General features: G+C 43.6%; 57 protein-coding genes and 1 pseudogene (2 of these 58 only partly in view). 35 read left to right on the top strand and 23 right to left on the bottom strand.

The genetic code is table 11. The annotated features are described in order from the left end of the window. The 5 genes and pseudogenes from AC4MBN_RS02930 to AC4MBN_RS02950 all read left to right on the top strand — a co-directional run. A protein-coding gene (locus AC4MBN_RS02930) for a M3 family metallopeptidase (RefSeq protein WP_004783325.1) crosses the window boundary here: on the top strand, window positions 1-1,641 show its 3' portion. 363 nt of this gene lie to the left of the window's left edge; the window shows 1,641 of its 2,004 coding nt (coding positions 364-2,004); its start codon lies beyond the left edge, outside the window; it ends in the stop codon at window positions 1,639-1,641. A gap of 17 nt (window positions 1,642-1,658) precedes the next feature. Further along, window positions 1,659-2,597, top strand: a complete 939-nt coding sequence (locus AC4MBN_RS02935; RefSeq protein WP_004783323.1) for an ABC transporter permease — start codon at window positions 1,659-1,661, stop codon at window positions 2,595-2,597. Between the two features lie 7 nt (window positions 2,598-2,604). Next, window positions 2,605-3,753, top strand: coding sequence for an ABC transporter permease (locus AC4MBN_RS02940; protein WP_491880630.1), 1,149 nt, complete (start codon window positions 2,605-2,607; stop codon window positions 3,751-3,753). Window positions 3,754-3,763: 10 nt separating this feature from the next. After that, a complete protein-coding gene (locus tag AC4MBN_RS02945; protein ID WP_004783320.1) occupies window positions 3,764-5,491 on the top strand; it encodes an ABC transporter ATP-binding protein in 1,728 nt (575 codons plus the stop codon). A gap of 227 nt (window positions 5,492-5,718) precedes the next feature. Further along, window positions 5,719-6,484: pseudogene (locus tag AC4MBN_RS02950) on the top strand (IS5-like element ISAba31 family transposase). 68 nt (window positions 6,485-6,552) lie between these two features. Here the strand turns inward: AC4MBN_RS02950 and rluB are convergent. The 3 genes from rluB to AC4MBN_RS02965 are packed head-to-tail and all read right to left on the bottom strand — an operon-like array spanning window position 6,553 to window position 9,020. Then, entirely contained in the window at window positions 6,553-7,596 is a 1,044-nt protein-coding gene (rluB, locus tag AC4MBN_RS02955; protein WP_004783318.1) for a 23S rRNA pseudouridine(2605) synthase RluB, read from the bottom strand. Between the two features lie 42 nt (window positions 7,597-7,638). After that, window positions 7,639-8,229 carry an SMC-Scp complex subunit ScpB gene (scpB, locus tag AC4MBN_RS02960; RefSeq protein WP_419365634.1) on the bottom strand — a complete coding sequence of 197 codons (591 nt, stop codon included), beginning with the start codon at window positions 8,227-8,229 and terminating at the stop codon, window positions 7,639-7,641. Further along, window positions 8,226-9,020, bottom strand: a complete 795-nt coding sequence (locus AC4MBN_RS02965) for a segregation and condensation protein A (protein ID WP_491880631.1) — start codon at window positions 9,018-9,020, stop codon at window positions 8,226-8,228. The genes scpB and AC4MBN_RS02965 overlap by 4 nt, the downstream gene beginning before the upstream one ends. A gap of 449 nt (window positions 9,021-9,469) precedes the next feature. Here AC4MBN_RS02965 and AC4MBN_RS02970 point away from each other — a divergent pair, with 449 nt between their 5' ends. Next, a complete protein-coding gene (locus AC4MBN_RS02970) occupies window positions 9,470-10,033 on the top strand; it encodes a hypothetical protein (RefSeq protein ID WP_491880632.1) in 564 nt (187 codons plus the stop codon). 26 nt (window positions 10,034-10,059) lie between these two features. Here the strand turns inward: AC4MBN_RS02970 and AC4MBN_RS02975 are convergent, their stop codons facing one another. The 3 genes from AC4MBN_RS02975 to AC4MBN_RS02985 all read right to left on the bottom strand — a co-directional run bounded on the left by AC4MBN_RS02975 (window position 10,060) and on the right by AC4MBN_RS02985 (window position 11,735). Next, on the bottom strand, window positions 10,060-10,332 hold the full coding sequence (locus AC4MBN_RS02975; protein WP_491880633.1) for a hypothetical protein: 273 nt from the start codon (window positions 10,330-10,332) through the stop codon (window positions 10,060-10,062). Window positions 10,333-10,370: 38 nt separating this feature from the next. Then, complete coding sequence (locus AC4MBN_RS02980; RefSeq protein WP_180130128.1) at window positions 10,371-10,988, bottom strand: L-threonylcarbamoyladenylate synthase; 618 nt, start codon at window positions 10,986-10,988, stop codon at window positions 10,371-10,373. Window positions 10,989-11,072: 84 nt separating this feature from the next. Beyond that, a complete protein-coding gene (locus AC4MBN_RS02985) occupies window positions 11,073-11,735 on the bottom strand; it encodes an elongation factor P hydroxylase (protein WP_491880634.1) in 663 nt (220 codons plus the stop codon). Window positions 11,736-11,834: 99 nt separating this feature from the next. Here AC4MBN_RS02985 and AC4MBN_RS02990 point away from each other — a divergent pair, with 99 nt between their 5' ends. From AC4MBN_RS02990 to lysM, 6 genes are all read left to right on the top strand, one after another. Then, window positions 11,835-12,392: a YceD family protein gene (locus tag AC4MBN_RS02990; RefSeq protein WP_180070283.1), complete on the top strand. Its 558-nt coding sequence runs from the start codon at window positions 11,835-11,837 to the stop codon at window positions 12,390-12,392. A gap of 77 nt (window positions 12,393-12,469) precedes the next feature. After that, entirely contained in the window at window positions 12,470-12,652 is a 183-nt protein-coding gene (gene rpmF, locus AC4MBN_RS02995) for a 50S ribosomal protein L32 (protein ID WP_004783304.1), read from the top strand. Between the two features lie 246 nt (window positions 12,653-12,898). After that, window positions 12,899-13,885: an ACP S-malonyltransferase gene (fabD, locus tag AC4MBN_RS03000; RefSeq protein WP_175966821.1), complete on the top strand. Its 987-nt coding sequence runs from the start codon at window positions 12,899-12,901 to the stop codon at window positions 13,883-13,885. Then, on the top strand, window positions 13,882-14,616 hold the full coding sequence (gene fabG / locus AC4MBN_RS03005) for a 3-oxoacyl-ACP reductase FabG (RefSeq protein WP_419365630.1): 735 nt from the start codon (window positions 13,882-13,884) through the stop codon (window positions 14,614-14,616). Before fabD ends, fabG begins: the two co-directional genes overlap by 4 nt. Before the next feature lie 86 nt (window positions 14,617-14,702). Beyond that, window positions 14,703-14,939: an acyl carrier protein gene (gene acpP / locus AC4MBN_RS03010; protein WP_004783299.1), complete on the top strand. Its 237-nt coding sequence runs from the start codon at window positions 14,703-14,705 to the stop codon at window positions 14,937-14,939. A gap of 182 nt (window positions 14,940-15,121) precedes the next feature. Then, window positions 15,122-15,631 carry a peptidoglycan-binding protein LysM gene (lysM, locus tag AC4MBN_RS03015; RefSeq protein ID WP_004783297.1) on the top strand — a complete coding sequence of 170 codons (510 nt, stop codon included), beginning with the start codon at window positions 15,122-15,124 and terminating at the stop codon, window positions 15,629-15,631. 125 nt (window positions 15,632-15,756) lie between these two features. Here the strand turns inward: lysM and AC4MBN_RS03020 are convergent, their stop codons facing one another. After that, window positions 15,757-16,224, bottom strand: a complete 468-nt coding sequence (locus tag AC4MBN_RS03020; protein WP_214001527.1) for an Lrp/AsnC ligand binding domain-containing protein — start codon at window positions 16,222-16,224, stop codon at window positions 15,757-15,759. Between the two features lie 140 nt (window positions 16,225-16,364). Here AC4MBN_RS03020 and AC4MBN_RS03025 point away from each other — a divergent pair, with 140 nt between their 5' ends. From AC4MBN_RS03025 to AC4MBN_RS03040, 4 genes are all read left to right on the top strand, one after another. After that, window positions 16,365-17,624, top strand: a complete 1,260-nt coding sequence (locus AC4MBN_RS03025) for a D-amino acid dehydrogenase (RefSeq protein ID WP_034701616.1) — start codon at window positions 16,365-16,367, stop codon at window positions 17,622-17,624. A gap of 35 nt (window positions 17,625-17,659) precedes the next feature. Then, window positions 17,660-18,772 carry an alanine racemase gene (gene alr, locus AC4MBN_RS03030; protein ID WP_491880635.1) on the top strand — a complete coding sequence of 371 codons (1,113 nt, stop codon included), beginning with the start codon at window positions 17,660-17,662 and terminating at the stop codon, window positions 18,770-18,772. Between the two features lie 38 nt (window positions 18,773-18,810). Beyond that, window positions 18,811-19,173 (top strand): RidA family protein, encoded by a 363-nt coding sequence (locus AC4MBN_RS03035; protein WP_419365628.1) that lies wholly within the window; start codon window positions 18,811-18,813, stop codon window positions 19,171-19,173. A 152-nt stretch (window positions 19,174-19,325) separates the two neighbouring features. Then, a complete protein-coding gene (locus AC4MBN_RS03040; protein WP_034590044.1) occupies window positions 19,326-20,765 on the top strand; it encodes an amino acid permease in 1,440 nt (479 codons plus the stop codon). Window positions 20,766-20,819: 54 nt separating this feature from the next. Here the strand turns inward: AC4MBN_RS03040 and AC4MBN_RS03045 are convergent, their stop codons facing one another. Both AC4MBN_RS03045 and AC4MBN_RS03050 read right to left on the bottom strand, forming a co-directional pair. Next, window positions 20,820-21,272: a CopD family protein gene (locus tag AC4MBN_RS03045; RefSeq protein WP_004783286.1), complete on the bottom strand. Its 453-nt coding sequence runs from the start codon at window positions 21,270-21,272 to the stop codon at window positions 20,820-20,822. Between the two features lie 23 nt (window positions 21,273-21,295). Next, a complete protein-coding gene (locus tag AC4MBN_RS03050; protein WP_005234293.1) occupies window positions 21,296-22,525 on the bottom strand; it encodes a beta-ketoacyl synthase N-terminal-like domain-containing protein in 1,230 nt (409 codons plus the stop codon). 275 nt (window positions 22,526-22,800) lie between these two features. Between AC4MBN_RS03050 and AC4MBN_RS03055 the strand changes: the two genes are divergently transcribed. The 7 genes from AC4MBN_RS03055 to rimI all read left to right on the top strand — a co-directional run bounded on the left by AC4MBN_RS03055 (window position 22,801) and on the right by rimI (window position 30,727). Then, window positions 22,801-24,303 carry an EcsC family protein gene (locus AC4MBN_RS03055; protein WP_419365626.1) on the top strand — a complete coding sequence of 501 codons (1,503 nt, stop codon included), beginning with the start codon at window positions 22,801-22,803 and terminating at the stop codon, window positions 24,301-24,303. 155 nt (window positions 24,304-24,458) lie between these two features. Further along, on the top strand, window positions 24,459-24,833 hold the full coding sequence (rpsL, locus tag AC4MBN_RS03060; protein ID WP_002050319.1) for a 30S ribosomal protein S12: 375 nt from the start codon (window positions 24,459-24,461) through the stop codon (window positions 24,831-24,833). A gap of 181 nt (window positions 24,834-25,014) precedes the next feature. After that, on the top strand, window positions 25,015-25,485 hold the full coding sequence (gene rpsG / locus AC4MBN_RS03065) for a 30S ribosomal protein S7 (RefSeq protein WP_067728659.1): 471 nt from the start codon (window positions 25,015-25,017) through the stop codon (window positions 25,483-25,485). Between the two features lie 130 nt (window positions 25,486-25,615). Beyond that, window positions 25,616-27,751, top strand: coding sequence for an elongation factor G (gene fusA, locus AC4MBN_RS03070; protein WP_067728661.1), 2,136 nt, complete (start codon window positions 25,616-25,618; stop codon window positions 27,749-27,751). Between the two features lie 96 nt (window positions 27,752-27,847). Then, on the top strand, window positions 27,848-29,038 hold the full coding sequence (gene tuf / locus AC4MBN_RS03075; RefSeq protein ID WP_491876263.1) for an elongation factor Tu: 1,191 nt from the start codon (window positions 27,848-27,850) through the stop codon (window positions 29,036-29,038). Window positions 29,039-29,272: 234 nt separating this feature from the next. Then, on the top strand, window positions 29,273-30,154 hold the full coding sequence (locus AC4MBN_RS03080) for a metal-dependent hydrolase (protein ID WP_419363072.1): 882 nt from the start codon (window positions 29,273-29,275) through the stop codon (window positions 30,152-30,154). 114 nt (window positions 30,155-30,268) lie between these two features. Further along, on the top strand, window positions 30,269-30,727 hold the full coding sequence (rimI, locus tag AC4MBN_RS03085; protein ID WP_180002414.1) for a ribosomal protein S18-alanine N-acetyltransferase: 459 nt from the start codon (window positions 30,269-30,271) through the stop codon (window positions 30,725-30,727). Between the two features lie 27 nt (window positions 30,728-30,754). Here the strand turns inward: rimI and AC4MBN_RS03090 are convergent, their stop codons facing one another. From AC4MBN_RS03090 to trxB, 3 genes are all read right to left on the bottom strand, one after another. After that, complete coding sequence (locus AC4MBN_RS03090) at window positions 30,755-31,570, bottom strand: arginyltransferase (protein WP_419363074.1); 816 nt, start codon at window positions 31,568-31,570, stop codon at window positions 30,755-30,757. A 21-nt stretch (window positions 31,571-31,591) separates the two neighbouring features. Then, complete coding sequence (aat, locus tag AC4MBN_RS03095) at window positions 31,592-32,323, bottom strand: leucyl/phenylalanyl-tRNA--protein transferase (RefSeq protein ID WP_419363076.1); 732 nt, start codon at window positions 32,321-32,323, stop codon at window positions 31,592-31,594. Between the two features lie 83 nt (window positions 32,324-32,406). After that, entirely contained in the window at window positions 32,407-33,366 is a 960-nt protein-coding gene (gene trxB / locus AC4MBN_RS03100; RefSeq protein WP_491880636.1) for a thioredoxin-disulfide reductase, read from the bottom strand. Window positions 33,367-33,604: 238 nt separating this feature from the next. On the opposite strand from trxB, the gene AC4MBN_RS03105 reads away from it, so the two are divergent. Then, window positions 33,605-36,655, top strand: coding sequence for a DNA translocase FtsK (locus tag AC4MBN_RS03105; RefSeq protein WP_491880637.1), 3,051 nt, complete (start codon window positions 33,605-33,607; stop codon window positions 36,653-36,655). Window positions 36,656-36,717: 62 nt separating this feature from the next. On the opposite strand, the gene AC4MBN_RS03110 is transcribed toward AC4MBN_RS03105, so the two are convergent. The 6 genes from AC4MBN_RS03110 to yihG form a co-directional block, all read right to left on the bottom strand. Next, complete coding sequence (locus tag AC4MBN_RS03110; protein WP_004783267.1) at window positions 36,718-37,005, bottom strand: PA4642 family protein; 288 nt, start codon at window positions 37,003-37,005, stop codon at window positions 36,718-36,720. A 245-nt stretch (window positions 37,006-37,250) separates the two neighbouring features. Beyond that, the gene (gene minE / locus AC4MBN_RS03115) at window positions 37,251-37,523 is read right to left on the bottom strand and encodes a cell division topological specificity factor MinE (protein ID WP_004783265.1); all 273 of its coding nucleotides are present in this window, start codon (window positions 37,521-37,523) and stop codon (window positions 37,251-37,253) included. 2 nt (window positions 37,524-37,525) lie between these two features. Then, entirely contained in the window at window positions 37,526-38,338 is an 813-nt protein-coding gene (gene minD, locus AC4MBN_RS03120; RefSeq protein ID WP_166137968.1) for a septum site-determining protein MinD, read from the bottom strand. A gap of 64 nt (window positions 38,339-38,402) precedes the next feature. Further along, the gene (gene minC, locus AC4MBN_RS03125; protein WP_286964631.1) at window positions 38,403-39,113 is read right to left on the bottom strand and encodes a septum site-determining protein MinC; all 711 of its coding nucleotides are present in this window, start codon (window positions 39,111-39,113) and stop codon (window positions 38,403-38,405) included. Between the two features lie 157 nt (window positions 39,114-39,270). Beyond that, a complete protein-coding gene (locus AC4MBN_RS03130) occupies window positions 39,271-40,335 on the bottom strand; it encodes a preprotein translocase subunit SecA (protein ID WP_491876115.1) in 1,065 nt (354 codons plus the stop codon). 17 nt (window positions 40,336-40,352) lie between these two features. Beyond that, the gene (gene yihG, locus AC4MBN_RS03135; RefSeq protein ID WP_491880638.1) at window positions 40,353-41,279 is read right to left on the bottom strand and encodes a 1-acylglycerol-3-phosphate O-acyltransferase, YihG family; all 927 of its coding nucleotides are present in this window, start codon (window positions 41,277-41,279) and stop codon (window positions 40,353-40,355) included. Window positions 41,280-41,532: 253 nt separating this feature from the next. Between yihG and AC4MBN_RS03140 the strand changes: the two genes are divergently transcribed. The 3 genes from AC4MBN_RS03140 (at window position 41,533) to dut (ending at window position 44,879) form a co-directional block, all read left to right on the top strand. Then, entirely contained in the window at window positions 41,533-42,186 is a 654-nt protein-coding gene (locus tag AC4MBN_RS03140; protein WP_491880639.1) for a YiaD family glycine zipper/OmpA-like lipoprotein, read from the top strand. Window positions 42,187-42,321: 135 nt separating this feature from the next. Then, complete coding sequence (gene rep, locus AC4MBN_RS03145) at window positions 42,322-44,361, top strand: DNA helicase Rep (RefSeq protein ID WP_491880640.1); 2,040 nt, start codon at window positions 42,322-42,324, stop codon at window positions 44,359-44,361. Window positions 44,362-44,426: 65 nt separating this feature from the next. Further along, the gene (gene dut / locus AC4MBN_RS03150) at window positions 44,427-44,879 is read left to right on the top strand and encodes a dUTP diphosphatase (protein WP_313483909.1); all 453 of its coding nucleotides are present in this window, start codon (window positions 44,427-44,429) and stop codon (window positions 44,877-44,879) included. A gap of 112 nt (window positions 44,880-44,991) precedes the next feature. Here dut and AC4MBN_RS03155 read toward each other — a convergent pair whose 3' ends face one another. Further along, the gene (locus AC4MBN_RS03155; RefSeq protein ID WP_419365521.1) at window positions 44,992-45,924 is read right to left on the bottom strand and encodes an IS5-like element IS17 family transposase; all 933 of its coding nucleotides are present in this window, start codon (window positions 45,922-45,924) and stop codon (window positions 44,992-44,994) included. Window positions 45,925-46,344: 420 nt separating this feature from the next. On the opposite strand from AC4MBN_RS03155, the gene AC4MBN_RS03160 reads away from it, so the two are divergent. The 6 genes from AC4MBN_RS03160 to AC4MBN_RS03185 all read left to right on the top strand — a co-directional run bounded on the left by AC4MBN_RS03160 (window position 46,345) and on the right by AC4MBN_RS03185 (window position 52,119). Continuing rightward, a complete protein-coding gene (locus tag AC4MBN_RS03160; RefSeq protein ID WP_419363085.1) occupies window positions 46,345-47,763 on the top strand; it encodes a phosphomannomutase/phosphoglucomutase in 1,419 nt (472 codons plus the stop codon). A gap of 10 nt (window positions 47,764-47,773) precedes the next feature. Beyond that, window positions 47,774-48,682 carry an acetylglutamate kinase gene (gene argB, locus AC4MBN_RS03165; RefSeq protein ID WP_159123314.1) on the top strand — a complete coding sequence of 303 codons (909 nt, stop codon included), beginning with the start codon at window positions 47,774-47,776 and terminating at the stop codon, window positions 48,680-48,682. Between the two features lie 268 nt (window positions 48,683-48,950). Beyond that, on the top strand, window positions 48,951-49,799 hold the full coding sequence (locus tag AC4MBN_RS03170) for a class II glutamine amidotransferase (RefSeq protein ID WP_180179934.1): 849 nt from the start codon (window positions 48,951-48,953) through the stop codon (window positions 49,797-49,799). A 296-nt stretch (window positions 49,800-50,095) separates the two neighbouring features. Then, window positions 50,096-50,551, top strand: coding sequence for a bacteriohemerythrin (locus tag AC4MBN_RS03175; protein ID WP_004783243.1), 456 nt, complete (start codon window positions 50,096-50,098; stop codon window positions 50,549-50,551). Window positions 50,552-50,710: 159 nt separating this feature from the next. Then, window positions 50,711-51,790 (top strand): hypothetical protein, encoded by a 1,080-nt coding sequence (locus tag AC4MBN_RS03180; RefSeq protein ID WP_491880641.1) that lies wholly within the window; start codon window positions 50,711-50,713, stop codon window positions 51,788-51,790. Further along, entirely contained in the window at window positions 51,790-52,119 is a 330-nt protein-coding gene (locus tag AC4MBN_RS03185; RefSeq protein WP_491880642.1) for an RnfH family protein, read from the top strand. The genes AC4MBN_RS03180 and AC4MBN_RS03185 overlap by 1 nt, the downstream gene beginning before the upstream one ends. Before the next feature lie 103 nt (window positions 52,120-52,222). Here the strand turns inward: AC4MBN_RS03185 and AC4MBN_RS03190 are convergent, their stop codons facing one another. Continuing rightward, window positions 52,223-52,621 (bottom strand): outer membrane protein assembly factor BamE, encoded by a 399-nt coding sequence (locus AC4MBN_RS03190; RefSeq protein ID WP_004783238.1) that lies wholly within the window; start codon window positions 52,619-52,621, stop codon window positions 52,223-52,225. A 112-nt stretch (window positions 52,622-52,733) separates the two neighbouring features. Between AC4MBN_RS03190 and fur the strand changes: the two genes are divergently transcribed. Further along, window positions 52,734-53,171, top strand: a complete 438-nt coding sequence (gene fur, locus AC4MBN_RS03195; protein WP_004783237.1) for a ferric iron uptake transcriptional regulator — start codon at window positions 52,734-52,736, stop codon at window positions 53,169-53,171. Window positions 53,172-53,238: 67 nt separating this feature from the next. On the opposite strand, the gene AC4MBN_RS03200 is transcribed toward fur, so the two are convergent. Further along, on the bottom strand, window positions 53,239-54,360 hold the full coding sequence (locus AC4MBN_RS03200) for a PilT/PilU family type 4a pilus ATPase (RefSeq protein WP_004783234.1): 1,122 nt from the start codon (window positions 54,358-54,360) through the stop codon (window positions 53,239-53,241). Window positions 54,361-54,387: 27 nt separating this feature from the next. Then, the gene (locus AC4MBN_RS03205; protein WP_004783232.1) at window positions 54,388-55,425 is read right to left on the bottom strand and encodes a type IV pilus twitching motility protein PilT; all 1,038 of its coding nucleotides are present in this window, start codon (window positions 55,423-55,425) and stop codon (window positions 54,388-54,390) included. 123 nt (window positions 55,426-55,548) lie between these two features. Here AC4MBN_RS03205 and AC4MBN_RS03210 point away from each other — a divergent pair, with 123 nt between their 5' ends. Then, on the top strand, window positions 55,549-56,238 hold the full coding sequence (locus tag AC4MBN_RS03210) for a YggS family pyridoxal phosphate-dependent enzyme (protein WP_419363089.1): 690 nt from the start codon (window positions 55,549-55,551) through the stop codon (window positions 56,236-56,238). A gap of 31 nt (window positions 56,239-56,269) precedes the next feature. Here AC4MBN_RS03210 and AC4MBN_RS03215 read toward each other — a convergent pair whose 3' ends face one another. After that, window positions 56,270-57,189: the 3' portion of an acyltransferase family protein gene (locus tag AC4MBN_RS03215; protein ID WP_491880643.1), read on the bottom strand. The gene runs 187 nt beyond the window's last position; 920 of the gene's 1,107 nt are visible here — the last part of the coding sequence; the start codon falls outside the window, past its right edge; its stop codon occupies window positions 56,270-56,272.

Genomic DNA, 57,189 nt, shown 5'->3' on the forward strand with positions numbered 1-57,189 from the left:
AGTCCAAAACTGTATGCCCAGTTCAAGAAGCTGAAAGCCACAGATCCGGTCGATGAAAAATTCCTGAAAGATATTCTGAATCAGTTTGAAAAAACGGGGGTACAACTCAGCGCAGAGAAACAGAAGCGTCTGAAGGAAATTATTGAAGAAAGTACCAAACTGGGGCAGGACTATTCCAAGAATGTACGTGATAACCCTGAAAAAGTTGAATTCACTGCTGCAGAGCTGAAAGGTTTACCTGCGAGCTATATCGCCGGTTTAAAGAAAAATGAAAAGGGCAATTATCTGCTCGGCTTCGACTATCCGGAATATCAGCCATTTATGGAGCTGGCAGAGAGTGATGAAGCACGTAAACGCTATCAGACTGCCTATACCCGTCGTGGTACCGAGAAAAATCTCGAATACATGAAAAAGGCCATTGATCTGCGTTATGAACTGGCCCAGCTATTCGATAAAGACAGCTATGCTTATGTTGCCTTAAAAGATCGCATGGCCAAAACCCCAGAAGCAGTCAATAGTTTTCTGGATGAGGTTTATGCCAAAGTTGCACCATTAGAAAAGCAGGATGTTGAAGAATTACGTCAGTTCAAGGCAGAAACCTTAAAAATTCCGCTGGAAAAAGCAGAGATTGAGCGCTGGAGCCAAGGCTACTGGAGTGAAAAACTGCGTCAGGCTAAATACAAAGTGGATCAGGAAAAACTGCGTGATTATTTCCCGACTGAAGCGGCTCAAAAATGGTTATTTGCCGTATCTTCCGATTTATATGGAATTGAATTCAAGCCGGTAAAAGTCAAAGCCTGGCACGATGAAGTTGAATACTATGCCGTGCATGACAAAGCTACTGGTGAGTTTATGGGCGGACTATATGTTGATAAATACCCACGTGAAGGTAAATATGGCCATGCTGCAGTCTGGGGCGTTTATGGTGGCAGCCGTTTAAATCATCGCCGTCCGGTCTCTGTTTTGGTGACTAACTTCAACCGTAAAGGTCTGAACAGTAATGAACTGGAAACTTTTGTACATGAAATGGGTCATGCGCTACACGGAATTTTATCGAAAACCCGTTATACCGAGCAGTCAGGCACATCGGTAGAGCGTGACTTTGTTGAAGCACCTTCGCAAATGTATGAAGAGTGGGCGCGCCGTTTCGAGACTTTATCTAAAGTAGCGGATTACTGTGAACCTGCTTGTCCTCGTGTCGATGAAGCCATGACCGAGCGCTTAAAGAATGTGAAAAATTATGGTCGCGGCCTGCATTATGCCCGTCAGACTTTATATGCTCAGTACGACATGGCCCTGCACGGTAAAGATGCGAAAAGTATTGATCCATTAAAACTCTGGCAGGATATGGAAAGTAAAACTGCGTTGGGTTCTGTTCCAGGTCAGCAATTCCCGGGTCAGTTCGGACATTTGATGGGTGGCTATCAGGCGGGTTATTACAGCTATATGTGGTCTGAAGTGCTGGCACTCGATATGTTGTCTGCTTATGGTGATCATCTGATGGATCCGAAAGTCGGCATGCATTATCGTGAGACTGTACTGGCACAAGGCGGACAAAAACCGGGCGATCAGATGGTTAAAGATTTTCTGGGCCGCGAACCGGACAGCAAAGCTTTCTTTAATGAAATTTCAGGACATTAAGTCAAGGAAGGAAAGTGATGCTGGCATATATTATTCGAAGGATTTGGCAAATGATCCCCACCATGCTGGGGGTGATTCTGCTGATTTTCCTGTTATTTAACTGGGTCGGGGGAGATCCGGCCTATATCCTGGCCGGTAAAATGGCCAATGCTGAGCAGATTGAAAACATCCGTCAGCAGCTCGGGGTCGATCAGCCCTATTACGTACAACTGTGGATTTTTATCCAGCAGATTTTGACCTTTGATTATGGCGTGAGCTGGAGTACCGGTGAGTCGGTATCCCAGATTATTACCACGCGTTTGGGGCCGTCACTGACCATTTTGATTCCACTCACGATTCTGCAAACGATTGTTTCAATCATTCTGGCGCTCGGGGTGGCTTCAGTGCGTGGTTCGCTGACTGACCGCATGATCATGATGCTGTGTACCATCGGTATGTCGATCAGTATTCTGGTCTATATCATCGTATTCCAGTACGTCTTGGCTTATGAACTGAGCTGGTTCCCGGTACAGGGCTGGAGCGATAACTTTACTGAAAATTTATTCAAATATGCACTATTGCCAGTATTAATCATGCTGGTGGTGAGTATTGCACCGACTTTACGTCTCTACCGCAGTTTTGTTCTGGATGAAGTCAATCAGGATTATGTCCGTACCGCACGTGCCAAAGGTCTGGGCGAAAGCCGCATTCTGGGCGTGCACGTACTGCGCAATGCTTCGATTCCAATCATTACTGATGTCATGGCGGGACTTCCGGCTTTACTGATCGGTGCTTTCCTGATTGAACGTTTCTTCGGTATTCCTGGCATTGGCCGTGAAGTGATTATCGCAGTTGAACGTTCTGACTTTCCGGTAATTAAAGCGATTACGGTCTATGTTGCGGCTGCGACCATGTTATTTAACTTGATTGCCGATCTGATCTATAAATGGGTCGATCCACGTGTACAGTTGAAGTAGGTGAATTATGCTGAGTGCGATATTTAAAAAAGAGCAACATGCTTCAGCAGTGCCTGAGTCTGCTTCAACCGGATTATGGCAGCTGGCGTTGCGTCGTCTGAAACGTGACCGTATTGCGATGTTCTCCCTATTTGTGGTGCTGTTTTATCTGCTGATGTTGCTGCTTTCCATGACCGGTATGATTGCCAAGGAGTGGAATAAGGAAGTGGCGGTGAGTTATGCACCCCCAAGTTTTATTTATACACCGTCTGTACCTGGAGCTGCAGGTGAAGATCAAAGTACTGAATCTGCCGTAGTGCCAGTTAATCCAGTTGATCCTTTAAAAGATGTGATTGCAGAACTGGAAGCAGAAATTGCTGCTGAACAGGGCGCAGGTGTGATTGATTATTATGGTGTAGTCGATCCACTGGCTGAAGATATGAAAGCCATTGATCAGGAATTAGGGGGTCAGTTACTGGATCAGAGTAGTGAGCTTAAACAGAGCCTATTCTTTGGCGCAGATAAATGGGGTCAGGATGTATTACTGAAAACCATTAAAGGTGCAGAAACTTCGATCTTGGTTGGCTTGATTGCTGCGCTGGTTGCAGTGGTGATTGGTACTGTACTGGGTGCGATTGCTGGCTATTTCGGTGGCTGGGTCGATGATGTGCTGAACTGGTTCTATAATATTTTTACTTCGATTCCTTATCTGTTGCTGGTGTTAGCGATTGCAGCAGTACTGCAACAAAAAGGGATTTTATCGATTATCCTGATTTTGGGTCTGACTGGCTGGACCGGGGTGTTCCGTTTGGTTCGTGCTGAATATATGAAGCATACTGCGCGTGAATATGTACTGGCGGCTAAAGCCATTGGGGTAAGCAATATGCGCCGTATCTTCGTGCATATTTTCCCGAATGTCAGCCATATCGCTTTGGTTCAAATGTCCATTCTTGCAGTGGCCTTTATCAAGTCCGAAGTGATTCTGAGCTTCTTAGGCTTTGGCGTACCGATTGGGGTAGTGTCATGGGGTAGTATGCTGAATGAAGCACAAAGCGAGCTGATTTTAGGTAAATGGTGGCAGTTGACTGCGGCATCGGTGGCGATGGCGGTACTGGTGACAGCTTTCTCAATGTTTACTGATGCATTACGTGATGCATTAGATCCAAAACTGAAATAGGAGCGCAGCGATGTCTGAAATGAATCCAAGTACAGCACCCGCGTTACTTCGCGTAGACAACCTACGCGTCAGTTTTAAAGGTGAAAATAAACAGTATGTGGAAACGGTCAAAGGAATTTCATTTGAAATTCCGGCCAATACCACAGTGGCGTTAGTTGGCGAATCCGGAAGTGGTAAATCTGTGACTTCATTAGCAGTGATGGGACTATTAGCACCTGAGAACTCGAAGGTCGCTGAAGACAGTCAGATTCTGTTTGAAGGGCGTGATTTGCTAAAACTCAAGTCGAGTGAAATGCGTCAGATCTGTGGCAAAGAAATTGCCATGATCTTCCAGGAGCCAATGTCTTCATTGAATCCAGTATTTACCGTGGGGATGCAGATTTCGGAAATTCTACGTCTGCATTTGGGTATGAATAAAAAGCAGGCCCGTCAAAGAACACTGGAACTGTTGCAGGAAGTTGGCATTCCTTCTCCAGAAACCAAGATTGATGCTTATCCGAGTCAGTTGTCTGGTGGACAGCAGCAACGGGTCATGATTGCCATGGCAATTGCCTGTGAACCGAAGCTCTTGATTGCCGATGAACCTACTACAGCATTAGACGTGACTATCCAGAAACAGATTCTGGACCTGCTTGAATCCTTGCGTCAGCGCCGTCAAATGTCGATGTTATTCATCAGTCATGACCTAGCGGTAGTTGGTGAAATTGCGGATCAGGTCATTGTAATGCGTTATGGCGAGATTCGTGAGCAAGGTTCGGTGACAGAAGTCCTGAACAATCCTCAGGATATTTATACCCAAGCCTTGTTGCATTGCCGTCCACAGCTGTCGCACCGTCCTTTGCGTTTGCCGGTGATTAGCGACTTTATGAAACAGGATAGTCTGGCGCATGACCTGCATGCGAATGCTCCGCCACAAAAGGAACGTTCTCGTGGTCTAAAAGGTAATGAAGAGATCATTCTCGATGTACGTGATCTGAAAAAATCCTTCTATAGCCGTAAAGGCCTATTTGGCAAAGATGAATTTCAGGCCGTGAAAGGGGTGTCTTTTCAGCTGGCTAAAGGCAAAACCTTAGGGCTGGTTGGGGAATCAGGTTCTGGTAAAACCACGATTGGTTTGCTTTTGATGCGTCTACAGCAAGCCACAGGCGGCAAGGCGCTGTTTCAGGGCAAAGATATCTTGTCGATGACGGAAAAAGAGTTTACGGCCTATCAACGTAAAATCCAGATCATTTTCCAGAATCCGTATGCTTCGCTGAATCCGCGTTTTACCGTGGGACAAATCCTGATGGAGCCGATGCAGATTCATCATATCGGTAAAGATGACGCAGAACGTAAACAGATGGCACTCGATTTACTGGAAAGGGTCAGCTTACCGGCTCAGGCCTTCTATCGTTATCCACATGAGTTTTCAGGTGGTCAGCGTCAGCGGATCGCGATTGCACGTTGTCTAACTTTAAAGCCTGAGATTCTGATCTGTGATGAATCGGTGTCAGCACTGGATGTATCCGTACAGGCACAGGTGTTGAATCTATTGCAGGATTTGCAGGATGAATTTGGTCTGAGTTATATCTTTATTTCGCATGATTTGTCAGTGGTGAAATATATTTCTGATCAGATCATGGTGCTAAATCATGGTGATCTGGTGGAAATTGCCAACTCTGATGATCTGTATCAATCTCCGCAACACGACTATACCAAGCGTCTGTTAAGTGCGATTCCTCAGGGTATTCCGCAGTAACTTGCTAAAGTACGAAATAAAAAATGCCCACATTGCTGGGCATTTTTTTATGATTGGAATCTATTTTTATGAAGCAGGAGGAAGATACCCGTCTTTTATATCGGGTTCTATTGAGAAGACCAGGGATAGATAAAATTGAGTCATTATTAGGGTGTGTTGACACTTTTAGCTTAAAAAAATAGCGAAGTAGTAAAATCAAATCACCAAACCCAATTTTACTATTCGCTATGCCTCGTACCATGCTGACAGATCAACACTGGCAAAAGTTGAAAGTTATTCTGCGTAATTTATCCATTCACCACAACTCAAATTTACGCAATTTTATTGAAGCTATTCTCTATAGAATTAGAACAGGCTGTCCGTGGCGAGATATTCCTTCTTGTTTTGGTCATTCCAATTCTATTTTCAAACGTTTTAATCGTTGGTCAAGCAGCGGTAAGTTACTTAGATTATTCAAATTACTAGCCTCATGCCCCGATATGGAGTGGATTTTTATTGATGGCTCTCATGTACGTGCTCATCAACATTCTGCCGGCATAGCGAATCAATCTATTTCTAAAAGTGTAGGAGGAAACTCCTCAAAAATACATTTGATTGTTGATGCACATGGCAATCCTATTGATTTCATGATTACCGATGGAACCACACATGATGTTAAAGTTGCGCCTGATTTAATATCAACATTAGATTTAAAAGAGACAAAAGTGGTATGTGCAGATAAAGGCTATGATTCAGAACCACTGCGTGAACAGATCAGGAAAACAGGGACTAAAGCGAATATACCAAAGAAAACGAATAGCCAATCGAACAATGACCATATGGACTGGTATTTATATAAAATCAGGCATTTAGTTGAAAATATGTTTTGTAGATTAAAGCAATTTAGAGGAATAGCTACTCGATATGACAAGCTCAAAAGAAATTATCAAAGTTCTGTTGCCTTAGTCTGTATATTTTTATGGCTACCGTTATAGGGTTAATTATGAACAGTAAGTGTCAACAGACCCTATTGTTCTTGCAAAAAAAAAGAGCCACCGAAGTGACTCTCTCTTATTCAAAGCTTAGAACTTTTTAAAGCCTTTATTCGCACCATATAAACCGCGTGGTGCATTGCCTTCACGATTTTCGCGGCGACCAAACTGGTTGTCTTCACGGTTGTCACGACGTGCAAACTGGGTGCCATTCTGGTTTTCACGACGACCAAAGCCCTGATCATCGCGACGTTCACGATTGTTGTATTGCGGCTGCTGCTCATCGGTATCACGGCGTTGCTGACGCAGGTAACCACCACGGCGCGCTGCCATCGGTTTTTCCTGCATACGTTCATTACGACGTTTCGCCATACCAAATAAGCCGGTACCTTGACGCGGTTTCAGCTCAACTGATTTGGTCAGGTTGTCGATATCCTGTTTATCCAGTTCAATCCAGCGACCTGTACGAAGTTCACGTGGCAGAATCACGGTACCGTAACGGGTACGTAGCAAGCGGCTGACTTTCAGGCCTTGTGATTCAAAGATACGACGAACCTCACGGTTACGACCTTCTTTCACGACAACTTGATACCAACGGTTGATCCCGTCACCACCCAGTTCAGAGAATGATTCAAACTTCGCAGGACCATCATCTAGCACCACGCCTTTCAGCATGTTGTTTTTCAGTTGTGGAGTCACTTCACCCATGACACGAACCGCATATTCACGTTCGATTTCATTGGATGGGTGCATTAAACGATTTGCCAGTTCACCGTCATTTGTGAACAGTAACAGACCGGTCGAGTTAATATCCAGACGGCCGACCATTACCCAGCGATCGCCTTGAATTGATGGCAGGTTGTCAAATACTGTTGGACGCTGTTCAGGATCGTTACGTGAACAGATTTCGCCTTCTGGCTTATAGTAAATCAGTACACGACGACGGATTTCGTCTTCGATCTGGAACTGCACTTTACGACCATCGATGCGAAGCTCATCACCTGGTTCGATTCGTTCACCCACTTGGGCAATCTGCCCATTTACACTCACACGACCTGCGGCAATGACTTCTTCCATATAACGGCGAGAACCCAAACCAACACGTGCAAGCACCTTTTGCAACTTTTCACTCATGACAGCATAACCTTAGAAATAATTATTCAACAGTTCACCTATTTATGACTTCGGTGCATTCGCATCGAGCGCCATAAAAGCTTCCTTGGCATCCTGCAGGGGAGGCAATTGGCCTAAAGAATTTAAGCCAAACGCATTTAAAAATTGTGGCGTTGTCACTAACAACGCAGGTCTTCCAGGGAGTTCACGAAAGCCGGATTCTTTAATCCAGTTCCAGTCAAATAGCGTACGCAAAATCTGACTGTTATTCGTGACACCACGAATTTGTTCAATATCAGCTCGGGTCACTGGCTGATGATAAGCAATCACCGCAAGCATCTCCAGTAATGAAGGTGACAGGCGTGTCGGTCGCTCAGGCCAGGTCTGTGCAATAATATTACGATATTTTACACGCACTTGAAAACGGTAACCTTGCACAGTTTCAACCAGTTCAATAGAACGGCCATGCATTAGCATAGAAAGCTGCTGTAAATACTGGCGCAGCTCCTGCTTGCTATAGCGATCCTGAAATGCTTCTTTCAGTCGAGCTAAGGAAACTGGGGAATCACTGGCAAAAATAATCGCTTCCAGCTGCATCAGCATTTCATGCAGATTATCTTCCGCAGACAAGGAGATATTATGTTCTGTGTTCATGCGTGTGCTCCTTGAATTGCGAGCGGTGCCTCAATGCCTGAGGCAATAATTTGAATTTTTTGCTGGCGGGTAAGTTCTAGTACAGCCATAAAGGTCACGACTACACCCATGCGTCCCTGACTTGGCTTGAGTAAGTTATCAAAAGACAAGACTTCACCAGATTCCAGACGGCTTTCAATATAGGCAATCCGTTCTTCCAGTAATACCGGTTCCTGTTGTACTTGATGAATGACCGGTTCAGGGCGGTTAAAGACACAAAGTAAGGCATCACGCAGCAGATCGGCACTATGACCTTCATTCGGCTGGATAAACTCGCCTAAATGAACATTGGTCTGAAAGGTATCACGTTCCAGAATCGTCATCTGACCCAAACGTTCTGCAGCCTGCTTGATCCTTAAATAATTTTCCAGACGCTCAATCAGGTCCTGTTTTGGATCCTGTTCAACCACAGCCATGCTTTTCGGTTTAGGCAGTAATAAACGGGATTTGAGATCGGCCAGTAAAGCAGCCATCACCATATAATCCGCGGTTAGTTCAATATTCAGGGATTTCATCGCATCCATATAGGACAGATATTGGGAGGCAATCGGCGCGATATCAACCTGTAACAGGTCAAAACCATTTTTCTGGATCAGGTAGATTAAAAAGTCGAGGGGGCCTTCAAAATGTTCTAACAGAATTTCAAACGCTGCTGGAGGAATATACAGATCCTCTGGAATCGTATTTTGCCATTCATCCAGAACCCGGATGTTTGGAGCAGATTCCATAGCGTTATGGGGCATTTGAGTCATTACAATTATAAGCCACGCGAATTTTCAAAGGCATGAAATGGCTTATTCCCCGAGCTGTTGTCAGGAGAAAAAGCACATAATTTAGTAGTTGGCATTGTACTGGAAAATTGTCGTTAAATAAAATAGATATGCATTCAAATGCAAAAAAACCATATTTATTTTAGGAGAAATTTTATTTTTTTAATTGGGTAAAACGCACAAGTCTGATATTAAACAGCATATTAGCTAAAATTAAATGCAATATAGTCTAGGTGGCTTAAGAAACTGTAACTTCATATAGAAAATTTTTACAAGATTCTCAGCACCTATTAAATAATGACTCAGTGAAAGCTCATCAGGAGATATGTGATAAAAATAAGAAAAAACAGTTATCTATCGACTAAAAAATAAACTAATATAGCCAAAAAAATATTGATAAATAACAACCATAGATCAGGTTAATTATAAAAATGCCAATCATACTTGTATTAATCGGCGTCATCGGCTTAGGGGTATTCTGGGGCTATCCTCAATATCAGCTTATGCAGCTTGAAAATGAAATGCGTACCAATCTGAAGTCTGGCGGTTTTTCCAGCTTTGTCGAGCAGGCCAAACCAATGATGCAGGCCATGAAACTGGATTTTAGCGTACTGGATCAGTATCCCCATATTCGTTTCTATATGCGTAATACGCTTTATACGGGCAAAGATTTACCCGACGGTGTTACTGCAATGGTCAAAACCATGAGCTGTAATTCCATTGATTCTTTTAGGACTATGGAATCCAAAGCCCGGACTGCGTTATTGAATGTGCTTGAAGAGGATCAAATCACTTTTCATGTTTCAGTCAAAAACAGGTTTGGTGCTGAACTGGCAACTCATCAGCAAAAACTGTCGGAATGTCCAAACTTCTTGCAGTTAAAACATTATAAAGAAGGTGATCCGTTACCCCCAAAGCCAAGTTTGAATAATCAGGTTCCTTCGGTTGCACCAGCGGTCAGTACATCTACCCAGGATCGTGCAGCGAGCTATTAAATCTTGGCATGCGTGATAAGGTTATTTTAATTTTGCTCTTGCAATACATATTCGATGACACGCTGACAGGTATCTGCCAGACAAACATTGTTTGTTGAATAAACTTGTAGAAGTTTTCTTGCCATCGCGATCTCAAGAAAGTATGCGTATTCAATATTGTTGATATTCAGATTTAATTCTGGTTTGGAATTTTTATCGATAGACGTTGCCTTGGATTCCAGTGTCCAAGGCAATTCGGCATAGATTAGATGATCGGCAGGAAATTCATTCAGATTCAGGAGGATATAAAACAAATCCATTTTATTTTCTTCTGAGACTTCATTAGAAGCGACTTTATTTATTCAAAAGCACTGACATCACCGACACCACGACGAATCACTTCAGGCTGATCTCCTGATAAATCCACAATAGAAGTCGTACTTAATGTGCCCAGTCCACTGTCGATAAACACATCAATACGCTTACCGAGTTGCATCTCAATGTCATAAGGATCATCTAAAGGATCCGTCTGATCTGGTAGGATGAGTGTTGACGTTAGTAACGGTTCACCGAGTTCTTTCAGCAGCATCTGACACACAGGATTGGTAGGGATACGCAAACCAATGGTTTTTTTCTTCGGATGCATTAAACGTTTAGGCACTTCGCTGGTTGCCGGAAGAATAAACGTGGTCACAGCAGGTGTATTATTTTTCAGCAAACGATAGACGGCATTGTCGACTTTGGCATAAGTCGCAAGATCGGATAAGTCACAGCAGATAATGGCATATTGGTGCTTAGGTCCTAGACCACGAATCTGCGCGATTCGCTCCATCGCATGTTTATTACCAATCTGGCAGCCAATCGCATAGGCTGCATCGGTCGGATAAACCACAACATCACCGGCACGAATACGTTCTACCGCCTGACTGATCAGACGAGCTTGCGGATTATCCGGGTGTACACGTAAATGCAGCATAAATATTCCTCCCAACCTGCCTTAAACTTATTATGAAATGCCTTTGTATAAAGTAACAATAACAAACAGGTAGATTTGTGTAATTTAATCAAGCATTTCACGTTGAAATTCATCAGATTGTAAACTTTTGCCCGCACGGATGCAGACACAGATACAATCAATGAAGCGTTTGGCATCACGTGGCAGTTTGGCTTCACCACTAAAATAGCGTTGCACCTGGGTATAGACATTATCTTTAAAGCTGGAACCATCGCCACCATCACCGGTTAAATTATCCAGAGACACACGGAACTTACGGCCAAATGCTTTGGAGAACATCCATTCAATCGCTTGTGGCTTGATTTCGACCTGCTCAAATAATGCCTGCTGTTCCTTGGTGCGGCCATCTGGCGCATACCAGTAGCCCAGATCTGGCAGCAGACGGCGCTTGTCACCGGCAATAGTCCAGTGACTGATTTCATGCAGAGCACTATTAAAGAAGCCATGCGCAAACTGGATCCGGGCAGGGCTATCTTTTGTTGCCGGGAAATACTCCGGTTCAAACTCACCACGGACTAAAGTGACATTTAGGTGGGAAAACCAGTGATTAAAGTGTAAGATGAGCCAATCAACCTGTTCCGCTTCTGAGGATAAATTCGCCCACGGTAAGCGTTGCACTTGCTGTAGTGAGCTGTCAGAATCGGAGGTTGAAAGTGTGCTAACGAGTGATGAAACATTCACTTCTGTTTGCGGCTGCAACAGATGCATGACTGAAATTACCCAATTGGTCTGTCTAAAAATAAGTACAAAATTGTATCTTAATCTTTGACAGAGTTCTGATGAATTTGTAGAATTGCCGCCTTAATTATGTCAGCAAATACCTTTCCGGCACAGATTGAGCCGTTTAAATGGGCTGAACAGGGCTTTGTATGGTCAGGAAACCTGCCATTATCTCGCTTTGTTCGTATTGCTCGTGAAGCTGTTGGATCAATTGATGATCAATTGATTAACATAGACTGTAAGCTATCAATGGATGCCTATCATCGCATTGCATGGTTGGATGGTCATGTTGAAACGAAAGTTCCAATGGAATGCCAGCGTTGTCTGGAGACTGTTGAAATCGAACTCGTTTCAGATTTTCATCTAGCTCTTGTGGATGATGAGTCACTGATAGAGCGCTTGGATGAGGATGCTGATTTCATCGTCTTAGGTGAAAGTGAAGCAACGACGAAAGGTTCATATGATGCACCTGCCACCGCTGACTTGCTCGCACTGATAGAAGATGAATTGTTATTGTTGATGCCGCTGTCTCCTAAGCATGATGTTTGTGAGCATAAGCATCAACCTGCCGCAGAAGAAGTTGTTGAAGAAAAACGGGATAATCCGTTTGAAGTTTTGGCAGCTTTGAAGGGTAAACTTAACTAATTTTTGTGTTATACTCATGCGTATAAGACAATCGAATTTGTTCTGATCCATTTTTTCGATATTTGTAAGGAGCCATCATGGCCGTTCAGCAAAACCGTAAAAGTCGCTCTCGCCGTGACATGCGCCGTTCACATGACGCTTTAACTGAGAATGCATTAACTGTAGACCAAACTACTGGTGAAACTCATCGTCGTCACCACGTATCTAAAGATGGTATCTACCGTGGTCGTCAATTATTCGCTAAAGCATCTGCTGAATAATTGATGATGTATTAAGCGTTAAAGCTTAGTAGAAAAAATGGGAGCGTTAAGCTCCCTTTTTTTATGCTTGATTTTATACATAGGTTTTGCGGTCATCATGTGAAGTCGCGGTTTTTGTTGTATTTGGCAATTACCCAAGCCAAAATTACGTGTTAAATTGCGCTCCACAATGGGTAAGGTGATCTGATCGGCCAACTTTTAGGTCTAAGAAAAGATTCGCACCTCTTGAATGAAAGGATTTTATTTATGTCTGCTAAACAACTCGAACAAGCAGCTCAAGCAACTAAAACTGCATTTGTGTTCCCAGGTCAGGGTTCACAAAAAGTCGGCATGCTCGCTGAACTTGCAGAACAGTTTAGTGGTATCCGCGATACATTTGCTGAAGCATCTGAAGCGGTGGGTTTTGATCTGTGGCAGATTGCACAGACGGGTGAAGGTCTGGATCAAACCGAATTTACTCAACCGGTACTATTAACAGCATCAATCGCTTTATGGCGTGTATGGTTAGAGCTGGGTGGAGTAGCACCAAAATATATGGCGGGCCATTCACTCGGTGAATACAGCGCGTTAGTTGCAGCGGGTGCTTTAAGTCTGGGTGATGCAGTCAAGCTGGTGAACCTGCGTGGTAAGTTGATGCAAACTGCTGTACCTCAAGGCGTAGGTGCAATGGCGGCGATTCTGGGTCTGGATGATGCCAAAGTGATCGAGCTTTGTGCACAAGCAACAGCAGCAGGCGAAGGTTCAGTTGAAGCAGCCAACTATAATGCTCAGGGGCAAGTCGTAGTTGCTGGTAATAAAGAACGTGTAGAAGCCGTGATGGCACTGGCGAAAGAAAATGGCGGTAAAGCGATTGCACTACCAGTTTCAGTTCCTTCACATTGTTCACTGATGAAACCTGCCGCTGAGCAGTTCGCAACAGCTTTGGAACAAACTGCCATTGAGATGCCACGCATACCTGTATTACAAAATGTAGGCGCAAAAGCAGCTGCGGACGTGACTGAACTTCGTCAGGCTTTGACTGAGCAGCTGTATGAGTCAGTACAATGGACTAAAACACTACAATTCCTTCAAGATGAAGGCGTTGAGTACATTGTAGAATGTGGCCCAGGTAATGTACTGGCCAATATGGCAAAACGTTTACCGAATATCGAAAAAGCACTTCCATTAGATACTCAATCTCGTCTGGAAGATGCGTTGAACACCGTATTGGTGGCAGAAGGGAAAATTGCATGACACAGGAACGTAAAGTTGCCTTGGTGACAGGTGCAAGCCGCGGCATTGGTGCTGCAATTGCACAACAATTAATTCAAGACGGTTATTTTGTCGTAGGTACTGCGACTTCTGAAGCGGGTGCAGAGAAACTTAATGCACAATTTGCTGAAAATGGTGTCGGTAAAGTTCTAGATGTACGTGATGGTGCTGCGATTGATGCACTGGTCAGCGATATTGAGCAAAACTATGGTCCTGTGCTGGTACTGGTGAATAATGCCGGTATTACCAAAGACAACCTGTTATTACGCATGTCGGAAGACGACTGGGATGATATTTTAAACATCCATCTGAAAGCCGTTTATCGTTTATCTAAACGTGTGCTGAAAGGTATGACTAAGGCACGTTTCGGCCGTATCATCAATATCAGTTCTGTGGTGGCGCATTTTGCTAACCCAGGTCAGGCGAACTATTCAGCTGCCAAAGCAGGTATTGAGGCGTTTGGTCGCAGTCTGGCTAAAGAAATGGGTAGTCGTCAGATTACAGTCAATGCTGTTGCACCAGGCTTTATCGCGACTGAAATGACTGAACAGTTAAGTGAAGAAATTCGCAAGAAAATGAGTGATCAAGTGGCTTTAAACCGTTTAGGTGACCCACAAGATATCGCGAATGCCGTAAGTTTCCTGGCATCGGACAAAGCCAGTTACATTACAGGTACAGTCATTCACGTTAATGGTGGTTTATACATGAGCTAAACGGCACATGTATTAACTTTCCAAATTTTATAGATTCAATTAAACTAACGGCATTAAAAACGCCACAAGCAATGAGGAGAATTCCTGTGAGCGATATCGAACAACGCGTTAAACAAGCGGTTGCAGAACAACTTGGTATCAAAGTCGAAGAGATTAAAAACGAAGCATCTTTCATGGATGACTTAGGTGCTGACTCTCTAGACCTGGTTGAACTTGTTATGTCTTTCGAAAATGACTTCGACATCACTATTCCTGATGAAGATTCTAACGAAATCACAACTGTTCAATCTGCTATTGACTATGTTACTAAAAAACTTGGTTAATGCTGATTTTCAGCTTTGCTGAACCTAAAGACCACCGCAAGGTGGTTTTTTTGTGCCTGTAGAATAGATATAGGGTGATTTTACAATCGATAACCTTTTGCTTACCAATGACTAACTTTGTATCTGCTGCTTTCCTTGTACAAATAAGAATGATCTGATGAATAACAAGAATGGAGTCCACTATGGGTCTTTTTGATTTTGTAAAAGGCATTGGTAAAAAGAACACTGCAGCTGCGGAGCCACAACAAACACCGGCAGCAACTCAACAGGCACCTGCCGCTGCACCTAAAGCAGCATCGGCTGAACCTTCTGCACAGGAAATAGCGAACAAATTATTAGGCCATGTTAAAAGCCTAGGACTGCCAATTACAGGATTGTCGATCAGCTATAACTCAACCTCAGATCTGGCAACCGTACGCGGACAGGTACAAAGTCAGGCGGATCGTGAAAAGATTATTTTAGCAGTAGGAAATGTTGATCATGTTGCTAAAGTAGATGACCAGCTGACTGTAGCGAATCCGGAACCGGAAAGTAAGTTCTATACGGTTAAATCGGGTGATACCTTATCTAAAATTTCGAAAGAATTTTATGGTGATGCCAACCAGTACAACAAGATTTTCGAGGCAAATCGCCCTTTACTGAAAAATGCGGATGATATTTTCCCGGGTCAGGTACTACGTATTCCTGCCTAGTTTTAGATAATCATCAATATAAATTAATAAAATTTTATTTTAAACTTATCTAATTCAGATAAACGGTTCACAACAAAGCCCCTTATGGGGTTTTGTTGTATCTACCACTTGAACCCTTGTCAGAATTAGATTCTTACATCCAGATATGAACTTTCCTTTACTTCTTCCATAACCACATAACTATGTGAGGAAGCAGAAGAGGGGAGCTTTTTTAATAAATCCCCAAGCAGACGCCGGTAAGCACTCATTTCCTTTAGGCGTGCTTTCACCAGGTAATCAAAATCTCCCGAGATCAGATGACATTCCAGCACTTCAGGAATTTCGCTTAAGTCACGCGCGACCTGTTCAAACACATCACCTGATTTGGCGGAAAGTTTAATTTCCAGAAACACCAGCAGGTTCTTTTCCAGCTTTTCTGGATTGAGTCGGGCATGATAACCCATGATGATTCCATCCCGTTCCAGCCGCTTGACCCGCTCGGAACAAGGCGTGGTAGATAGGTTGACCCGGGAAGCGAGTTCACTGATTGCAATGCGTCCATCGCGCTGCAGGATATCTAAAATCATGCGATCAATGCGGTCTAATTTACGCATCTATTATTCCCTTAATTTTTAAAAATGACGCGAAAAATCTAGTGAATTTACTGAATATATCAGTTTAAAACAGTGAAATTCACTATCGATCCAAAAATATACTGGTGAAATAAACTATAAATGTCATTGAGGGTAATGTCATGCGCGTAATTGTATTGGGTGGTGGTGTCATTGGTGTAACAAGTGCCTACTATCTTGCGCAGCAGGGAGCAGAAGTGACTGTCCTTGACCGTCAGGCAGGTCCAGCTGAAGAAACCAGTTTTGGTAATGCGGGCCAAATTTCTCCTGGTTATTCGACACCATGGGCAGCACCTGGCATTCCATTTAAAGCAGTGAAATGGATGTTCCAGCACCATGCACCATTGGCGATTAATGTTGATGGTAGTCTGTGGCAGTTACAGTGGATGGCCCAAATGCTGAAAAACTGTAATGCCCAACATTATGCAGTGAATAAAGAACGTATGGTGCGGGTCGCCGAATATAGCCGTGACTGTTTACGTAATCTACGTCGTGATATCGGCATCTCTTATGAAAACCGTTCTAAAGGAACCTTGCAGATTTTCCGTAAGGAAGCACAGCTCGATGCAGTACAACGTGATATCGAAGTGCTGAAAGAAACCGGCGTGGATTTTGAATTGCTGGATCGTGAACAGCTAGCCAAAGTTGAACCGGCACTGGCTGAAGCTAAAGATAAACTGGTGGGTGGTTTGCATCTGCCAAATGATGAAACCGGCGACTGTTATCTGTTCACCAATGCACTGGCCAACTATGCCAAAGGCATGGGAGTGCAATTCAAGTTTAACCAGCATGTTGAAAAACTATTGTTTGAAGGTGACCAGATCAAAGGTGTACTGGTTAATGGTCAGGTATTGACCGCAGATAAATATGTGCTGGCTTTTGGCAGCTATTCCCGTGATTTCCTGAAGCCGCTACATCTGGATCTGCCGGTGTATCCAGTCAAAGGTTATTCATTGACCATTCCAATTGTGGATCAGACTCATGCACCACAATCGACTGTGCTGGATGAAACTTACAAGATTGCATTGACTCGTTTTGATCAGCGGATCCGTGTCGGTGGTATGGCAGAGTTGACAGGCTTTAATTTGGGCTTGAACGAAGATCGCCGTGCAACCTTGGAAATGGTCACTCGTGACCTGTTTCCGGGCGGCGATATGGCGCAGGCCAGTTTCTGGACCGGCTTACGTCCAATGACTCCGGATAGCACACCAATTATTGGACCGACACGCTTTAACAATCTGTTCCTGAATACTGGGCACGGTACCTTAGGCTGGACTATGGCCTGTGGTTCAGGAAAGCTGATCAGTGATCTGGTACTGGGTCAAGCACCTGAGATTAGTACTGAAGGTTTATCACTGAATCGTTATCAGCAGGTTGCTTAAGCTTTTAAGGATTATCAGTTTCAGGGAAGAAATTTATGCCACGTCCAATACACGCGGTGATTCATCAACAGGCATTGCAACATAACCTGCAAGTTGCACGTTCCTGCGCACCTCAAAGCCAGGTCTTTGCAATCGTCAAAGCTGATGCTTATGGGCATGGTATTGAGCGGGTTTATGCCGCATTAAAAAGTGCCGATGGTTTTGCCTTTCTGGATCTTATTGAAGGAAAGCGTTTGCGTGCCTTAGGCTGTGACAAACCCTTATTGTTGCTGGAAGGCATTTTTGGCCTTGAAGATTTATTCGACTGCGCCAAGTATGAGATGAGTTTTGCAATTCATGCCCAGCATCAACTGGAATGGTTAAAAACCTTTGTCCAATTACAACCAGACGTACAGTTTGATGTCTTTTTAAAAATGAATAGCGGAATGAACCGGCTCGGTTTTTTACCTGAGCAGTATCGTGTCGCTTTTCAGGAATTAAAGAGCATTGAGCAAGTACGCTCCATCAGTCATATGACACATTTTTCCGATGCAGATGGTATGCGCCTTGGACAGGAAGGTATTGAACATCAACAGCTGGTCTTTACCGAAACCATTCAAAATCTGCCGGGCAAAACCTCACTCAGCAATAGTGCTACCATTCTGCGCCATCATCAGTATATACAGTCAGACATTGTACGTAGCGGCATCATGCTTTACGGCAGTTCACCTGACTATCCTGCCCATACGATTGATCACTGGAACTTAAAGCCGACCATGAGTCTGCGTAGCGAGCTGATCGCAATTCAGCAGGTTCGGGCAGGAGACAGCATCGGTTATGGCTCTACTTTTATAGTTGAGCAGGATATGCAGATTGGAATAGTGGCCTGTGGTTATGCAGACGGTTATCAGCGAATCACACAAACTGGAACACCAGTTTTGGTAAATGGGATTCGAACCCAAACGATTGGTCGCATCAGTATGGATATGCTGGCGGTTGATCTGGATTCTGTCCCGGATGCGCAGATTGGTAGCGAAGTTGTGCTGTGGGGACAATCCATACACGGCACAGTATTGCCGATTGATGAAGTGGCCGCGGGTTCGGGTACGGTTGGCTATGAGCTGATGTGTGCCATCACCCAACGTGTGCCTATGCACATTGAAAGCTAAAGATTAAACAAATATTAGAAATAAGAGAGGATAAAATTATGACGGAACATGCAGATATTCAGCGTTTGAACAGCAATCAGGTCATGAGTGCTGTCACCATTCATAATCAAACCGTGTATTTATCAGGGCAGGTGCCAGACAGCACCAGTCTGGATATTCGTGGTCAAACGCGTGAAGTGCTCTTGAAGATTGATCAACTCCTTAAACTGGCAGGTACAGACAAAAGCCGTCTGTTATCTGCACAGCTCTTTGTTAAAAACCTGGAAGACTTTCAAACCGTCAATGCACTCTGGATTGAATGGCTCGAGGGATATGGCACACCAGCACGCGCAACCATTCAGGCGGATCTGGTAAATCCCGCCTGGTTAATTGAAATTGCAGTGATTGCAGCCCTCCCTTAAGTTGCTTCAGATTTTTATATCTCCCAACTTGATTTTGTAAGCACATCAGGCCTGATCATTTAATTCATTAAATGAAACTGTATCTGCAATCAGGATTTCAGGAAGAAATCCGATCAGATGAGCGAGGGCCTGATGGGAAAAAGGAACCGAATATGAATACAGCCTCCTCCAAAGATGATGCATCATCATCTCCCCATGAATTACAGCGTAAGCTCTCTAACCGCCATTTGCAGTTAATTGCCATTGGTGGTGCCATTGGTACAGGCCTGTTTATGGGTTCTGGTAAAACGATTGCACTGGCAGGGCCTTCAATCTTATTTATCTACATGATTATTGGAGCCATGTTCTTTTTCCTAATGCGTGCATTAGGGGAAATTTTACTGTCCAATCTGCACTACAAATCCTTCATTGATATGGCGCATGACCTGATTGGTCCGGGGGCTGGCTATTATATTGGCTGGTCGTACTGGCTGGGCTGGATTCTGGTCGGTATTGCCGACTTAGCGGCAATTATCAATTATCTGAATTTCTGGCTGCCACCTGATATGGCTTTTACACCCATGGGGCAGGCCATGATCAGTGCTGGCTGTGTACTGCTGGTACTGGGAATTAACCTGTTGACCGTGAAGCTGTTTGGTGAAATCGAGTTCTGGTTTGCACTGATTAAAATTCTGGCGATTTTAGGCCTGATTGCGATTGGCGGATATATGATCTTCAGCGACTTCCAGGCACCAGGAGGATCGGCTGCCAGCCTGACCAATGTCTGGGCCTATGATGGTATGTTCCCTAAGGGCACAATGGGCTTTCTGGCTGGCTTCCAGATTGCGATGTTTGCTTTCGTCGGTGTAGAACTGCTGGGTACGATGGCGGCTGAAACCAAGGATCCGGAAAAGAACTTGCCTAAAGCAGTGAATGCGATTCCTACACGGATCATCCTGTTCTATGTGTTGTCTCTGCTAGTCATTATGTCTGTAACACCGTGGGTAGAAATTCCTGCTGATCAAAGTCCTTTTGTAACACTGTTTCTGCATGCGGGTATTCCGGTGTCAGCCATTATCATGAATCTGGTGGTACTGTCTTCTGTGATGTCCTCCATGAATAGTGGCGTGTTTTCTACCAGTCGGATGCTGTTTGGTCTGGCACGTGATGGTCAGGCACCTCAGGCTTTGGCTGAGCTTTCAAGTCGTGCAGTTCCGGCTAAAGGTCTGTTATTTTCTTGTGCTTTTATCATGGCGGGTGCAGCTTTCCAGTATTTTGTGCCGAATACGATGGAAGCCTTTACGCTAGCCAGCTCACTCTGTGTGATTCTATTTATCAGTATCTGGGGGCTGATTATGGTGTGTTATATCCGTTACCGTAAACAGCAACCTGAAAAACATGCCACTTCGACCTTCAAGATGCCGGGCGGAATCTGGATGTCCTATCTGGTGTTGATCTTCTTGTTCTTTGCCTTAGTTATTTTAAGTCTGGAAGCAGATACCATGAAGGCACTGATGATTAGTCCGCTGTGGTTGGTGATTCTGTTTACTACCTATCATACTTTGTATAAACCACGTCTTCGTAAACGTCAGCAAATTCTCTCCGGAGAATAAAGTGCAGACATAAAAAATCCCCGATCAATCGGGGATTTTTTATTTTAGGGAATTTTAGAAAGTAGGTTTTACCACCACTAAAATCACCACAGCAAATAAAATCAGCGTTGGCATTTCATTAAAGAAGCGCCAGAACTTGTGTGACTTGTAATGGGCATTTTCCATCAGTTTCTTACGATAATAACCACATACCAAATGGTAAATGACTAGCAAGCCAACCAAGCCGACTTTCAGATAGAACCATAAGGCTTCATGGTAATGACGCGTTGCATCACCCCAATCGACCAGAAAGTGTGCTGTGATCAGCGTGGCGACCATGGCTGGCCACATAATCCCGCGATACAGCTTGCGTTCCATAATTTCAAAGCGTTGATGACTTACGACATCTTCGCTCATGGCATGGTAGACATAAAGCCGTGGCAGATAGAACAATGCAGCAAACCAGCAAACCACAGCAATAATATGTAATGCTTTTACCCACAAGAAAGCATCAGAAGGAGCATCCATCAAGTCACCCTAAAATGGGCGGCTTAGCCTTCCCATTTTTTGAAAACGAGACAAGCATTTACGCCGCCGAAACCGAAACTGTTACTCATCACAGTATTCAATTTTGCGTCACGTTTTTCAAGTACGATATCAAATGGTTTTGCGCCTTCATCCAGTTCAGTCACATTGATGTTTGGTGCAATAAAGTCATTTTGCATCATCAGAATAGAGTAGATCGCTTCCTGAACACCTGCAGCACCCAGGCTGTGACCTGTCATAGATTTAGTCGAGCTGAGTGGGGGAACCTGACCTTCACCGAAGGCACGTGCCATAGCTTTAAGTTCAGTAACATCACCTGCTGGAGTAGAAGTACCATGTGTATTCACATAGTCAATTTTATCTACACCATGCTGTTTGGCTTCTTCTAGAGCCATCAGGATACAACGTGTTGCCCCTTCGCCAGATGGAGCAACCATGTCAGCACCATCAGAGTTAGCTGCATAAGCCACAACTTCAGCCAGAATATTCGCACCACGTGCCTGAGCATGTTCCAGTGACTCAAGCACCACGAAACCGCCACCACCAGCAATCACGAAACCATCACGATCTGCTGAATATGGACGAGAAGCTGTTTCAGGTGTGTCGTTGTATTTAGAGCACAGTGCACCCATCGCATCAAACAACAGGCTTTGAGACCAGTGATCTTCTTCACCACCACCGGCAAGCATTAAATCCTGTTTACCCAGTTGGATCAGGTTGTAAGCATAACCAATTGCATCAGCAGAAGTTGCGCAGGCGCTAGTAATCGAGTGTGCAATCCCTTGTAATTTGAATGCGACACCGACGTTTGCTGTAATGGTATTTGACATGTTACGTGGAACGAAGAATGGACCGACTTTGCGTGCGCCTTTTTCTTCCAGTAATTTTGTCATTTCTACTACAGAAGCTGTCGAGTTGCCACCTGAACCGCCCGCAATACCATAACGTGGATTATTCGCCAGATCTTCCTGTTTTAAACCTGCATGCTCAACGGCAGCCACAGCAGCATTGTAGGCATACATCGCACAAACGCCCATAAAGCGTTTCAGCTTACGGTCAATGCCATCAAAATCCTGTTCAGCAGCAGCGCTAACATGGCTCTTGAAATTCAATTCAGCATAAGTTGGATTAAAACGTGTTCCTGAAATCCCGTTTTGTAAAGAGTGATTCACATCCTCTAATGTATTACCAATGCACGAGTTAATACCCATACCAGTGATGACAACACGTTTCATCTACAGATCCTTATAGTTTATCTCTGGGGCAGCGGGAGATATTTGACGTTGATAAGACAGCAAAATATAGCGCTGACCCCTATTTCACAATGCAGAACATCATAGCAGAAAGATTTTTGAAATCTTATGGCAAATGTTATGCCGTGTGACAGTAGGTTGAGTTTATAAAGTACTGTGTAGAGCTTTTACTAAATGAAACAGAATAAGGTTGAGATAAATGCTGACTACACCTAGTATTTATACCAAATACAAGCACGTGCATGCTGAGGTAAAAAATGGTAAATGCTAATAATAAACAATCTAATGGTCTGATTTCGAATGCCTTTGGAGTGGCGAAAAAGTTCAGTTCAACAGGTTTGGAACTGTTAAATCATGTTGCACCAGATTCTGTGACTAAAACCTTCAATACCGATCATGCTGTTGATGGCTCGGCAAAAGTCAAAAGCCCTTTTGCTTCAAAAAAATATGAAAATCCCAAGGACATGCTACGCGAACATCTTCCCAATGTTTCCCGTCAGCTGCTGGGCCGTCGTTTTAATACCGTGAATAATGTCGCGCATTTTGTTTCTCCCCAGCTGGCCGACAAAGTATCTGACTACTTTTATAATCACCTGAATCAATTCAGTAACCAGATGAGTTCGGTTGATGCCATCCTGAATGAAGCAGGGGCGAAGGATCTGGAAGAATTAACCCAGGACACTACGCGTTCTCAACGCATTTCTCAGGCATTTGCTGAACAAAATAAATGGATGGCGACGGTACAAGGCGCTGTAAGTGGTGTCACTGGGGTATTGGGAACTGCGATTGATATTCCAGCTTCTTTACTGATGGCACTGCGTACCATCTATCAAGTGGGACGTTCTTATGGTTTTGACCTGAGCAAGGAAGACGATCAGGAAATTGTACAGCATATCTTTAGACAGATTGATCTCAGTCTGATTGCAGAAAAACAGGCGCTGTTGATGGGGCTTAAAGCGCTGAGCAGTACTTTGAAAACACATGACCTTTCCCAGTTGCAGACTATGCTTGGATCAAGCAATGATGTGGAAACACTGAAAAAATGGCTCAGCAATCAGGATGGTAGCATGAAGTGGGAATGGATGAACCATTTCCCGAAACTGTCTTTATTAGAGCAGTTAACCAAACTGACTCCATTGGCGAGTGCAGGGATTGGCGCAGTCTATAGTCATCGCTTTGTGAATGACGTGAACCAGAAAGCTCAAGAAGTATTCTCGCATGCCCGTCAGTATCTGCAACAACATCAAGACCTAGGCTTGTCACCATATGCTGCCTATGAAAAAGCAGTTGATCTGCTCCAGCAGGCGGCACCGAAGCTGATGGAAAATCTTGACCATTCAGCCGCTGATAAAGATAAGCCAATTCTGGATAAAGAAATCCCAATTGAAGGCAATCAAACCATCAAGCAGGTCAAACTGGTCAAGAAAGATCAGGAAAGCTTGAGTCCGGAAGAAGCTGAAGTGAAAAAAGATGAAAAGGTCAGCGAAGGTCTGGATGAATTGACCGATAAACTGGTTGAACATGCTGACGCTAGACAGGAACAAAAACCGGCTATTCCAAAAGATTCTTTTGATGCAGATGCAGCCCTAGAAGAAGAGCTCGGCTTGCAGGAAAATGACACAGAAATGTTACAGGCAGCCGCTGAAGAAGAGACGGATACAAACAATCCAGAAAACTCCGAGACTGCAGACAAACAAACGCAAGCTGAGGAAACTACGGAAGATGTTACAAAAAATGCTGCCACGAAATCGAAAAAATGAATGATTTTCACCATAAAATAAACGCTTAAAGTCGAGATGCGATCGTGTTTTGCCTGACTCAGGCATATTGACCGATTTTGCATCTTGACATACAATTGCATGCCCTCAAAAAGTAGTATTTTTTTGGGGCTTTTTATTAACGGGAGAATTGCCACATGGCAACAACAAATCAGTTGATCCGTAAGGGTCGTACGACTTTAGTTGAAAAATCTAAAGTTCCTGCGTTGAAGGCTTGTCCACAACGTCGTGGTGTTTGTACACGTGTTTACACAACTACACCTAAAAAACCTAACTCAGCAATGCGTAAAGTTTGCCGTGTTCGCTTAACTTCTGGTTTTGAAGTATCAAGCTACATCGGTGGTGAAGGCCATAACCTACAAGAGCACAGTGTTGTTCTTATCCGTGGTGGTCGTGTTAAAGATTTACCAGGTGTACGTTACCATACCGTTCGTGGTTCTTTAGACTGTGCTGGTGTTAAAGATCGTAACCAGTCTCGTTCTAAATACGGTACTAAACGTCCTAAGAAATAATTGATCTTTCGAGATTAATTTCTTAGTTCGTAGAACTGCAATCCTTTATCGTCTCGCTTGTCTGATTTCTGCATTTATTTTGTGAAATTCAAGCGACGTGTAGTAAGGCCAGCGAATGTACATGACACTTTGTACTCATGCTGGATAAACCTGAAGTGTCATATTTATAGGTAGTTTTAAAATGCCAAGACGTCGCGTAGTCGCTGCTCGTGAAATCCTTCCGGATCCTAAGTTCAGCAGCCAAACAATCGCTAAATTCATGAACCACGTAATGCAAGATGGTAAAAAATCTATTGCTGAAAGTATCGTTTACGGTGCTTTGGACCGCGTTCAAGAAAAATCTAAAGTAGACCCAGTTGAATTTTTTGAGGCTACTCTTGAAAAAGTTCGTCCAATGGTCGAAGTAAAAGCACGCCGTGTTGGTGGTGCTACATACCAGGTACCTATGGAAGTACGCCCATCCCGTCGTACTGCCCTAGCTATGCGTTGGTTAGTAGATGCTGCTGCTAAGCGTTCTGAAAAAACTATGGCTTTACGTCTTGCTGGCGAGTTGCTTGATGCAGCTGAAGGTAAAGGCGCAGCGGTTAAAAAACGTGAAGATGTGCACCGTATGGCTGAAGCCAACAAAGCCTTCTCTCACTACCGTTTCTAAGCACATAAAACAGGCCCTTATCAGGACGGTGATGATATGGGTTTCATCCAATCGTCATCAAAACGCTTTAAGTTGCTAGCAACTTAAAGCGTCCTGTTTTAAACAACAAAATTTAGGAATGCTAGAAATCATGGCACGTCAAACCCCAATTTCTCGTTACCGTAACATCGGTATTTCCGCGCACATCGATGCTGGTAAAACAACGACTTCTGAACGTATTTTGTTCTACACAGGTGAGAGCCATAAACTAGGTGAAACTCACGAAGGTTCAGCAACAACTGACTGGATGGAACAAGAGCAAGAACGTGGTATTACCATTACTTCAGCAGCAGTAACATGCTTCTGGAAAGGTATGGCTAACCAGTTCGACCAACACCGTATTAACGTTATTGACACCCCGGGACACGTTGACTTCACGATCGAAGTTGAGCGTTCTATGCGTGTTCTTGACGGTGCATGTATGGTTTACTGTGCTGTAGGTGGTGTACAACCTCAGTCTGAAACTGTATGGCGTCAAGCAAACAAATATAAAGTGCCTCGTATTGCGTTCGTAAACAAAATGGACCGTACTGGCGCGAACTTCTTCCGTGCTGTGGAACAAGTAAAAACACGTCTTGGCGGTAACCCTGTGCCAATCGTGATTCCAGTTGGCGCTGAAGAAAACTTCCAAGGTGTTGTTGACCTAATCGAAATGAAATCGATTATCTGGGACGAAGCGTCTCAAGGTATGAAGTTCGAATATGGTGAAATCCCTGCTGACTTAGTTGAGCTAGCTAACGAATGGCGTACTAACATGGTTGAAGCTGCTGCGGAAGCATCAGAAGAACTCATGGACAAGTACCTTGAAGAAGGCGAGTTGACTAAAGAAGAAATCGTTTCTGGTCTGCGTGCACGTACATTGTTGAATGAAATTCAACCAATGCTTTGTGGTTCAGCGTTCAAAAACAAAGGTGTTCAACGTATGTTGGATGCTGTTATTGAGTTCTTGCCAGCGCCAACTGACGTTGAAGCAATTAAAGGTATCTTAGACGACAAAGACGAAACTGAAGGTTCTCGTGAAGCGTCTGACGATGCTCCGTTCTCTGCGCTTGCGTTCAAAATCATGAACGACAAATTCGTAGGTAACTTGACATTCGTACGTGTTTACTCTGGTGTTCTTAAAGCGGGTAGCCCGTGTTATAACCCAGTAAAAATGAAACGTGAACGTGTTGGCCGTATCGTACAGATGCACGCAAATGACCGTCATGACATCGAAGAAATTCGTGCAGGTGACATCGCAGCGTGTGTAGGTCTTAAAGATACGACAACTGGTGATACGCTTTGTGATGAAAACAACATCATTACACTTGAGCGTATGGAATTCCCAGAGCCAGTAATTGCACTTGCAGTTGAACCTAAAACTAAAGCTGACCAAGAAAAAATGTCAGTTGCTTTAGGTCGTTTGGCGAAAGAAGATCCATCGTTCCGTGTACGTACTGACGAAGAATCTGGTCAAACAATTATTGCTGGTATGGGTGAGCTTCACCTTGACATCATCGTTGACCGTATGAAGCGTGAGTTCAACGTTGAAGCGAACATTGGTAAACCAATGGTTGCTTACCGCGAAACGATCAAGAAATCTGTTGAGCAAGAAGGTAAATTCGTTCGTCAAACTGGTGGTAAAGGTAAATTCGGTCACGTATACGTACGTTTAGAGCCGCTTGACCCTGAAACTGGTAAAGACTACGAGTTCGCTGAAGAAGTTGTTGGTGGTGTAGTACCTAAAGAATTCTTCGGTGCGGTTGACAAAGGTATCCAAGAACGTATGAAGAATGGTGTCCTTGCTGGTTATCCAGTAGTTGGCATCAAAGCGACATTGTTCGACGGTTCTTACCATGATGTCGACTCTGACGAATTATCGTTCAAAATGGCAGGTTCTTATGCCTTCCGTGATGGTTTCATGAAAGCAGATCCTATCTTGCTTGAGCCTATCATGAAAGTTGAAGTAGAAACTCCAGAAGACTACATGGGCGATATCATGGGTGACTTAAACCGTCGTCGTGGTCTTGTTCAAGGTATGGACGATTTACCTGGCGGTACTAAAGCGATTCGTGCAGAAGTTCCACTTTCTGAGATGTTTGGTTACGCAACTCATATGCGTTCTATGTCTCAAGGTCGTGCGACTTACTCTATGGAGTTCGCTAAGTACGCTGAAACTCCACGTAACGTGGCTGAAGGCATTATCGCTAAATTCCAGTCTGGCGGTAAAAAAGGTGACGACGAGTAATCTTTCGATTACTATAAGCCCAAACTAATTCATAGTTAAAAACCAAAATCGCTTGTAGGGCTCACCCCCTACAGGCAGTTTAAAAAGGAAGATCTCATGGCTAAGGCTAAGTTCGAACGTAATAAGCCACACGTTAACGTGGGCACAATCGGTCACGTTGACCATGGTAAAACAACTTTAACAGCTGCGATTGCAACTGTATGTGCTAAAACATTCGGTGGTGAAGCGAAAGACTACGCTGCAATCGACTCTGCACCAGAAGAAAAAGCACGTGGTATTACAATTAATACTTCACACGTAGAATACGATTCTCCAACTCGTCACTACGCTCACGTAGACTGCCCGGGCCACGCCGATTATGTTAAAAACATGATTACTGGTGCTGCTCAGATGGACGGCGCGATCCTTGTATGTGCTGCGACTGACGGTCCAATGCCACAAACTCGTGAACACATCCTGCTTTCTCGTCAGGTAGGTGTACCTTACATCGTTGTATTCTTGAACAAATGCGACCTTGTAGACGACGAAGAGCTTCTTGAACTGGTTGAAATGGAAGTTCGTGAACTTCTTTCTACTTACGACTTCCCAGGTGATGACACTCCAATCATCCGTGGTTCTGCTCTTGCAGCTCTTAACGGTGACCAAGGTCAATACGGCGAACCAGCTGTAGTAGCACTTGTTGAAGCGCTTGACTCTTACATCCCAGAACCAGAACGTGCAATCGACCAAGCATTCTTGATGCCAATCGAAGACGTATTCTCAATTTCTGGTCGTGGTACAGTTGTAACTGGCCGTGTTGAAACTGGTGTCATCAAAGTTGGTGAAGAAGTTGAAATCGTGGGTATCAAAGACACAGTTAAGACTACTGTAACTGGCGTTGAAATGTTCCGTAAACTTCTTGACGAAGGCCGTGCTGGTGAGAACTGTGGTATCTTGCTTCGTGGTACTAAACGTGAAGACGTACAACGTGGTCAAGTACTTGCTAAACCAGGTTCTATCAAACCGCACACTAAATTCGATGCAGAAGTATACGTACTTTCTAAAGACGAAGGTGGTCGTCACACTCCATTCCTTAACGGTTACCGTCCACAGTTCTACTTCCGTACAACTGACGTAACTGGCGCGATTTCTTTGAAAGAAGGCGTTGAAATGGTTATGCCTGGTGACAACGTAGAAATGTCAGTAGAACTGATCCACCCAATCGCAATGGACCCAGGTCTACGTTTTGCGATCCGTGAAGGTGGTCGTACAGTTGGTGCTGGTGTAGTTGCTAAAGTAACTGCATAATCGCTGATTGTGTGAAAAAAGCGTCCCTTTGGGACGCTTTTTTTATATCTGTAAATTCAACTTACTCATTTTCAAGCATATTTAAATTGTCTAACAATATATTTATAAGCTGTCCTTAAGTGATATTTCACTGACCTTATCTGCACTTATGTGAAAAATTCAACGCAGTAATATAACTATAAGAATTTTAATAATTAGATTTCAGCTCTATATAGAACTGAGGGGAGTAAGTGTATGAATGCTCAAGTGAAAATTACCAATCGTGCAGGCGCAAGTTTTCCGGTACGTCGTATGAGTTTTGATTTTGATCAAGTGTCAGAATACTGGATGAATGGTTCAGCAGGACTGACTCACTTTATGACTGCACTCTCTGCACTATTCCCGGCAGGCGAAAAATTCTTTATTGATTCTGTTCGTGCTGTACGTCAGCATCCAGCCATTAAAGATAATGAGGCGTTGCAAAAGGAAATTTCTGCCTTTATTGGTCAGGAAGCCATGCATACCCAGGAACATGTGGGTTTTAATGCTTCAGCGCAACGTCATGGTCATGATGTTGATACGCTAGATCGTTATACTGACCGAGTCATTCAAACTGCACGCAAAATCTTTGCGGCAGTCGGTAAACCAGTCGGTATTACCCAGGAAATGGTGGACCTCACTGCGACGACTGCTCTAGAACATTTTACTGCGACCATTGCATCTCAGTTACTGACCAATCATCATATTCAGGAACTGATGAAAGATGACACCATGAAAACTATGTGGCTCTGGCATGCAATTGAAGAGAATGAACATAAGGCCGTGGCCTATGATGTATTCGAAGGTGTTTTCGGTAAAGGCTTAAAATCTTATCTGCTGCGTACCACTTCATTAGTCGCTGCAATGGTCACCCTATTCTTTGTACAAAGCTACTTTGTATTGCGTTTATTGAAAGAAGACCGTCAGTTAAGTCTTGGAGCTTTAAAAGAAATTTATACTTATGGTTATAGCCCATCTAAAGGAATTATTACCGGTATGGGTAAAGAAATGCTGATGTACTTTAAACCTGGTTTTCATCCAAATGATCATGACACCCATAGCTTATTACAAAGCTGGAAACAAAAACTGGGCCTTTAATTTAAAACTAGATTAAAAGACTGAAGAGCAACCTAAGTTGCTCTTTTTTTTTGCTCGATTTTTTAAATAAAGTTTCTATAATGCGGAGGTTAATTCTAGATAAGATGAACGAAGATGATTCGTTTGATGCAAGCTGCGGATGTACCAGCCGTTGCCAAGATTGAAACCAAAGTACAATCCCATCCCTGGACCTTTAAACAATTTGAAGATGCTGTTACTGCTTATCAAAGCACTGTGATTGAACAAGCAGGGCAAGTCGTAGGGTTCTGCATTTTACAGCCGGTGTTGGATGAAGCCAATTTATTACTGATGGCAATTGATCCTGCGCAACAGGGCAAAGGTTTAGGTTATCAGTTGCTAGATGCCTCAATTGCATTATTGAAAAATAGTCCAGTACAAATCTTTCTGGAAGTACGGGAAAGCAATACTGCTGCAATTAAACTGTATGAAAAAACCGGTTTTCATCAGATTGATCTGCGCAAGAACTATTATCCGAATTCGAATGGCACTCGGGAACATGCCATTATTATGGTGAAGTCCTGTACTGATGATTTTGCCAGCCTGTTTAAATAATATTCCAGCTCTTATTTGACGACTAACTTACTTGATGATGGGATTATTCCATCCGCTAGGCAAGGTCGTCATCAAGGAGTTTCCCAGATGTTCAATCTCCACCGGAGTAAGGGGGCGGTTTAATCGGCGCCACTGCCCGTCAATTAATAATTCAAGTGGCAGGTATTGAGACTTGTAGTTCATTTTGGCTGAATGTGGAACCCAGTAGCCCAGATACACAAACTGCAAACCAAGTTTTTGAGTGTGCTCAATCTGTTTCAGAATCGCAAAGGCACCCAGGGAACGGCGGTTCTCATCAGGATCAAAGAAAGTATACACTGCTGAAACGCCATCATCGAGCAGGTCACAAGTCGATACGCTGATCAGACGGTCATCTTTCCATAATTCCAGAAAGAAACTATCGGTACAGCTTTGTAGTAAAAACTTTTCGAACTGGTCACGGCTAGGTGGGTACATATCACCATCTGCATGGCGTTCATTAATATAACGTTCGTAGAGGGCGTAATGTATATCTGTGGCCTGTTCAGGATGGGTAATTTTAACCGTCAAATCCTGATTACGTTTCCAGGCTTTTTTTTGCGAGCTGTTCATTTGGAATTCATGAACAGGAATACGTGAAGATAAACATTGACGGCACAGGTGGCATTCAGGCCGATAGACAAAATCACCACTACGACGGAAACCGGTACGAGAAAGCTCGGACAGCGTCACTACATCAATACGGTGCGCTGGATCAAGAAAAACCATGCGCGCGGACTTGTTGAGCAGATAGCTACAGTCATGCGGCGGCGTAATATAATACTGTAAATCGTTCAGTAGGGACTGTGGTTGATAAGAGTTCATAACAAGTGCCCTCTGTTATTTTCATTCACTTAATCGCGCAGACTGCGCTATTGTTTTACTTGAAAATACACCGTCTTGATACTTTTTCCAATTGATCGCAGGCTGTTTTATCACATCTTGTAACGATTTAAGATATGTATGGCGAGAAATTGTACAGGCACCTAGACTCATCAAGTGATCATTCACCAATTGACAGTCAATCCAGGGCAACTGATTTTCTCTGCCAATCAGCATCAGGGTATAAAAAGCCATTTTAGAAACATCGGTTTGGGTACTGAACATGGATTCACCGAAACAGCCTTTACCAATGGTCACCCCGTAAAGTCCACCTACTACGCGATTTTCATCCCAAACCTCAATGCTATAACCATAACCTGCATCAAACAGATCGCAATAACCTTGAATGATCTCTTCACTAATCCAGGTCTCATCTGCGTAAGCGCGAGGCAATGAGCAGGAACGGATGACTCTTTCAAAAGCATGATTCACCGTAATTTTATAATCCCGTTTTTTCATACTGCGAAGCAGGGATTTGCTGGGATGATAATCCTCTGGTCGAATAATGCAGCGTGGTTCCGGACTCCACCAGCAGATCGGATCACCTTCAGAAAACCAAGGGAAGAGACCATGGGTATAGGCCTCATACAAAGTAGAAAGGGAGAGGTCTGCACCGATACAAATCAGGCCTTCGCCCTCAAGATCCGCTTCTTCAGGATTGGGGAAAATGTACTGTGAAGGAGGAAGAAGATGCATGCAGAACCCTGATCTTGTAATAGACTGTTTTTATCATACATAAAAAAACCGCCCATGATGGACGGTCTTTTTATTTTCGATGCTTAGTCTAATTTACCCATTGCGTCGAGATATTTTTCTGCATCCAATGCCGCCATACAGCCTGAACCTGCAGAGGTAATCGCCTGACGGTAGATGCTGTCTGCGATATCGCCTGCAGCAAATACACCCGGGATAGAGGTCTGAGTGGCATTACCCGCTGTACCGCTTTGTACCTGAATATAGCCATCACGCAGTTCTAGCTGGCCTTCGAACATGGTGCTATTTGGTTTATGACCAATAGCAACAAACAGACCTGAAACTTCAACATCCTGAGTTGAATCATCTTGAGTTGATTTTAAACGTACCGCAGTGACGCCAGTGGTATCACCCAACACTTCTTCTACCTGATGATTCCAGATAATGCTGATTTTGCCTTCTTTTTCTTTTTCAAAAAGATGGTTTTGCAGGATTTTTTCAGAACGCAACGTGTCACGACGATGAACCAGAGTCACATGAGAAGCGATGTTAGAGAGATATAACGCTTCTTCAACAGCAGTATTACCACCGCCCACAACCATGACTTTTTGCTCTTTATAGAAGAAACCGTCACAGGTTGCACATGCGCTCACGCCTTGACCCATAAATGCAGCTTCTGATTCCAGACCCAGGTATTGCGCAGTTGCACCAGTACAAATGATCAGGGCATCACAAGTGAACTCTTCCATATCGCCTTTCAGGAGGAATGGACGAACGTTAAGGTCAACTTCATTGATATGATCATAAACAATTTCAGTACCAAAACGTTCTGCATGAGCCTGCATACGTTCCATTAAAGCTGGACCAGTCAGACCTTCAGGATCGCCAGGCCAGTTATCTACTTCAGTCGTTGTGGTTAATTGACCACCCAGTTGCAGACCTGCAATCAGGGTCGGTTTTAAGTTTGCACGCGCTGCATAGACTGCTGCGCTATAGCCAGCAGGGCCAGAACCTAAAATAATCAGTCGTGAGTGACGTGCGCTCATTCGCTGTATCCTTTTTTATTTAGAAATTTATTGAATTATACGTGAAACTGTATAACAGTGGTGTGAGATTAAAGTCGATATTATTGATCATCGAAATCGATTTGGGCTATATAGAAGAAGTACACAATAATGCATCTTTTTTGATGCAACAGGTGCATAATATGCATTTTATTGCGACGCTTTTTTTGAAGCATACCAGCAAAAGAATATTCATGAAGAATTGGTTACAGGACAGTATATGACAGCGGTGTCGAGTGCCTATGCACAGCGCTTAGTAATGACATTATTTTTAGTCTCATTTGGGATTTATCTGTTTCTTGCAACAGTGACCTATACACCATTTGATCCGGGGTGGATGCATATCTCTAGTGATACGCAGACAGTTTCAAATGCGAGTGGGGTTGCGGGGGCCTGGATTTCAGACCTGTTATTTGGTTTTCTCGGTTGGGCAAGCCTGCTGATCCCTGTGTATCTGTTTATGGAAGCAATCCAGGTCTGGTGGCCGCGCAGCTTCCTGAACCGCCCATTCCGTTATGCTGCCCAATTCTTCCTGTTATTGACTACATCGGCGTTGCTGTTTCTGTTCTGGCAAGTTCCAGCCGATACGCTGGATAATTCTTCAGGCGGCATTATTGGCTATGAGCTGGGCCAAAGTCTTGAACAATTACTAACTGTCTATGGTGCAGCTTTTTTCTTGCTGGTGCTTTGGGTAGTTCTGTTTACCTTGGCATTTGGTGTGAAATGGAACAAGACCTGGAGCAGTCTCAAGGCAACGCCTGCTTATCTGCAAGATCTGTTCTACCGTAATGTGCCAGAAGGTATGTCGGATTTTGACCGTACTGCGCCTGTAATGAAAAAAGAAGCGGTAAAAGCAGCTGCCAAAAAAGTGACAGTACCGGTCACTGCCGCACCTGAACATGATCTGGTAGAAGTCGATCCTGTGGTTCGTGATCATGTCGCTGAACGCCTGTTTGAGGATTTTGCAGATAAAGAATCGCACCAGCCTCACCACTATGAAGAAGATATTTCTGAAACTGTACAGACATCAGTTGCAGAACCTGTTCAGGAACAAGCACCGCGAACAGCAGAGCCGGATCGTGTGGTGGCAACAGGGGAGGTGTGGCGTGCGTTACATTCCAATGAAGACCAGCGTCACAAGCAGGATATCGATGCCTTACTTAAAGCTGCAGAAGAAGAGCAAGCTGACTTTTCTCCTGACGCATTTGCAGCTGCACCAACGAATCATAGTGCTCATGAAGTGACATCATCCGCTACAGCTAAGAATAATCTGGATTGGGATGATGATGAAATTTTTGATGAGTTATTGGCCGCAGTTCCGCAAGGTAAAACAGCAACGGATGTGCATAGTCCGTTTAATTCAGCAGCAGCTGAAAAATCCCTTCGAATTGTAGAAAATGCTGGAACGGTCAGTTCCACTGCTGCTGTTCCGCTCATGGCTGCACATGCGATTAAAAATACCAGCCTGGAAGCAGATTTTGATGATCTGGACGACTTGCTTGTTGAAGCCGATGAGCCAAAACCCGCACCTGTACGTGCGTCAAGCTATGCCCAGTCTTCTGCTTTTGTTCAGGCACCGATTCAGCGTGTAGAGACAACAGCTCAAACCGCAGCGACTAATGCAGCAGTTCGGGAAGCATTGTCCAAAGAAGAATTTATTGAAGCTTGGCATGAAACTGCCGGTAAGCCTCAGGATGAAGACGAGTTTGATTTCGATGCGCCATTGACGGATGCCGCTGGACGTCCAATGTCGCGCGCCATGCAGGTCGCTGAGCGCCGTAAAGACCTGTCACCATTGCCGGGTCTGGAATTGCTGGATAAAGTTGATCCGAACAAAAAAGTGAATTTCACTGAAGAGCAATTATCCCGTTTATCAGAACTTCTGGAAATCAAACTTCAGGAATTTAACGTTAAAGCCAAAGTGGTCGAGGCTCAACCAGGCCCAGTCGTGACACGTTTTGAACTGGACCTTGCGCCTGGTGTGAAAGCTTCCAAAGTCACTAATATTTCACGTGACTTGGCCCGTTCGATGTCAATGGCTTCAGTACGTGTAGTCGAAGTCATTCCAGGTAAGCCTTATATCGGGATTGAGGTTCCGAACAGCAGCCGTGAAATGGTGCGTTTGATTGAACTGGTACAGATTCCAAAATTCAATGATCCCGATGGCATTTTGTCGATGGCCATGGGTAAGGATATTTCGGGCAATCCGGTAATTACTGAACTAGGCAAAGCACCGCATATGCTGGTGGCAGGGACTACAGGTTCTGGTAAATCGGTAGCGGTTAACTCAATGATTCTATCGATGTTATTGAAGTACACACCAGACCAGTTACGCCTAATCCTGATCGATCCAAAACAGCTTGAATTGGCCAACTATAACGATATTCCACACCTGTTAACCCCAGTTGTGACCGATATGAAAGATGCGGTCAGTGCCTTGAACTGGTGTGTCAATGAAATGGAACGTCGTTACAAACTGATGTCTTTCCTGAAAATCCGTAAGCTCAGCGACTATAACCGTAAGGTAGAAGAGGCGCTTGCCAATGGTGAAGAGCTATTTGATCCAACCTGGAAAGCGAGTGAATCAGTCGCAGGTGAACGCGCACCACGCTTAACGCCATTACCATCGATTGTAATTGTGGCGGATGAGTTTGCGGATATGATCATGCAGGTCGGTAAAAAAGCCGAAGAAATGATTACCCGTCTGGCACAGAAATCCCGTGCTGCCGGTATTCACCTGTTACTGGCGACTCAACGTCCATCGGTAGATGTGATCACCGGTCTGATCAAAGCCAATATTCCAACACGTGTCGCACTTCGTGTGAACTCGAAAATTGACTCACGTACCATTCTCGATGCAGGTGGTGCAGAAGACCTGCTTGGTCATGGTGACATGCTATTCCTTGGCCCGGGTAAAATTGAGCCGGAGCGTGTACACGGTGCCTTTATTGCCGATGATGAAGTGAACCGGATCTGTGATGCATGGCGTGAACGTGGTGCACCAAACTATGTGGATGAGATCCTGACCCCATTTGATGAAGAACCGTCTAGTCGCGGCTTTGAGGATGGTGGAGATGGTGGATCAGATCGAGATGCGCTGTATGATCAGTGTGTGGCTTTTGTTTTGGAAACCCGCAAAGCATCAACTTCATCTTTACAGCGTAAGTTCAGTCTAGGTTATAACCGTGCTGCACGAATCATTGACCAGATGGAAGAAAATGGCATTGTCAGCTCGATGGGTGCCAATGGTAAGCGTGAGATCCTGGTTTAAATCCAGAATCTCTAGCGATTAAAAAGAGCCTGCTTTAAGCAGGCTTTTTTATGCATTTTGACTTATGCAAATTTTTCTAATACTGCCAGGAACTCGGCACTTTGACGCGGATAAGTGGCAATCACGTCATGAATGCGCTGTCCTTCCGGATTGGTGGCGTTAAGATCGCGACCGTCTGCGACAAATTTGGTTAGCAGGCGCTCATAGTCAAAAGGGCGCATATGCTTGAATGCATGATAAAGCACATGGAAATCTGCATTGACGCCTGCAGGAGGAAGCTGATTCAGGTAGGCATATACACGCTCATCTGACCATTCTTCGTTAAAGGTCGCTGGTTGAGATAATGCCATCGCAATCTCCTTGATGTAATTCTTCGGCATGAAAAAAGGCAAAATATGAGTTCGCAAGAGGCAAAGTCTTATCATGCACTTTGGCCATTCGAAGGATCACTTCACGTTTTGAGACTAGGTAAAATAGTAATTACTATCAAGCCTACGCGAAGCCAAGCTTCTTGTCTTGCGTCTCAACAAAGCGGCGCTTTGTTGAGGCTCATATTTTGCCTTGAATCAATTTACTTGACTAATCAAAATTCAGATTATCGCTCTTCAGGTAAATTGATATTCATTTCAAGCATTTCAATATTTGCTTCAGAACGTACCTGCATCTGAATGTGCTGTTCATCAACCCCGCGGACGTAGCGATTTACCACTTGCATGATTTCTGTCTTCATCTGGTCAATTTTATCCTGACTCAAACGGCGCCCCAAACCCTGTTCAGAAGCAACAATGACTTTCAAACGGTCTTTCGCGGTTTGTGCGCTTGATGGTTTATCCTCGCTACTAAAAAGTTTACTCCAGAATCCAGCCATGTTTACGCTCCAAATAATCGTGCTAACCAGCCCTTAGGTTTTACTTCGATATGACGGTAAGGACGCTCTTCACCCAGGAAACGTGCTACAAGGTCATCATAAGCCTGACCCGCGGCAGATTCGGTAAAGTGAATCACTGGTTTACCTTCATTCGATGCCTGTAGAACGCTTGGACACTCAGGAATAACACCTAAGGTTGGAACACGTAAAATATCTTTAGAAATATCGTCAATCGTTAACATTTCCTGTTTATCGGCACGTTCCGGATTGAAACGGGTAATGCACAGGTGTTTACGGATGCGACCTTCGTTTTGTTCTACTTTTTTAGTTTTACTATCTAACATGCCAATGATGCGGTCAGAGTCACGTACTGAAGAAATTTCAGGGTTAGTCACAATGATGGCTTCATCTGCATGGTACATGGCTAAAATGGCACCACGTTCAATACCTGCAGGTGAGTCACACACGATATAATCAAATTCCTGTGAAAGCTCATCCATTACACGTTCTACGCCTTCATCAGTTAAAGCATCTTTATCACGTGTTTGTGAAGCAGGTAAAATATATAAATTTTCAATATCTTTATCGCGAATCAGTGCTTGTTGTAATCGTGCTTCGTTATTGAGAACATTTACAAAATCATATACTACACGGCGTTCACAGCCCATAATCAAATCAAGGTTACGCAAGCCTACATCAAAATCGATTACCACAGTTTTGTGGCCACGTAGGGCTAAACCTGTTGCAAAAGATGCACTTGTTGTAGTCTTACCTACGCCACCTTTGCCTGATGTTACGACAACAATTTTCGCCACCGAATCCACTCCTGTTATGGTTCAAATCCCCTATAAAATGGGGTTTTTGGTGTTTATTTATACATTAAAATTGTAGAGCTTCAAATACAAGCTCTTGTTGATCATTCAAGTAAATATGCACGGGTTTTTTCACAACATTCGGTGGAATGTCGTCGGCCACACAGTAAGTACCTGCAATAGAAATCAGTTCTGCTTCCAGCGCATGGCAGAAAATACGCGCTGCAGTATTGCCACCTGCGCCTGCAATTACACGGCCACGCGCGCTGCCATAAATATGGATATTGCCTGAAGCAATCACTTCTGAACCACTGTTTATTCCAGCCGTAATAATAATGTCACCCTGATTCTGCACAATGCATTGGCCGGTGCGCAGAATTTCATCGTGATAAGAAGTCACATGCGCAACAATCGGTGCTGCATCAGCTTTTTCATCGTCAGCAGCAGATTCGGGTTTGACTTCCACGACCTGTTCTTTGGTCGCCTTAATTTCTTGCAACTGACGGTCGGGTGGCAGAACAGGGAACTGAATCGCACGAGCCTGATCACCCAGAATCCCTTCAGTCACTGCCATAGGCTGAACTTCGAGATCAATCAGTAACTGGATCAGGGCAATCAGTTCCTGGTCGACTGAACTTTCAATCACCGCCAATGTGCCTGGCGGAAAAGCCGCTTGTAATTTTGGTTTCAGTTGCTGGCGGATTGCATCATGATCATTGGTATCGAGGCTAATGCGTAGCGCATTGACCATTCTGCCTTTTATCCGTATGTCAGCCATAATTTTTCCTTAATACTTCTGACTTGCTGTTTTATGTCGAAGCAATGTTGTAAATAGTGCAAATCCTAGAACAAATTTCGTTAATTCTCTAGCGATCCAAGTTATTTTTTTATACGAATAGAATCCACTTATCTTAGCCGATTCCACAAATGAAAACTTATCTATCGATTGAGCCCTGATTTTGTTCGTGTTCTTCTAAAATCTGTTGCCACTGTTTCACTTTGACCTGTTTTTGAATGGCTTCAAGTGTCTCAAAAACAGCCGATTCGACCAATTTATCAATATGTGGATTATGTTCAATCTGAATCTGGCTAATCTTATCTGAAATCATGGCAAAAGTCGGGTTTTCTTGTGATCCGTTATGTGTAAAAGGATCGATCAGACCTTGGGTGATATTTTCTCCCAGACGTTGACCAATACTCTGGATCTGACGTTCCAGCCGCCCGCCTACAATGGGAATCAGACGCAGAAGCTGGGTGAGTTCAGGTGTATCTTCAATGGCCTGATTGACGACTTGCCCGACATTTTTTGAAATCATGAAGCGCTGTGCCTGTAATTCCTTGCCCAAAGACTCTTGCAAGATATCTGCCAAAGCAACAGCCAGTAATTTACGGTGATGTTCCACCAAATCATCAATTAATTGTTTATGTGATGTGCTGGTGCTGAGTTCACGTTTAATGCCATCCAGTACCGTCAATACTACACGGCTCGAAAGTTCTTCCATCAGCAGGTTATAGTAGAAATTGCCCCGTCTGTACCAGCTTGCGGGTATGACTTTGTATCCATGGCTATGTAGGTTGTAGCCAATCGCGACTGCACGTAACAAACGCAAAAAACGTAGCTGGGGGATGATGGATAAAATTTCATACCAGTGCACAAAGGGAAAGAACCACCAGCGGGCATGGTGGCGCATAATAATGGCAATGAACCAGCGAACGATGAGTTCAATAATCAGGAAGGTGGTAAACCATCCCTCGGTAATCACTACCCAGGGACGTAATTCACTTTTATAAAACTGCAGGACATCAGGCAGACGAATGAAATCAAACAACCAGTGCCCAAAATCGCTCATCAGAATGGCATTGGCACAGAGACAGAACAAATTGATGATGATGACAACCATCATGAAAATGTCGTAAATCAGTGCAATTTTCCAGCCCCAGGTACCTTTGCGAATAAACTTAAATGAGCTGGACACGAGGTCCGGGTTGTCGTTCTTCATAGTCTCTCTGGCAAATGTCAGGCAGAAGCGGAAATCAGATTCTGCTGCATTTGCTCAATTAATTGGTCTTTTTCAGTCCAGATCTGGTCTACCCATTGCTGGAAACGTGCACGGTAATCTGCATCATCTTCATAATTGCCGCCGAGTACCCAGTCCGGAATGTCAATTTTTCTTAAGTTCACGGCAATACGCGGAACTTCGCCTAACCAGAATTCCCCATAACCTGGCACACCGTCAGGATAAACAATAGTCATATCCACCAGTGCATCAATTTTGTCCCCCAGGATGTTCAGTGCCAGCGCAAGACCGCCTGCCTTAGGCTTCAACAAATGCTTATAAGGCGATTTTTGCTGTTCATGCTTTTCGGAGGTAAAGCGCGTGCCTTCCAAATAGTTCAGCAAGGTAAATGGCTGGCTAACCAGTTGTTCACATGCCTTGCGTGCTTCTTCCATATCCCGGTATTTCAGGGCAGGGTTTTTGGCAATCTGTTCCTTGCTATGCCGTTTCATCATCGGGAAGCCCAGAATTTTAAAGGCTTGACCTACAAATGGAATAAAAATTAGTTCCCATTTTGTAAAGAAGCGGGTGAGAGGCATACGCGTTAAACCGAAATACTGATTTACCGTGGTATCCACCCAGCTCTGATGATTACAGGTCATTAAATAACGACCCTGCATGTTCAGATCCAGAGATTCGTCAATGCTGATTTGCCATTTGGTATTTTTCAGGACATTGTCAATCAGCCAGTTATTTACGCTTAACCAGCTATTGGTAATCTTGATATTGGTTTCATCAATCTTAGAAGATTTCTTAAAAAGTTTGGTCAGCCCCAAAGCCAGTACGGGTGGCCCATGGAAAAAAGTACTGCCAGTCATGACGGATGTCACCGTGAGGCCACGGGTAAGTTTTTTTAAAGTCGTTTGTTGCTTGCTTTTAGATGACATATAAAAACAGTCCCAGAGAATAATCGTCTAAATTTCATCACATTTTGAACAATATAGAGGGAGTTGAGCGAATAGGAAAGTCTGATCGTTAAACTATGAAGAAACTATGATGAAATTCAGGAAATTGGTTACACATAAACATTACAAAATATTACTAAAAGATTTATTATTAACAAAAATTCAATGGTTATCCCATTATTTTTAAATCATTATCTGATCTAAGATACAAATTACACTACAAAGGAGGCATGCAATGCGTGCACTATTAATTTCAGCAGCTGTAGCAGGGGCAGTAGCACTTACAGGTTGTCAAACTACTGGCAATAACCTGGGTGGTGTTGAGTACGACAAAACAGCTTTGGGTACAGTAATTGGTGCTGCTGCAGGTTATGGTATTTCTAAAAGTAATGCCAATACTAGCCGTCAAAACAACCGTGCAGCTGCAATTGGTGCAATTGTAGGTGGTGCTGCTGGTGTTTATCTTGACAATAAAGAGAAAAAATTACGTCAGGCTACTGCGGGTACAGGCGTAGACGTTAACCGTAATCCAGATGGTTCAATCAACCTGGTAATGCCTGGTGCGATTACATTTGACACTAACAAGTCAAACATCAAACCAAACTTCTATGCAACATTGAACAAAGTTGCTCAAGTTCTGACTGAAGACAGCCAAAGCGGTATTTTGGTAACTGGTTATACAGATAGCACTGGTAATGACTCAATCAACATTCCATTGTCTCAAGCACGTGCGCAATCTGTTGCAAACTACCTTGCTGGTCAAGGCATTGCACGTACTCGTATCAATGCACAAGGTCTTGGTTCAGCTAACCCAATCGCAGACAACACAACTGCTGCTGGTAAAGAACAAAACCGTCGTGTAGAAATCGCGGTATATGCTGTTCAGTAAGATCTGAATTGCGAAAAAGACCACCTTCGGGTGGTTTTTTTATGTCTGAAATATGACGCAGGAAAATGAATTTTCAATTAGGCAAGTGAGCTTGAGCCGACTATAATCGGAGCCGAATCTAGAAGAGGAAGCACTATGTCACTCGCCAGTCAGTTAAATGACAAGCAACTTGAAGCCATGAAATACACTCAAGGACCCTTGTTAGTGCTTGCCGGTGCGGGTTCGGGTAAGACTTCAGTAATCACAAGAAAAATCGCCTACTTGGTTAAGCATTGTGGCATCCCGGCACATCGTATTACTGCCATGACCTTTACTAATAAAGCTGCGCGTGAAATGAAAGAGCGTGTGGGTAAATTACTTACACGTGAAGAAGGTAAGGGGTTATCAGTATCGACCTTCCATACTTTTGGTCTGAATTTATTACGTCTAGAGCTGAAACATACACCGCTAAAAAATAATTTCTCGATTCTGGATGCAGATGACTGCAAACGTATTCTGATGGACCTGATGCACCGCGATAACTTGTCGGGTGCAGAAAGTAAGGAATTAATCGCCAAAGCGATGAAGATGATTTCAGATTGGAAAAACGATCTGATTCCGCCAGAGCAAGCCCATACCACCTGTGAAACCCCTGAAGATGTTCAGTTTGCACATCTCTATCAGCTGTATGAGCGTAACCTGCGTGCCTATAACGCTGTCGACTTTGATGACCTGATTGTGATGCCAACGCGCCTGTTGCAAGAAAATGCGGAAGTGCGCGATAAATGGCAGAACCGTGTGCGTTACTTATTAGTGGACGAATATCAGGATACCAACACCGCTCAGTATATTTTGGTAAAACTACTGGTTGGTGTGATGGGCCAGTTTACTGCAGTAGGTGATGATGACCAGTCGATTTACGCCTGGCGTGGAGCCAAGCCGGAAAACATGGCGTTGTTACAGCAGGATTTCCCAAATCTGAAAGTGATCAAACTGGAACAAAACTATCGCTCAACCAGCCGGATTCTAAAAGCAGCGAATACGGTGATTGGCAACAACCCACATATCTTCGATAAAAAACTCTGGTCGGACAAAGGTCATGGTGAAGTGATCCGTGTCATCACCTGCCGTAATGACGACGATGAAGCAGAACGCGTGGTAAAAGACCTGATCACGCATAAGCTGATGAATGGTAAAAACTGGAAAGATTACGCGATTTTGTACCGAGGTAATTTCCAGGCGCGTATTCTGGAAACCCAGTTGCGCCAGATGCAGATTCCTTACAAACTTTCAGGTGGCCAGTCTTTCTTTGCGCGTGCAGAGATCAAGGACATCATGAGTTACCTGCGTCTGATCATTAACCCGGAAGATGACAGTGCCTTCCTGCGGATTATTAATACGCCGAAACGTGCCATTGGCCCGGTGACGCTGGAAAAACTCGGTCTGTTTGCCCAGGAAAATAATCTGTCTCTACTGTCAGCGGCAGGCGATCAGCGGCTGACGATGGCGATTCCAAAGAAAGCAACCACACAACTGGCAGAATTTTCAGATTTTATTAATAACTTTACCCGTAACTTGCTGGAAGATGATGAACCCGTACCAATAATCCGTCAGATGATGGTTGAAGCAGGCTATATTGACTATATCAAGGAATCCGCAGCGACTCCGGCACAGGAAAAAACCAAGCTTGATAATATTGAAGTGCTGTATAGCAGTATTCAGAGCCTGATTAATCGTGCAGAAGATGTTGATGAAAAAAATATCGAAAGTGTTATTCGTAAGATGGTGCTTCTCGATATGCTGGAACAGCAGCAGGAAGAGGAAGATACCGATAAGGTAAACTTGCTGACTTTGCATGCATCCAAGGGTCTGGAATTTCCTTATGTCTACTTAATTGGACTGGAAGAAGAAATTCTGCCGCATAAAAACTCGATTGCTGCGGAAACAGTCGAGGAAGAACGCCGTCTAATGTACGTGGGAATTACCCGTGCGCGTCAGGGCTTGACTATTACCTTGGCTGAGCAACGTAAGGCGGGTGGTCAGATGAAACAGATGACCCCAAGCCGCTTTCTGGATGAGCTTCCAGAAGATGAACTGGAATGGTTAGGCCGCAAGAAAAAACTGGCTGGTAATATCGACCCAAAACAGCAGGCTCAGCATTATCTGGATAATTTACGTGCCTTGATTAAACGGTAAAAGTAACAGAACGCTACGATTTTGATTCTTTAAATTTTTTGATATTAAACAACAGGAATAAATACATGAAAGTTCAGGTGAAAGTCCTTGATTCACGTCTGGGTCAGGAATGGCCATTGCCGACTTATGCAACGACTGGCTCAGCAGGACTCGATCTTCGTGCATGTGTCAACGAAACGACTGTGATTGAACCAGGGCAAACGATTTTAGTGAAAACTGGCTTGGCGATTTATATTGAAGATCCAGCATTTGCTGGCTTGATCTTGCCACGTTCTGGTTTGGGTCATAAACATGGTATCGTTTTAGGTAACTTGGTTGGCTTGATCGATTCAGATTACCAAGGCGAACTGATGGTTTCTGTATGGAACCGCAGTCAGACTGCATTTAGCCTGGAACCTGGTGAGCGTTTAGCCCAATATGTATTAGTCCCTGTGGTACAGGCTGAGTTTGATCTGGTGAATGAGTTTGAAGCAACCGAGCGTGGCGCGGGCGGTTTCGGTCATACTGGTAAAAACTAAAATTAAAGGATGACTTAACTTAGATGTTCTGGGTTAAGTCATTTTTTTGTAGTTTTAATCGGCTTTGTTGCACAAAGATTTGAAATGCAAAGCGCCCCTAATTGAGCCAAATTTAAGGCGTAATTTGGGTAAGTGGTCGACCTAATTCCGTAAATCGGTTGAGGACTGCTACACGTGCATGAATTTCATTCACCTGACTAGGAAAGCTTCTTGCCATTAATTTATCGCCTAATAATTTGATGCAATGCATCTTGGTTTCCACCAAACTGCGGCGATGATAGCCTGACCATTTTTTCCATAATGTCCTGCCTAAACGTTTAACTGTTCGAAGTAATTCATTTCGCTCTAGCGAGCTACTCTTTCTATCTTTCCATGGTTTCGCATTTTTTCTAGGTGGAATCACCGCATGTGCTTGCCGATCTGCAATGACCTGACGGCATTGCTTGGTGTCATAAGCTCCATCGGTATAAACAGAGTCAATCTGCTCATCTTGTGGAATCTGATTAAGTAAATCACCAAGCACCTGTGAATCACTGACATTATTGGTTGTGAGCTGAATAGCGCGTATTTGTAGGGTTTTGGCATCTATACCAATATGTAGTTTACGCCATTGGCGACGATATTCAGCTCCATGTTTCTTGCGTTTCCATTCGCCCTCACCTAGAAACTTCATGCCTGTAGAGTCTACAAGTAGATGCAGCCCCTCGCTACTTTTTTGGTAGCTGATTGCAATATCAATATGCTTTTGTCTTCTACAAAGCGTACTGTAATCTGGTGCGGTCCAATTTAATCCGCAAAGTTCAATCAGACTTTGCACAAAGCCAGTGACCATACGTAAAGATAGACGGAATAAGGATTTAATCATTAAGCAGCATTGGATAGCTGCGTCGGAGTAGGTTTGATTTCGCCCTTGTTTGCCTTTTGATGGAGCATACCATTGCGTAGCAGGATCAAACCAAATGGCAATATTTCCGCGACTCATGAGTACTCGGTTATATGCGGGCCAATTGGTTGTGCGGTAGATTTTATGTGTAGGCTTCTTCATTTGAAAATTATATCGCTGAAAAAGCCTTTACAGATAGGTTTGTGCAACAAAGCCGTTTTAATCATAAAAATAATAAAAAAATGACAGAGCTATTTAATAAACTTTATTCTTGAATTTAATTTTAATGAAAAATATTTAAATAAATTTTTAGTATCATTTAAATAGAAAAATAAAATCATTTAGAATTTAAGAAAATAGGTGATAAATAATGCAAGAAATCATTTTTAGTTGGGTTTATTTATTTTACTAGTTATACAAATTAAATACATAAAAGATTAATAATTATACTTTTATAATTGATTGTCACATTCAATTCATATAAAAATACAGAGTCTTAAAACAAAAACAAATGTTTAAAGTCATGATGATTGCTTAATCATTATTTTATCTCCTTATATTCAATAGTGAAAAGAACAGTTTATGGGATCCATGAATCAACCCTTTCCGGCTCACATTTTTCGTGCCTACGATATCCGGGGTAAAGTCAGTTTACTCAGTACAGGTGTGATTGATGCTATTGCGCATGGTCTGGCTCAGCAATATCAAGCTGCGGGACAGACTCGGGTTGCGATTGGCTATGATGCCCGAATCAGCAGTCCGGCTTTTGCTGAAACCATACGCTGTATTTTTCAGGACTATGCTATTGAAGCCGCCATTATCGGCTGTTGTTCCAGTCCGATGCTGTACTACACAGCGCGTCAGTTTGATGGTAATGGTGTGATGGTCACGGCCAGCCATAATCCTAAAGAAGATAATGGAATTAAATGGATTATTGCAGGGGAGCCGCCTTGTCCCGAGATGATTCAGCAGGTCGCACAAAAAGCAAAACTTCATGTAAATAGTTCTTTATCGTGTTTGAATGATTTGCCTCACCAAATTATTCCCGAATTTTGTCTGCAATATCAGCAGGAAATGCTTGAAGATATTCAGCTGAAGCGTCCTTTTAAAGTGGTGCTGGATGGTCTGAACGGTTCAGCAGGACGCTGTGCCAACTTGGTACTGCAAAAACTAGGTTGTGAAGTTACCGCCTTACGTTGTGAAGCCAATGGGCATTTTCCTGATCATGCGCCTGATCCTTCTCAGGAAGCACATTTACAAACCTTGCGTCAGGTTGTCATGCAACAGCAGGCGGATCTGGGTATTGCCCTAGATGGTGATGGGGACCGGTTGGTATTGGTGGATGAGCAGGGTGTCATTATTAGTGCTGATCAGCTTCTCTGTTTATTCGCAGAAATTTGTATGACTGGCACAGAAGCATGTCAGTTTGTTTATGACGTTAAATGTTCAACCCTGATTCGCGATACAGTTCAACGCCTGGGCGGAAAACCGGTGATGATTCGTACTGGCAGCTCATTCCTGCGAAAATATCTGGCACAGTCCCAGCATCAGGCCATTTTTGGTGGTGAATATGCGGGGCATTATGTTTTTAATGACGGACGTGGCTGGGGCTATGATGACGGTCTTTATGCGGCGCTTCGGGTCATGGAATATCTGGACCAGAAAGGTGTAACTTTAAGTGAAGCCTTGCGTGCTTATCCAAAACGTCATGGAACAGAAGACTTATATATTTCCACTCATCAGGTGCAGCCTGCTGAGCTTTTAAACTTTGTTGAGCAGCAATCTACGCAATTAAATGCACAAATCAGTAAAATTGACGGGATACGTCTTGATTTTGATGATGGTTTTGGCATCATTCGAGCATCCAATACAGGTGAATATTTCACGGTGCGCTTTGATGCCAATGATGCACAGGGCCTGAATGAAATTCGACATCTGTTTGTATCCATGTTGCGTGACCGTTATCCACAGATCGCTCAAGACATTTTAGATGCTCAATAAGGAGAGGCGAATGCCAAATCAGCATACAGGCATCGACAAAGCACAAATTTTGACTGAAGCTTTGCCGTATATCCAACGCTTTGCGGGTAAAACCCTGGTGGTAAAATACGGTGGCAACGCGATGACGGATCCTGAGCTGGAAAGCTCTTTTGCACGTGATATCGTTTTATTAAAAACCGTGGGTTTGAACCCGATTGTGGTACACGGCGGTGGTCCACAAGTAGATTCTATGCTGAAACAGCTAGGTCGTGAATCTGACCGTATTGACGGTATGCGTGTGACAGATCCGGCAACCATGGAAGTGGTTGAGATGGTTCTAGGCGGTAGCGTAAACAAATCAATTGTGAACCTGATCAACAAACATGGTGGTCGTGCAATTGGTCTAACTGGTAAAGATGGCAACTTGCTGCGTGCCAAAAAGCTATTAATGGAAAAGACGGCTGAAGACGGTTCAATCCAGAAAGTAGACCTGGGTATGGTCGGTGAAGTGGTGGGTGTAAAAACTGACGTACTGGAAATGTTTACCAACAGTGACTTCATTCCAGTGATTGCACCACTCGGTGTCGATGAAGAAGGCAATACCTACAATATCAATGCCGATCTAGTCGCGGGTAAAGTGGCAGAAGCATTAGGGGCAGAAAAACTGATTCTTCTGACGAATATTACCGGTGTGCTCGACGAAAATAAAAATCTGCTGACCGGTTTAACGACTCAGGAGGTTGATCGTCTGATCGAAACAGGTGTGATCTATGGCGGCATGATTCCTAAAGTCGGCTGTGCGCTTGACGCAGTAAAAGGCGGCGTGATCAGTGCACATATCGTGGATGGTCGCGTACCACATGCCAGCCTGTTAGAAATCTTTACTGATCATGGTGTGGGAACTTTAATTACCAATCGTTCTAATCCACATCGTCCATAAAGATAAATTGAATATCAAAGAGTCTCACTTGAGGCTCTTTTTTATTTCTTTTATTTTAATATTTTGATCACTATAAATATTAAAGTTAAATTTAAGATATGCATTTTTAAGCTGAGCTTTAAAACTGAAACTCCTTTTGCTAAATTAAATATAAAAAAATAGTTTATTAGCATTTTTAGCGCATAGCATTGCAATGATCGAGATTTGAAAAGGTTCAGCCTGTGATGCACAATAACCTTAAGAATACTCTGTGACCTGAATGAAGATTATGTGCCAGCTACTGGGAATGAATTGTGCGACACCAACAGATATTACCTTTTCATTTCGAGGTTTTTCTCAGCGGGCGGGGATTACCTCAGATCATTCTGATGGTTTTGGAATTGCTTTCTTTGAGGATAAGGCCTGCCGATTATTTGTTGATAATCAGTCAGCTGTTGAATCACCGATTGCAGAATTGGTGCGTAATTATCCGATCAAATCCCGTAATGTAATTGCGCATATCCGTAAGGCTACACAGGGCAAGATTAATCTGGAAAATTCGCATCCGTTTAGCCGTGAATTATGGGGACGACAATGGATCTTTGCTCATAATGGTGATTTAAAAGATTTTTTACCTGAACTTTCGGGACGTTTTACGCCAGTCGGTAACACTGATAGTGAGCGTGCTTTCTGTTATTTGCTGGATCAGCTGGTGAAACGTTTTGGTTATGATGAACCGAAGCTGGATCAGGTCTTTGATTTGCTGGCTGAGATTTCTCCATCCATTGCAGAGCATGGCACTTTTAATTTCTGTCTGTCCAATGGTCAGGCATTATTTACCTATGCAACGACTAAACTGCATTGGCTGGTTCGTGAATATCCATTTAAGCCAGCTCAACTGATTGATATCGAAGTTGAAGTGGATTTTAGTCAGGTCACCACGCCTGAAGATCGGGTCGCTGTGATTACCACAGAGCCGCTAACGCAGAATGAAGAATGGACAGCCTTTCAGGAGGGTGAAATGATTTTGTTCAGAGATGGGGCCAAATATCGTTCCCAATTGACCCATGTCGCCCGTCTGGAACGAGAGCGTCTGAATCCTTCGCTAAAACGGGTGACTAAAGCAGATTTATATTAAATCTGGTTAAAATTCGATATTAAAAAACAGGATATCGCTCCTGTTTTTTTTTGAATTTGATATTTATTTTATAGTGAAATCATTAAAATAAATAAACCATGAAATATAAAATCGATCAAAAAATACTTTATTCTTGTGGTCGGGTTTAAAATATAATTGACTGGATAAACAATGATTTACATTAATTAAATAGAAAATAAACTGAAAACCAACCGATTTACTTCATTTTTATTTAAATCAATTAGATATATGATCTTTTTCAAGCGATAAATCATTAATATCAATAGGTGGTCGTAATGAAAATGAAATGGGTTCCAGATTATAATACTGGTATCGATGTGATTGACGATCAGCACAAACGAATTCTCGATTATATCAATGAGATTGATGGAATTGATGCCAATACCGATCGTGCTCGTATTAAACAGATTCTAGAAAATATTATTGATTATACCCAGTCGCATTTTACCTTTGAAGAATCACTCCAGGAAGAAGCGGGCTATAAATATCGTGTGCCGCATAAACGTGTGCATGACCTGTTTATTAAAAAGATTGAATCTTATCGTGACCGTTTTGAATTGGGCCAATCTATTGAAGCGGAATTACATGAAGTATTATCTAAATGGCTGATCAATCATATTCAGCACGATGACGCGGATTATGTCGGTGCGGTAAAAGAAAATATGATGGGAATCATTAAAGATAAAGAAAAGAAAAAGGGTAAAAACTGGTTTGCCCGTTTCTTCTCATAACTCGATTGTTCTTAAAATAAAGACAAATCGGGAAAATAAAAAATAAAGCTTAATAATAAATTTGCGCAGCAAATCACGGGCATGGTGGTTTGCTTTTTTGTTTTTGATTTTCATCGCCTCACAAGGCAAAATAGCGCTAGATTTTTATAGGAATACATCATGCAGGACAATGCTATGTCAAAATGGTTATCGCCTCTGATGGCTTTCTGTTTATCCTTTCTTATTATTGCGACACTCGCACCGATAACAGGTATTCAGATTGACCGTCAGCTTGATTTCTGGATGTTGTGGTTAGCGACCATGCTAATACTGGCTCTTCCAGTCTGTTATCTGGAAATTGCTCTGGCGAAACGCTCAAAAACCACTGCATTACAGGCATTGTCGAGCCTTACCCGTGAAGCTGATAGTTCTCAGCGCTGGCGTATCGTCGGCTGGCTGGCAGTTGTATTTATTCCGTTCCTTGCGGGTGCGATGCTCAATCATGTTTCTAATGTGATTGCAGTTGCCAATCTTGATGTTCAGCAGCCAGTGATTTTTGCGGTGCTGGCAATTGCTGCATTTGTTTTATCGCTGGTACCACGTTTAATTCTGGTCGGGATTACTGCGATCGGTGTGCTTGCATCTTTGATTATGGCGAATGTGATAGGAACTGAATTACCGGCTTGGCAGGTAACACCCGTCCAATTCGTAGAGTGGGGCAATGCCACTGTATTGGCTTTGGTAGCAAGTGGTCTGGGTATGGGGCTATATTGGCAATCAAGCCTGGCTATCGTAAAACAGCAGGATGTTGCGACTAAAACTGCTTTACCGATTTGGGTCGCGCAGCTATTAGCGATCATCGCCTTTGGTTTCTTTGCAGTGAAAGCTGAAATCCCTGCATTTGCTTTAATCGCAGCCATTGTCGCGGCCGCTGCTTTGCTTATGCAAATGGCACGTGAGCAGTTACAGCAACGCCAAATGAATATCATCATTCAGTGGGCAATTGTGATCGCTGCCACCTTAGTCTGGTTAATTCCAAATGTTGCTCCAATTTTCAATAATCTGCTGATTCTTTGGGGGCTGGTGATCAGTCTGATTTATGCCTTGTTTGCTGGCTGGATCATGAAGATTAGTCATTTGCGTAAATCGATGAACTTCAGCTCAGAAGCGGTATATAACATCTGGCGTATTGCGGTTCGTATTGTCTTGCCAGTATCAATTATTCTGGCGATTGTTGCTGTACTAGGACAATTTTTCTGATGACTGAGGCAATGATCTGGGTGGCCTATGCTACCCCGGAACAACAGTTTCATATTGCCGTACCTTTCCAGCCCGGCATGACTGCATTGGATGCGATTGAGCAAAGTGGCATCCGTGCACGGGTAGAATTGCCTGAACCTCTGAGTCTGGGCATTTTTGGCGTTAAGCTACAGGATCATACCCAGCCATTGGCAGCAGGAGATCGGGTAGAGATTTATCGTGCTTTAACCATTAATCCCAAGGATATCCGCCGTAAGCGCGCTGAAAAGAATCCGGTGGGTCGTTATGCCAAAGGTAACCGTTTCAAGCAAAATAAACGTTCAGATTAGTGGAATGTGGCTTTATTGAACAGATGGTCTGATTATTTGATAAATCAATCTATTTAATTAAAAAAACCCCTGATCATACAGGGGTTTTTTTATGCAAAACCGATTATAGTGGTGGGGCATTTAAGATCGCTTCTTTGGAACCTGGTAGACCTGGCTGAGATTCTGGAATGGTTTCCAGACCTTCAATACGCTCTACGATACCAGACTGATTAAAGTAAATTTTTAGATGCTGGCCTTGGGCTGCTGGGATCTTGGCTTTTTTAGCATAGGTTCCTGGGGTATAGTTGTAGATGTAGTCCCAGCGTAGCGGATTGAGCGGATCAGATACTGTTGGACTACCGAGCAGGAAACGCACCTGTTGGTGGCTCATTCCTACCTGAATTTTAGAGGCTTGTGCTTGAGTTAAAGGTGTTCCTTGAGGAATATCAACTTTGTACACACCTAATGTCGAACAGCCGACAAGCAATGAAGTGACGAATAACGTCAGCATGATTTTTTGCATTTTGCTACACTATCCCAAATTAATTATGATGCATTTGATCCAAGGATAGATCATACTGCATCTAAACTTTGTTGCCTATTCCAACTTTGATTTTGTTGAGAGACCTTTTTACATGCCTATTTCAAACCAAGATTTACGAAAAGCTGGACTGAAAGTTACCCTTCCACGAATTAAAATATTAGAACTATTAGAAAACTCTAGACGGCATCACCTTAGCGCTGAAGACATTTATAAGACTTTACTCGAACAAGGGGAAGATGTGGGTCTTGCAACTGTGTATCGTGTGTTAACACAATTTGAGGCAGCAGGGATTATCGAGCGTCATAATTTTGAAAATAATCACTCAGTTTTTGAAATTATGCAGGAAGATCATCACGATCACTTGGTTTGTCAAAATTGCAACAAAGTCGTTGAATTTACAAATGATGTTATTGAACATGAACAGCACGAGGTTGCGAAGAAATTTGGTTTTGCATTGACTGGTCATTCACTTAATCTTTACGGTTATTGTGACGCGCCTGAATGTCAGGAAGCTTACCGTAAGAAATAATTCAGCTTTAGGCTGAAATAAAAACAGGCTTTATTAAAAGCCTGTTTTTTTTATGCTTTGAAAATGATCAGGTTTGACCATCAAAAGTGATATTGGAATGCGCACGTAATAAATGCTCGCCACCTTCTTCTGACAGTTTGATTTGCAGACGCAGGTCGTTTGGTGAGTCGGCATGTTTTAGTGCATCTTTATAGCTAATCTGCTTGGCCTTATACAGGTCATATAGCGCCTGGTCGAAGGTTTGCATGCCCAGTTCGCGTGAACGCTTCATCAGATCCTTGATCTCATGCACATCACCTTTACGGATCAGATCCGCAATCAATGGCGAATTGATCAGGATTTCAATCGCTGCACGGCGGCCATTGCCATCGATAGTTGGAATTAGCTGCTGTGCCACAATGGCTTTCATGTTTAGGGACAGATCCATAAACAGCTGGCTGTGACGGTCGGCTTCGAAGAAGTGAATGATGCGGTCGATGGCCTGGTTGGCGTTGTTGGCGTGCAGGGTCGCAAAAACCAGGTGACCAGTTTCTGCAAAGGCAATCGCATAGTCCATGGTTTCGCGAGAACGGATCTCACCGATCAGAATCACGTCTGGTGCCTGACGTAAGGTATTTTTCAATGCCACTTCAAAGGAGTCGGTATCAATACCGACTTCGCGCTGAGTAATGATACAACCCTTATGCTGGTGCACAAATTCGATCGGGTCTTCAATAGTAATGATATGACCTTTGGAATTTTCATTACGGTAACCAATCAAAGAGGCGAGGGAAGTCGATTTACCTGTACCGGTTGCACCCACAAAAATAATGATTCCGCGTTTGGTCATCGCCAGTTCTTTTAGAATAGGCGGTAACTTCAGCTCATCCATAGTCGGAATGACGGTTTCAATACGGCGCAATACCATGCCTGGCTGATCGCGTTGCTGAAAAGCGCTGACACGGAAACGTGCTGATTTGTCCGGGTTGCTGATGGCGAAGTTACATTCGCGTGTGTCAGCAAATTCCTTGCGCTGCTTCTCGGTCATGATCGAGTTAAGTAGCTGTCCCACAGCCGCGCCCGGTAATTTCACCGAGCCAATCGGTACAATCTGACCATTAATTTTGATAGAGGGTTCAACATCGGCTGTGATGAACAGATCCGAGGCCTTTTTCTCTACCATGTAGTTGAGTAAGCCGTTAAAGTCCATGATAAAACCCCAAAAAATTAATTATTTTTATAAGAATGATTCAGGCTGTTTTGCTGCAGTACGGGCGACTTGCGGACTGATAATGCCTTTCGATACCAGCGTTTTCAGGCTTTGATCCAGCGTGGTCATGCCATAGTTGGCACCTGTTTGAATCGCAGAGTACATCTGTGCCACTTTGTTTTCACGGATCAGGTTACGGATCGCCGGAATACCGATCATGATTTCGTGTGCAGCCACACGACCACCCCCATTTTTCTTCAATAGGGTTTGTGAAATAACGGCTTGTAGAGATTCTGACAACATGGCACGGACCATGTCTTTTTCTTCGGCCGGGAATACGTCAATCACACGGTCAATGGTTTTTGCTGCTGAGGTAGTATGCAGGGTACCGAAGACCAAGTGACCGGTTTCCGCAGCAGTCAATGCCAGACGGATGGTTTCAAGGTCACGCATCTCACCGACCAGAATAATATCCGGGTCTTCACGTAATGCAGAACGTAATGCTTCATTAAATCCATGCGTATCACGATGCACTTCACGCTGGTTGATCAGACATTTTTTCGACTGGTGTACAAATTCGATTGGATCTTCGACGGTCAGGATATGGTCATAGCGGTTGTCATTGATATAGTCCAGCATCGCTGCAAGCGTCGTTGATTTACCTGAACCGGTTGGTCCTGTTACCAGTACAATACCGCGTGGATATTCGCAGATATCTTTAAAGATCTGGCCCATGCCTAGATCTTCAATGGTCAGCACTTTCGATGGAATGGTACGGAATACTGCGCCTGCACCGCGGTTCTGGTTAAATGCGTTCACACGGAAACGGGCCACGCCTGGAACTTCAAAAGAGAAGTCAGTTTCCAGATTTTCTTCATAATCACGGCGTTGCTTGTCATTCATAATGTCGTACACCAGTTTGTGTACTTCTTTATGTTCTAGTGCAGGCAGGTTGATGCGGCGTACTTCCCCGTCCACACGAATCATGGGTGGCAAGCCTGCTGATAAGTGTAAATCCGACGCACCATTTTTAGCAGAAAAGGCTAACAGTTCTGTAATATCCATAAGGTCCCCGAGTTCATTAAAATGTTATTTATTTTGCTAGAATAATAAGGCTTTCCCACAGCTTAACCAACACTTAGTTGATGAGCAAGGGAAAAAAATCCGCACGAAATGAGAACCCCATCAATGAATATGCTGCAACAGTCACGAAATCAGGTTTTAGCTCAGATCCAGTCTGCCTGCGCTCTGGCCGGACGTGAGCCGGATTCGGTACAACTTCTGGCCGTCTCCAAAACTCAGCCTAGCCCTGTGCTGGCAGAAATGTATCAGGCTGGTCAGCGTGCTTTTGGTGAAAACTATTTACAAGAAGCGCTGGAAAAAATCACGGCACTCAAAGATCTGAATATTGAATGGCATTTTATTGGGCATGTGCAGCGCAACAAGACCAAACATCTGGCAGAAAATTTTGCCTGGGTGCATGGGGTGGATCGTCTGATTATTGCTGAACGTTTATCTAATCAGCGTAGTGATTCTCAAGCTGCGCTTAATATTTGTCTGCAAGTCAATATTGATGAGCAGGATACCAAGGACGGTTGTCAGCCTGAGGAAGTAGCTGATCTGGTCGCACAGATCAGTCAATTACCGAATTTGCGCTTACGTGGTCTGATGGTCATTCCTGCGCCAGAAAATACCCAGGCCTTTGCAGATGCCAAAGCCTTGTTCGAACAGGTCAAAAGCCATCATGCAAAACCTGAAGACTGGGATACTTTAAGTATGGGGATGTCTGCCGACATGACCGAGGCGATTGCAGCAGGTTCTACCATGGTACGTGTGGGAACAGCCTTGTTTGGCGCACGTCCTAAAAAAACGGACTGATGTATACAGACAATTGAGTTATGGAAAAGCGTTATTGCAGAGTAGTTGATAACGCTTTTTTTCTTTGGGGTTCCAGCCATAGGGCCATGAGCCAGGCAAAGAAAATTAAGCTACACATGCTCATAAATAAGGATAAAACGGCACCTTCAAGACCATGATCAAGCGTTGCAGGAAAGCAGCCTAGAATAAAAAGCAGTAAAGGGAAATGGGTGACATAGAGTGTATAGGAGAAATTTGCAGACTGAGGCCAAACTAGTTGAAATTGGCTTTGTTGATGTTGCAGCTGCACAATCCAGCAGACAAAGGCGAGTCCCATACACAGGTTAAACGGCACAAAATAATTTACACGATATAAGTCAGCCTGTTCAATGACATGAAACTGGTAAGCATCCGCACAGGCAATCATAAACGCCAAACCAAAGAGCACTAATTTAACGGGTTGTAGTCGACTCAAAAAACGCAGCTGGATCTGCCGGAATGAACTGGCAAAGGCAACCAGCCAGAGCAGAAAATAAAACAGAAACTGAAAGTTCAGTATGGAAAGCCCTAGAAGCAAGATAAAAAAGCCGATTTTAGCGATTCCAGAATCTTTTAAAAAAGGCAGAAATCCGGCCAGCACATAAAACCAGACTTCAAAGCTCAGGCTCCAGAGCGGAGCATTGGCAGATACCGTCGGTGTAATAAAGCCGTTTAGAAAGAATAAAGAACCCAAAAAATCCTGAGTATCAATGTTATAGGCAGTCCGCATCATCATGCCGAAACTGTTCTGGAACTCATGGCTATGTGAAGCAAAAAATGTAGGTGCTAGTACATATAGAATCAGACTGAAAGCGGATGCAAACAGAAAGGGCGGTAAAATACGGCGATAACGCTGCCGTATATACTGCCGCAGATTAAAATTTTCATGTTTTTGGATGTTGTTCTGGACCGAAGTCCCGATTAAATAGCCAC

Source organism: Acinetobacter sp. CAU_H_60, assembly GCF_058599385.1.

Bases quoted from the DNA above. Each gene is read 5' to 3' on its own strand.
- AC4MBN_RS02935 (WP_004783323.1), top strand. From the start codon at position 1,659: ATGCTGGCATATATTATTCGAAGGATTTGGCAAATGATCCCCACCATG.
- AC4MBN_RS02940 (WP_491880630.1), top strand. From the start codon at position 2,605: ATGCTGAGTGCGATATTTAAAAAAGAGCAACATGCTTCAGCAGTGCCT.
- AC4MBN_RS02945 (WP_004783320.1), top strand. From the start codon at position 3,764: ATGTCTGAAATGAATCCAAGTACAGCACCCGCGTTACTTCGCGTAGAC.
- rluB (WP_004783318.1), bottom strand. From the start codon at position 7,596: ATGAGTGAAAAGTTGCAAAAGGTGCTTGCACGTGTTGGTTTGGGTTCT.
- scpB (WP_419365634.1), bottom strand. From the start codon at position 8,229: ATGAACACAGAACATAATATCTCCTTGTCTGCGGAAGATAATCTGCAT.
- AC4MBN_RS02965 (WP_491880631.1), bottom strand. From the start codon at position 9,020: ATGACTCAAATGCCCCATAACGCTATGGAATCTGCTCCAAACATCCGG.
- AC4MBN_RS02970 (WP_491880632.1), top strand. From the start codon at position 9,470: ATGCCAATCATACTTGTATTAATCGGCGTCATCGGCTTAGGGGTATTC.
- AC4MBN_RS02975 (WP_491880633.1), bottom strand. From the start codon at position 10,332: ATGGATTTGTTTTATATCCTCCTGAATCTGAATGAATTTCCTGCCGAT.
- AC4MBN_RS02980 (WP_180130128.1), bottom strand. From the start codon at position 10,988: ATGCTGCATTTACGTGTACACCCGGATAATCCGCAAGCTCGTCTGATC.
- AC4MBN_RS02985 (WP_491880634.1), bottom strand. From the start codon at position 11,735: ATGCATCTGTTGCAGCCGCAAACAGAAGTGAATGTTTCATCACTCGTT.
- AC4MBN_RS02990 (WP_180070283.1), top strand. From the start codon at position 11,835: ATGTCAGCAAATACCTTTCCGGCACAGATTGAGCCGTTTAAATGGGCT.
- rpmF (WP_004783304.1), top strand. From the start codon at position 12,470: ATGGCCGTTCAGCAAAACCGTAAAAGTCGCTCTCGCCGTGACATGCGC.
- fabD (WP_175966821.1), top strand. From the start codon at position 12,899: ATGTCTGCTAAACAACTCGAACAAGCAGCTCAAGCAACTAAAACTGCA.
- fabG (WP_419365630.1), top strand. From the start codon at position 13,882: ATGACACAGGAACGTAAAGTTGCCTTGGTGACAGGTGCAAGCCGCGGC.
- lysM (WP_004783297.1), top strand. From the start codon at position 15,122: ATGGGTCTTTTTGATTTTGTAAAAGGCATTGGTAAAAAGAACACTGCA.
- AC4MBN_RS03020 (WP_214001527.1), bottom strand. From the start codon at position 16,224: ATGCGTAAATTAGACCGCATTGATCGCATGATTTTAGATATCCTGCAG.
- AC4MBN_RS03025 (WP_034701616.1), top strand. From the start codon at position 16,365: ATGCGCGTAATTGTATTGGGTGGTGGTGTCATTGGTGTAACAAGTGCC.
- alr (WP_491880635.1), top strand. From the start codon at position 17,660: ATGCCACGTCCAATACACGCGGTGATTCATCAACAGGCATTGCAACAT.
- AC4MBN_RS03035 (WP_419365628.1), top strand. From the start codon at position 18,811: ATGACGGAACATGCAGATATTCAGCGTTTGAACAGCAATCAGGTCATG.
- AC4MBN_RS03040 (WP_034590044.1), top strand. From the start codon at position 19,326: ATGAATACAGCCTCCTCCAAAGATGATGCATCATCATCTCCCCATGAA.
- AC4MBN_RS03045 (WP_004783286.1), bottom strand. From the start codon at position 21,272: ATGGATGCTCCTTCTGATGCTTTCTTGTGGGTAAAAGCATTACATATT.
- AC4MBN_RS03050 (WP_005234293.1), bottom strand. From the start codon at position 22,525: ATGAAACGTGTTGTCATCACTGGTATGGGTATTAACTCGTGCATTGGT.
- AC4MBN_RS03055 (WP_419365626.1), top strand. From the start codon at position 22,801: ATGGTAAATGCTAATAATAAACAATCTAATGGTCTGATTTCGAATGCC.
- rpsL (WP_002050319.1), top strand. From the start codon at position 24,459: ATGGCAACAACAAATCAGTTGATCCGTAAGGGTCGTACGACTTTAGTT.
- rpsG (WP_067728659.1), top strand. From the start codon at position 25,015: ATGCCAAGACGTCGCGTAGTCGCTGCTCGTGAAATCCTTCCGGATCCT.
- fusA (WP_067728661.1), top strand. From the start codon at position 25,616: ATGGCACGTCAAACCCCAATTTCTCGTTACCGTAACATCGGTATTTCC.
- tuf (WP_491876263.1), top strand. From the start codon at position 27,848: ATGGCTAAGGCTAAGTTCGAACGTAATAAGCCACACGTTAACGTGGGC.
- AC4MBN_RS03080 (WP_419363072.1), top strand. From the start codon at position 29,273: ATGAATGCTCAAGTGAAAATTACCAATCGTGCAGGCGCAAGTTTTCCG.
- rimI (WP_180002414.1), top strand. From the start codon at position 30,269: ATGATTCGTTTGATGCAAGCTGCGGATGTACCAGCCGTTGCCAAGATT.
- AC4MBN_RS03090 (WP_419363074.1), bottom strand. From the start codon at position 31,570: ATGAACTCTTATCAACCACAGTCCCTACTGAACGATTTACAGTATTAT.
- aat (WP_419363076.1), bottom strand. From the start codon at position 32,323: ATGCATCTTCTTCCTCCTTCACAGTACATTTTCCCCAATCCTGAAGAA.
- trxB (WP_491880636.1), bottom strand. From the start codon at position 33,366: ATGAGCGCACGTCACTCACGACTGATTATTTTAGGTTCTGGCCCTGCT.
- AC4MBN_RS03105 (WP_491880637.1), top strand. From the start codon at position 33,605: ATGACAGCGGTGTCGAGTGCCTATGCACAGCGCTTAGTAATGACATTA.
- AC4MBN_RS03110 (WP_004783267.1), bottom strand. From the start codon at position 37,005: ATGGCATTATCTCAACCAGCGACCTTTAACGAAGAATGGTCAGATGAG.
- minE (WP_004783265.1), bottom strand. From the start codon at position 37,523: ATGGCTGGATTCTGGAGTAAACTTTTTAGTAGCGAGGATAAACCATCA.
- minC (WP_286964631.1), bottom strand. From the start codon at position 39,113: ATGGCTGACATACGGATAAAAGGCAGAATGGTCAATGCGCTACGCATT.
- AC4MBN_RS03130 (WP_491876115.1), bottom strand. From the start codon at position 40,335: ATGAAGAACGACAACCCGGACCTCGTGTCCAGCTCATTTAAGTTTATT.
- yihG (WP_491880638.1), bottom strand. From the start codon at position 41,279: ATGTCATCTAAAAGCAAGCAACAAACGACTTTAAAAAAACTTACCCGT.
- AC4MBN_RS03140 (WP_491880639.1), top strand. From the start codon at position 41,533: ATGCGTGCACTATTAATTTCAGCAGCTGTAGCAGGGGCAGTAGCACTT.
- rep (WP_491880640.1), top strand. From the start codon at position 42,322: ATGTCACTCGCCAGTCAGTTAAATGACAAGCAACTTGAAGCCATGAAA.
- dut (WP_313483909.1), top strand. From the start codon at position 44,427: ATGAAAGTTCAGGTGAAAGTCCTTGATTCACGTCTGGGTCAGGAATGG.
- AC4MBN_RS03155 (WP_419365521.1), bottom strand. From the start codon at position 45,924: ATGAAGAAGCCTACACATAAAATCTACCGCACAACCAATTGGCCCGCA.
- AC4MBN_RS03160 (WP_419363085.1), top strand. From the start codon at position 46,345: ATGGGATCCATGAATCAACCCTTTCCGGCTCACATTTTTCGTGCCTAC.
- argB (WP_159123314.1), top strand. From the start codon at position 47,774: ATGCCAAATCAGCATACAGGCATCGACAAAGCACAAATTTTGACTGAA.
- AC4MBN_RS03170 (WP_180179934.1), top strand. From the start codon at position 48,951: ATGTGCCAGCTACTGGGAATGAATTGTGCGACACCAACAGATATTACC.
- AC4MBN_RS03175 (WP_004783243.1), top strand. From the start codon at position 50,096: ATGAAAATGAAATGGGTTCCAGATTATAATACTGGTATCGATGTGATT.
- AC4MBN_RS03180 (WP_491880641.1), top strand. From the start codon at position 50,711: ATGCAGGACAATGCTATGTCAAAATGGTTATCGCCTCTGATGGCTTTC.
- AC4MBN_RS03185 (WP_491880642.1), top strand. From the start codon at position 51,790: ATGACTGAGGCAATGATCTGGGTGGCCTATGCTACCCCGGAACAACAG.
- AC4MBN_RS03190 (WP_004783238.1), bottom strand. From the start codon at position 52,621: ATGCAAAAAATCATGCTGACGTTATTCGTCACTTCATTGCTTGTCGGC.
- fur (WP_004783237.1), top strand. From the start codon at position 52,734: ATGCCTATTTCAAACCAAGATTTACGAAAAGCTGGACTGAAAGTTACC.
- AC4MBN_RS03200 (WP_004783234.1), bottom strand. From the start codon at position 54,360: ATGGACTTTAACGGCTTACTCAACTACATGGTAGAGAAAAAGGCCTCG.
- AC4MBN_RS03205 (WP_004783232.1), bottom strand. From the start codon at position 55,425: ATGGATATTACAGAACTGTTAGCCTTTTCTGCTAAAAATGGTGCGTCG.
- AC4MBN_RS03210 (WP_419363089.1), top strand. From the start codon at position 55,549: ATGAATATGCTGCAACAGTCACGAAATCAGGTTTTAGCTCAGATCCAG.